Below are 57,671 nucleotides of genomic sequence, written 5' to 3'. Positions count from 1 at the left end.
GGCGCTGCGGGTGACGTCGATCCACCCCGGTCGAGTCGATACCGACATGCAGCGCGAACTCGTCGCATACGAAGGCGGCGAGTACGACCCGGCGAAGTTCATCCGGCCGGAAACCGTGGGCCAGGTGGTCGCCAATGTGGTGGCGACGCCGCCCGACGGGCACATGCACGAGGTCGTGATCCGGCCCCGCTGAGGCCTAGACGACGAGGTTGACCAATCGGCCGGGGACCACGATCACCTTGCGGGGAGTTGCGCCGGCCAGAAACGCCAGCACCTTTTCGTCATCCAGGGCAGCGGCCTGCACCGTGTCGTTGTCCGCGTCGGCGGCCACCACCACGCGGCCACGCACCTTGCCGTTGACCTGTACCGGGTATTCGACGGTGTCGTCGACGAGATAGGCCAGGTCTGCCTGCGGGAAGGGACCGTGCGCCAGTGAGATGGTGTTGCCCAGTCGCAGCCACATCTCCTCGCCCAGATGCGGGGCCAACGGCGCCAGCATCAGCACCAGCGGCTCGACGGCCGCCCGGGGTACCGCGTCACGGTGTCGCTTGGTGAGGTGGTTGGTGTACTCGATCAGCTTGGCGGTCGCGGTGTTATTGCGCAGTGCCGCATAGTCTTCGGAGACTCCGGCGATGGTGCGGTGCAGCGCGCGCAACGTGTCGGTGTCGAGTTCGGTGTCAACCACCCGGGTCTCGCCGGTCTCCTCGTCGACCACCAGCCGCCACACCCGTTGCAGGAAACGGTAGGCGCCGACGACATCCTTGGTGGCCCATGGCCGGGATGCTTCCAGCGGCCCCATCGACATCTCGTAGACGCGCAACGTATCGGCGCCGTAGTCGTCGCAGATCTCGTCGGGCGATATCGAGTTCTTCAGGCTCTTACCGATTTTGCCGAATTCCTGGAACACCTCGAGCTCGGGGGCGTCGGAGCCGTCGGTGCCTTCGGGTCCGGGCAGGAAGAACCGGCCGGCGCGCTCGACGACCTGCTCGGCGGGCACATACGAGCCGCGGGCATCGGTGTAGGCGAACGCCTGAATGTAGCCCTGGTTGACCAGTCTGCGGAAAGGCTCGCGTGAGCTGACATGACCGAGGTCGTATAAAACCTTGTGCCAGAACCTCGAATACAGCAGGTGCAGCACGGCGTGTTCGGCACCGCCGACATACAGGTCGACGCCGCCGGGGTCGTCGGGACCGTGTTCAGCCGGCCGCGGGCCCATCCAGTAGGCCTCGTTTTCCTTGGCGCAGAACCGCTCTGAGTTATGCGGATCGGTGTAGCGCAGCTCGTACCAGGAGCTGGCCGCCCACTGCGGCATGACGTTGGTGTCGCGGGTGTAGGGCTTCAGGCCGTCGCCGAGGTCGAGTTCGACATGCACCCATTGCGTCGCCTTGGCCAGTGGCGGCGACGGTTCGCTGTCGGCATCGTCGGGATCGAAGAGCACCGGCGAATAGTCGGGCACGTCGGGAAGTTCGACAGGCAGCGCGGACTCGTCGAGGGCGTGCGCGCGGCCGTCGCTGTCGTAGACGATCGGGAACGGCTCACCCCAATACCGCTGCCGCGCGAAAAGCCAGTCGCGCAGCTTGAATTCGATACGAGCACGGCCGCGGCCGTCGGATTCCAGCCGTTGCGTGATGGCCTGTTTGGCGTCGGGGACGCTCATGCCGTTGAGGTAGCCGGAGTTGACCAGCACTCCGTCACCGGCATACGCGGCCTCCGAAATGTCGCCGCCGGCAATGACTTCGACGATCGGCAGGCCGAGGGCGCGGGCGAAGTCCCAGTCGCGTTGGTCGTGTCCCGGCACGGCCATGATGGCGCCGGTGCCGTATCCGATCAGCACGTAGTCGGCGATGAAGATCGGCACCTGTTCACCATTGGCGGGATTGGTTGCGTAACCGCCCAAGAAGACACCGGTCTTCTCCCGGCTCTCCTGGCGCTCCAAGTCGGATTTGGCCGCGATCGCGCGACGGTAGGCGGCGACGGCCTCGCCGGGCGTGGCACTGTCGTAGATCCACGACGAGTTCACCCCGTCCGGCCACGTCGCGGCGACGAGCTGGTCGACCAGCTCATGCTCGGGCGCCAGCACCAGGTAGGTGGCGCCGAACAAGGTGTCCGGGCGGGTGGTGAACACCTCGATCTCGGCTAACGAGCCGTCGGACGTGGCGGCCGAGAACAGCGCCGCGGCTCCGGTCGAGCGACCGATCCAGTTGCGCTGCATGGTCTTGACCTTTTCCGGCCAGTCCAGCACATCGAGGTCGTCGAGCAACCGGTCGGAATAGGCGGTGATCCGCATCATCCACTGCCGCAACCGTTTCCGGAACACCGGGAAGTTGCCCCGGTCGCTGCGGCCGTCCGCGGTGACCTCCTCGTTGGCCAGCACGGTGCCCAGTCCCGGACACCAATTCACCAGCGAATCGGCCCGGTAGACGAGGCGGAAGCCGTCGATCACGTCGGCCCGTTCCCCCGCCGTCAGCTCCGCCCAGTCCCGGCCGTCGTCGAGAGTCCTTGCACCCGAGTCGAATTCGTTGACCAGCTCCGAGATCGGGCGGGCCTTATTGGCCGCCGTGTCGAACCAGGCGTTGTAGATCTGCAGGAAGATCCACTGCGTCCACTTGTAGAACTCGACGTCGGTGGTGGAGAAGCTGCGGCGGCTGTCGTGGCCCAGCCCCAGCCGGCCCAGCTGCCGGCGGAAGTTCACCACGTTCGCCTCGGTCCGGGTCCGCGGGTGGGTGCCGGTCTGCACCGCGTACTGTTCGGCGGGCAGCCCGAAGGAATCGAAGCCCAATGCGTGCAACACGTTCCGGCCGATCATCCGGAAGTAGCGCGCGTAGACGTCGGTGGCGATGTAGCCCAGTGGGTGACCGACGTGCAATCCCTCGCCCGACGGGTACGGGAACATGTCCTGGACGAAAAGCTTGTCCTGTGGCACGGCGCCGTCGGCGGGAGCCAGCGAGCCCACCGGGTTGGGCACGTTGAACGTCCCCAACCGGGCCCAATTCTCCTGCCAGGTTCGTTCCAGCGTGGCCGCCACCTCTGCGGTGTAGCGGTACCGCGGCGCGTCGGAGTCCGCGTCGTTGACACCGGACGTACTGCCAGGTGTTGCGGTCGGCGATTCGGTCACGCCCAACAGGGTATAAGGGCGGCCCTGGCGCGCCGGGCGCCTATCCGCTGGCCACGGGTTGATCTCGGTTGCATTGCACCCCGATCAGAGGTTCATCCCAGCTCTATTTCAAACCTGGTCGCCGCCGTTGAGCACTGGTTACATTCAGCCTCGATGGACGGGCACTGGCGCCCGAGCTACTCGGAGGGACCGACGAACCATGATTCACGTCGCGCGTAACTGGCGGGTATTCGCAGGAGGTATGGCCGCCGGTTTCCTCGGCGTGATGCTCATTGCGGGCGGTCGGGCATCGGCAGATCCGGCATTCCCCGTGCCGCCGGTGCCCGCGCCCAGTCAAGCGGCCGCCCCGCCCATCCAGAACCTGACGCTGCCCGGCGGCGTCAACGGCAACAGATTTGCCCCCGCGCCGGCCCAGGCGCCCGTCCCCGCACAGGCACCGGCGGCGGCCGCGTCGCCGCTGCCGCCTGCCACCCCCGGAATGGCACCCGCCGCCGTAGCTCCCGTGCCGCCCGCCCAGACCGCGGCCGTCACCGGAACACTGCGCGACTACTTCACCGCGAAGGGCGTGAAGCTCGAGGCGCAGCGGCCGCAAGGGTTCAAGGCGCTCGACATCACCATGCCGATGCCGCCGCGCTGGACTCACGTGCCCGACCCGAACGTGCCCGACGCATTCGCGGTTTTCGCCGACCGCGTCGGCGGCAACAGCATCTACACCTCGAACGCGCAGTTGGTGGTGTACAAACTGGTCGGTGATTTCGATCCGGCCGAAGCCATTACCCACGGCTATGTCGACAGTCAGCAACTCCTCGCCTGGCGGACGACGAACGCATCGATGACCAACCTGGGCGCCTTCCCGTCGTCGGTCGTCGAGGGCACGTACCGCGAAAACGACATGACGCTCAACACCTCACGGCGCCACGTCATCGCCAGCTCCGGACCCGATCGATACCTGCTGTCGCTGAAGGTGACCACCGCAGCGACCCAGGCCGTGGCCGACGCACCGGCCACCAACGCCATCATCAACGGGTTCCGGGTGGCGCCTCCCGGGTCCACCACACCCGCCCAAGCGCCCAGCCCGGCGCCCGCCCAGGCACCCGCTCGGGTGGCGCCGACGGCGCCGGTTCAGGCGCCGGTGGCACCGAGCCGATCCGCACCTCTCGCCGTGCCCGGGCAGCAGCCCGCACCCGGGCTCAGTCCCGTCGCGAGTCCCGTCGCGCCGAGCATGGCGGCTGCCCAGCCGCCGCAGACGATGGTGACGCCCGGTCAGCCACCCCTGCTGACCGTGACACCGGTGCCCGGGCGCTAACCGCAACTCGGGCCCGGCCCGTCAAGCGCGTTCGCCGGTGAGCTCGTATTGTGAGCGCATGTTTATCGCCGGCCTGCTGTGCATGTGTGCGGCGGTGGCCTCAGCCGCGTTCGGTGTCTGGTCACTTGCCCACCAACCGGCCGCCGACACCACCCAGCTGGCGCTGCGCGCTGTAGCGCCCACTCAACTCGCCGCCGCGATAATGCTGGCGGCCGGGGGAGTGGTGGCACTGGCCACCGCCCCGCACGCCGCAGTGGTGGTGGTGATCGTCTGTGTCGCCGGCGCGCTGGGCACGCTGGCCACCGGCTCCTGGCAAAGCGCGCGATACGCGCTGCGCCGTGCGGCGACCGGCTCCGAAGGAGCCGAATGTGGCGGCAGCTGCACGGGCTGCACCCTGTCCTGTCACTAAAACTGCAGGTCCAAGCGTCGTGAGGCAGCGGCTGAAGGCGATCCCGATCGATAGCTTTCTGTTGGCCTTGGCCGCGACGCTGGCCGTCGCCGCGCTGCTGCCGGCGCGTGGCAGCGCCGCCGAGCTCATGTCGGTGATAGCCCGGGCGGCCATCGCGTCACTGTTCTTCCTCTACGGCGTGCGGCTGTCGCCGCAGCAGGCCTGGCACGGGATGCGCCAGTGGCGGCTGCACATGTTGGTCCTGGTGAGCACTTTCGTCGTCTTCCCGGTGCTCGGGCTGGCCGCTGAGGTACTGGTGCCGTCGGTGCTTACCCCCGACTTGTACAACGGGGTGCTCTTCTTGTGTCTGGTGCCGTCGACCATGCAATCCTCGGTCGCGTTCACCTCGATGGCGCGTGGCCACGTTTCGGCCGCGATCGTCAGCGCGTCGTTGTCCAGCATTCTCGGCATGGTTCTCACCCCGCTGCTGGTGGTGCTGCTGATGGACACCGGAGCCGGGTTTCGCGTCGACAACGGTGCGATCGCCGAAATTGTGCTGCAGCTGCTGCTGCCATTCAGCCTCGGTCAGCTGCTGCGGCCCTGGCTCGCCCCACTGGTGACCCGGCGAGCGGCGCTGGTCAAGGTCTTCGATCGCGGTTCTGTTCTGCTGGTGGTCTACACCGCCTTCTCGATGGGCATGGCCGATCGAATCTGGTCCAGAGTCGATCCATGGCGATTGGTCTGGGTCGCTCTTGTCGCCGCGGTGCTGCTGGCCGTGGTGCTCGCCGGCACCACGGCCATGGGCCGGCTGGCCCGCCTGGACCGCGGTGACGCGATCGTGCTGCTGTTCTGCGGTTCGAAGAAGAGCCTGGCAGCCGGTCTTCCGATCGCGTGGGTGATTTTCGACGCGGCCACGGTTGGACTGATCATGTTGCCGCTGATGCTCTTTCACCAGATCCAGCTGGTGGTGTGTTCGGTGATCGCCGGCAGATTGGCGCGCGAGGCGCCCGACGAAGCCACGGTATGAGGCCGGAGCCGATTACCCGGATGCGCCGGTATCGTTTGCCCATGTTCATCCCGGGGGTCACCAGATCGCGCGGGGTCCGAGTGTGCTGAAGTGGCTGAACAAGAGCCCGATCGATACGTTTCTGCTGGCTGTGGGCGCGGCGCTGGCCCTGGCCGCGCTGCTGCCGGCGCGCGGTTCCGCCGCAGCGGTCATGTCGGTGGTCGCCAGGGCCGCCATCGCGTTGCTGTTCTTCCTGTACGGCGTGCGATTGTCGCCGCAACAGACGTGGCAGGGCGTACGTCAATGGCGGCTACATCTGTTGGTGCTGGGCACCACCTTTGTCATTTTTCCGGTGCTGGGGCTGGCGGCTCGGGTGCTGGTGCCGTCGGTGCTGACGCCCGAGCTGTATGAGGGTCTGCTGTTCTTGTGTCTGGTCCCGTCGACCATGCAGTCCGCCGTCGCGTTCACCTCGATAGCGCGCGGCCACGTTTCGGCCGCGATCGTCGGTGCTTCCTTGTCCAATCTTCTTGGTCTGGTTCTGACGCCACTGTTGGCCGTGCTGCTAATGAACACCGGCGCTGGGTTTCACATCAATGGCGGCGCGATCGTCGAAATCGTGCTGCAGTTGTTGGTGCCGTTCGGGCTGGGACAGCTGGTGCAGTCCCTGCTGGCGCCGGTCGTGGCCCGGCGTGCGGCGATGATCAAAATTCTGGAACGCGGGTTCATTCTGCTGGTGGTCTACGCGGCCTACTCGATGGGTATGGCCCAGCGAATCTGGGCCAGGGTCGACCCGTGGCAGTTGCTCTCGGTGGCCGTCGTCGCCGCAGTGCTGCTAGGGCTGGTGCTGACCTGCACCACCGTGCTGGCCCGGCTGGCCCGGCTCGACCGTGGCGACTCGATCGCGCTGCTGTTCTGCGGTTCGATGAAGAGCCTGGCCTCAGGGCTTCCGATCGCATGGGTGTTCTTCGACGCCGCAACGGTGGGACTGGTCATGTTGCCGCTGATGCTGTTTCACCAGATCCAATTGCTGGTCTGCTCATTGATCGCCACAAAGCTGGGCCGCGAAGCCGCCTCTGATGAGACCGCTTCCGACGAGGCCAGCGTCTGACGCCGACGTATTGTGGGCGAATGTTTATCGCCGGCGTCGTATGCCTGGTTGTGGCGGTGGCGTCGGGGATTTCCGGCGTCTGGTCATTGGTGCGGAAACCCAGCGCAGACACCGACCAGTTGGCGCTGCGCGCAATGGCGCCCACCCAAGTCGCCGCGGCGGTGATGCTGACGGCCGGGGGAGTGGTTGCGCTGGCCGCGTCTGGACACCTCGCACTGGTGGTACTGATCGTCTGCGTGGCCGGCGCGCTGGGCACGCTGGCCACCGGCTCCTGGCAGAGTGCGCGATACGCGCTGCGCCAGACTGACCGATCCGCGATCGCCGACTGCGGCGGCAGCTGCGCCGGCTGCACCCTGTCCTGCAAGTAAGTTGCCGGCGGCCTAGTTCCGGCTGACGTCGATCGGGTGGGTGGCCAGCATCGAAAGCGGCAGCGGCTGGCGACGCAGCACCTGTCCCCACAGGTCTTCGCGGGGCCCGACCAGCACGTCAGAGGGCAACGCCGACAGCACAATCCAATCGTCGCGCTCGATTTCGCCTTCAAGCTGACCGATGGTCCAGCCGGAGTATCCGGCGAAGATCCGCACGCCTTCCACCAACGGCGCGATGATGTCGGGTTCGGCGTCCAGATCGACCATCACCATCCGGCCGGCGACATGGCGCAGGCCCAGCACGCCGTCGGGATCCGCGCCGACCCGCAACACCGCCAGGCACAGCGCCGCATCACGTTTCACCGGACCTCCGATGAACATCGTTTTGGGCTTGGCCGAGAGTTTGGCCCACTGCGGCAACACGTTGTACACGGCGGTCTCGCTGGGCCGGTTGAGCACCACTCCCAGGGTGCCGCCGTCGTTGTGCTCGACGATATAGATCACGCTGCGCCGAAACGTCGGTTCCAGCAGATCGGTGTTGGCTAACAGCAAGGTCCCCGCTCGCACACGTTGCGCGGCGGGCACCACATAGTCGTCGGAATCCTCGTGTGGCGCCACCCGAACATCATCGCACTCACTGCGACTGCGCCCGGGACAAACGAGCATGGCCCATACATATTTGTAATGTTGACGTGGCGGCGTAGCGCGCAGCGTGCCTTGCCGGTCCCGATTTTGGAAGTGGGTTCTGTGGTTCAAACCCCGATGCACGCCAGGGCACCGGTCAGGCTCTGGCGGTCGGTGCGCAGCATGCCCGAATTCTGGCGACTGCTGCAGGTACGCATCGCAAGTCAGTTCGGCGACGGCCTTTTTCAGGCGGGTTTGGCCGGGGCGCTGCTGTTCAACCCGGACCGGGCCGCCGATCCGATGGCGATCGCGCGTGCCTTCGCGGTTTTGTTTCTGCCCTATTCGTTGCTGGGACCGTTCGCCGGCGCGCTGATGGATCGCTGGGATCGACGGCTGGTGCTGGTAGGCGCCAACATTGGCCGGCTGGGTTTCATCGCCGCGATCGGCACGATCTTGGCGATGCGCGCCGGCGATCTGCTGCTGCTGTGTGTTGCGTTGTTGGCCAACGGTTTATCCCGCTTCGTGGCCTCGGGTCTGTCCGCGGCGTTGCCCCACGTGGTGCCGCGCGAAAAGGTGGTCACGATGAACTCGGTGGCCACCGCCTCGGGTGCGGTCGCGGCTTTCCTGGGCGCCAACTTCATGCTGCTGCCACGCTGGCTTGCCGGCGGCGGTGACCGGGGTGCTGCGGCGGTCATTTTCACCTCCGCCATTCCGGTTGCACTTGCACTCTTGCTGGCGCTTCGGTTCGCACCTCGCGTGCTCGGGCCGGACGACACCAAACAGGCTATTCACGGATCGGCCGTGTACGCCGTGGTTACCGGTTGGCTACACGGCGTGCGCACGGTCACCCAGCTTCCGACCGTCGCCGCCGCGCTGTCGGGATTGGCCGCACACCGCATGGTGGTCGGCATCAATTCGCTGATCGTCTTGCTGCTGGTGCATCACATGGCCGACCCGGACGTCAAAGGCTTGGGGACCGCTCTGGTGTTCTTCGCGGCTACCGGCCTGGGCGCCTTTCTGGCCAATGTGCTGACGCCGTCCTTGATCCGGCGGTGGGGGCGCTATGCCACGGCCAACGGTGCACTGGTGGCGGCCGCCGTTGTCCAAACCGCGGGCGCCGGATTGCAGGTAGCCGTCATGGCGGTGTGCGGGTTCATGCTGGGCGTGGCCGGTCAAGTGGTCAAGCTGTGCGCCGATTCGGCGATGCAGATCGATGTCGATGACGCGCTGCGCGGCCACGTGTTCGCGGTGCAGGATGCGCTGTTTTGGGTGTCGTACATCGCGTCGATCACCGTTGCTGCGATGTTGATACCCGCCGATGGCCACGCGCCTGCGTTTGTGTTGTTCGGGTCAGTGCTCTACTTGTTCGGGCTCGTCGTGCACAGCTTCGTCGGCCGGCGCGGTCAGCCCGCGAACAAGCGTTAGGGAGGTTCCTTCATGGCCGGTCCCGGTCCGATCGTCGCCGACCTGCGAGCCGAAAGCGACGACCTCGACGCGTTGGTGGCGCCGCTTCCAGCGGATCGCTGGGCTTTGTTGACGCCGTCGCCCGGCTGGACCATCGCCCACCAAATCGGTCACCTGCTGTGGACCGACCGTGTCGCGCTGACCGCGGTCACCGATGAGGCCGGTTTCGCTGACGTGCTGTCCGCGGCTGCGGCCGACCCCAGCGGATTCGTCGATGCGGGCGCCGAGGAGTTGGCGGCCCTGCCGCCGGCCGAGCTGCTCGACGATTGGCGGGTTACCCGCGGGCGGCTGCATTCTGAGTTGCTGACGGTTGCCGACGGCCGCAAGTTGCCGTGGTTCGGGCCGCCGATGAGCGCGGCGTCGATGGCGACCGCGCGGTTGATGGAGACCTGGGCACATGGTCTGGATGTCGCCGACGCGCTCGGTGTCACCCGGCCCGCGACCGACCGGCTGCGCTCGATCGCCCACCTCGGCGTGCGGACCCGTGATTACGCATTCTTAGTGAACAATCTGACGCCGCCCGCCGAGCCGTTTCTAGTGGAACTGCGGAGCCCCCGTGGCGATATCTGGTCGTGGGGGCCACCGGATGCGGCGCAACGGGTCAGCGGGTCGGCCGAAGCGTTCTGCTATCTGGTCACTCAACGACGGGCGCTTGGTGCCCTTGATTTGACGGCCGTGGGGGAGGACGCGCAGCAGTGGTTGTCGGTAGCGCAAGCCTTCGCCGGCCCGCCCGGCGCCGGGCGATGAGCGCGCACAGCGCGCGAAGAGAGCCGGGGCCATTCAGCTCACGCGCCGGGCGATGAGCGCGCACAGCGGGCTTGTCACATCCGCCACACTGGCCCCTAGCTGGAGTGGCCAGTCTTTTGCCCAGCTCCTAGCGACACCGCTTCCAGCCTGTCCCAGGCATGCGCCTAACCGACGAGGATGCGATATTGCGCCGCCATCTGTTGGTGTGCGCTGTCGAGCTGTCGCGCTGAGGTTTTGATCGCGTACCGACCAGCTGTACCCAAACACCGATAACGCGGCACCAGCCCGCTGGCACCCGGTACCCGCGTGCAGCGGCTTTGCGGAAGCCCCGGCACCGAAGCGGCCGCTTGGGCCGCCGGCGTTGCAGCCGCGGCATCGCTCAAGGCCTGTGACAACGCCTGCGCACCGGCGGGGTCTCGGGCTTGATAAACCGTCGTCAGGTTGACGGAGACGTAGTCGACGCCGGCCGCCGTGAGCGCTGGACCGGCTTTAACCGGATCGTCTTCAAGGTGCAGGGCGCCGGGTGGCGGGTAGGCGGCCGCCGAGGTCGAAGTCGCTTGGTCGGCCGGCAGCGGCACGGTGCGCGCCACCAATCCGGTGGGATCTAGCGGAAGTGCCGCGAATTGCTCGGGGGCGGTCGGTTGAAACGTGTCTATCAATGGCAGCTGAAGGTCGAGTGTGCGTGCGGTGAGCGACGCCTCGCAATCGGGACCGGCGGCGCAGCGCGCGACCTGCGCCAGCACGAAGGAGCCGTGTGCGGTCAGGGTGGTCAGTTCCCGCACTGTTTGGGAGCCATCTTGAAACGTCAGCAGCGTGCCTGCGGCATCGGCGTGGCCCGGGATGGATATCACACGCTCGGGTTCGATCAGAATCGGGACGGCACTGGGCACTCGCGGGAAGTCCCTCGCCCTTCCCGACATACCTTGGGCCGCAGCCGATGCCGCGCCGGGGTCGGCGAACCGCAATACGGCGTTGCGCAGCGACATCTGCGGCTCCGGACCCGGCGTCTGGCGCTCGGAGGTGAATCCCACCACGAAAGGCAAGTTGTAGGCGCCTCCCTCTATCGGCGCCCACACGACCCGGGAAATTTGGCTGTAGTTCTCGACAACACCCGCCTCGGTGGAACTCACGGTCAAGCCGGCGTCGGCCTGCCAGGGCCCCACCACAAAGCTGGCCATACGCCGCCCCTCGACCAGGCGGCCGGCTTGTTCGGAGCCGGCATCGCCTAGCGGGGCGAGCGGCGAGATCGGATACTTGCCCGGATCGAGCAGCGACGGGTTCACCGAAACAGCTGGCGGCTCGGGCACCGGATGCGCAGCGGGACTCGTGTGACTGCAGCCCACCAGAACGGATGCCACCAGCGCGGCCCGGACCATCGATTTGCCTTGTCGCACTTGACTCATACTTGGCAGATCTTCCACCCGTCCTCTAGTTTGAGCCGCACAGTGATCGAGCGGTTTCCTATCGCCTCGTTTCGGCCTTGGAATACGACGGTGGCGGTATCGCCGGTGATGCTGATCGCGGTAACCGATTCGATTCTCGTGATACCCGTGGCGGCGCGGTTCTTCTTGACGTAGTCCAGCGTCGTGCCGGTGAACTTGGCCCGCATCGCTGAGCACATCAATTCGAGGTAGGCATCCCAGTTCTGGGTGTTATAGGCGTCCTGGAAAACCGTGAGTGTTTCGCGTATCTGATCCTCGGCGGTCACCGGCGGAGGCGGCAGCGGCACGGCAACACTGCCGGTCGGCGCGGATCTGGTTCCCGGCGCCGGCGCCGGCGCCGGCGCCGAAACATGCTGTGCTACCGGGCTTCCGCCCGTCACGTCCGAACATGAGGCACTTACCGCACACACTGTAAGCAGGACGGCGACGGTCGCGGTTACCGACTTTGAAATCTCCATCGACATGGGCTCCCTATCGCTGACGAGGCAGCTTCGCGGCGGTCGCGGTGACCAACGCCGCGACATCGTTGCCACCGGTGGCGCGACATTGCCGTATGTCGATGATGACGTTGCCGCGCGGCACTATTCCGTGTTGGCAGGAGGCTGCGCCGCCGCGCAGTGTGGCAGCGATGGTCAACGCTCCCGCAATGGTGAGCGGCTGACCAAAGTCCCACATCTGAGCAGGTTCACCGGGTTGGCTCAGGGTGATGGTTTTCCCGCCGCACAAACCCCATTGCCCGCGCTGGTTGACGTAGAACACGCCCGCCTTTTCCTGGGACGGAAACGCGACGACGGCCTCGGTGACGCTGTCTCGCCACGCCGTTTCGTTCAGCGCCCGCAGCGCCTGGACCGCCACGCCTGTGTAGCCGCTCGTGCCGTACACCGACTGCTCGGCTGGCGCCCACGCCCCGATGCACTGGGCATTGTCCGACGTTGCGGCGTCGTCGAGCAAGGTTGCATCGTCGCGCTCCAACACCACGGGGTTGCCTCCGGAGATGCGGGCAATCTCGTTGGCGCCCAACAAGGTTGGCCGCAATTCCGCCGCAGCGATATCGGTGGCCGCCGGCGGTTGAGAAGCGATCGATGAAAACGGTTCTCCCGGCGGGGCGCCCTGCGGTGCGGTGGCGGCGCGGCCAGGCCTCGCGTCGTGCAACGTGGACACGGCGACAGCCCCGGCGCCCACCAGCGCCACCGCGGCCAGGGTCGCGCCAATCGCCGTGCGTTTGCGGCGCCGCGACGGATAAGCCGGCGGGCCCCAGGGTGTGGGCGGCGGGGTGTTTCCCCGGTCCGTCGGCTGCCAGCCCGGCGGAGACGGAAATTGCTGTTGATGGGTGCTGACTTCGCCGATGGGTACCGGTGGCAACGACATGCCATGCGCCACACCGTGCAGTGCGGCCGCAGCGGCTTGGGCCAGCGCGCCGGCCGAGCCGAACCGGACTGCAGGATCCTTGGCCATTGCCGTCGCGATCACCTGGTCGAACGCGGGCGGTAACGAGTGCACGAGGTCGGTGACGCGTGGCGGCGGTGCGAACAGATGAGCGCTCATAACGGCCGCCGCCCCGTTGTTCGCCGAAAACGGCGTCTGCCCGGTGAGCAATCGAAAGAGACTGCAGCCCAAGGAGTAAATGTCGACACGACCGTCGATCGGCGCATTCGACAGGACCTCAGGCGCCGCATAGGCGATCGTGGCCAGTACCGATCCGGTCGCTGTCAGGCCCACGTCGTCAAGGGCACGTGCGATCCCGAAATCGCCTAGAAACACCCGTTCGTCGGGACCGACGGGTCCCGACAGCAGAAAGTTCGCCGGCTTGACGTCGCGGTGCATTACGTTGCGGGAGTGCGCAAAGTCGAGCGCCTTGGCCACCTCGGCGATGACGTGTACGGCTCGATGCGGCGTCATGGTGCCGTTTCGAAGCGCATCGTCGGCGTCGGTGCCGTCGACGAATTGCATGGCGATCCACAACTGGCCATCGGGAGTCTGCCCGCGGTTGTAGACCGAAACTATCTGGGGGTGTTCGAGGGCAGCCGCCATGTCTGCCTCGCGGATGAACCGCGCACGAAAGTCGGGATCGCGACAAAGCTCGGCGGAAAGCACCTTGAGGGCGTTGCGGCGCGGCAATGCCGGGTCGGCGGCCAGATAGACCGTGCCCATCCCGCCGCTGCCCAAGACCCGCTCAACGCGATAACCGCCGACCAGCGAGCCGACGGTCAACACCGATACCACCCTCGTGCGGCCCACCCAGGACTACGGGGTGGCTGCGCAGAGGTCCTGTTCTCACCCAATGGCTACCGCGGGTCGATCGGGTCGCCGTCGATCACCACACGCGCGCGCGTCACGGGCTCTTTGTCCGCTGCTGCGCCGTTGCCACGGCCCAGCATGCCCGCCGGCGACATCGGCATCGGCGAACCACCCATCCCGGCCGAGGCCGTGGGACCCCGGACCTCGGCGGCATTGAGCACACCGGCGCGCAGGCTCGTCGGCCGGCCACCCGGTTCGAAGCTGCTGGTAGGTCGCGTATAGCTGGTCAGTCCGGCACCCGGGAAGGCGCCACCCCCGCCGCCGCCTGCCGCCCCGCCTGCGGTAGCGCCGACAGCGCCGACCGGCTCAGCGACGGCCGCCGCGGCACTCGAGGCCCCGCCGCCCCCCGTCGGAAACATTCCGCCCATCGCCTGCATCATGCTCTGCGGCAGGCTGCTGAAGCCCTGCATCGCTTGCATCGGCATCTGGGCTAACTGTTTCAGCGGCTCGGTGGCACTCGACAGCATCTGCATGGGTTGCTGCATCAAGGAACTGAGCTGCCCCGTCGCATCGGCAGGAGAAGACGCCGTCTGCCCTGCCGTCTGCGCGGCTTGGCCCGACCCCTGCAAGGCGCCATTCATGCCGGACTGTGCCGCCGATTGGGCCACCGTTTCGGCCGCAGCCGCGGGCGCGGCCGGAGACGCGCCCATCGGCGCGATCGGGGGCGGGACCGTCAAAGCCGCGATCAACGCGCTCAGCACACCTGAATAAGCCCAGCCGATACTCATGTTGTGCGGCCAGTGCTCGCCGTAGTATTCGCCGTTGCGCTCGCCGATTGCCGGGGTATTGACGCCGAGGAAGTTGGTGTTAGTCAACACCACCGTCTCGGCTCGGTTGGTCGCCGAAACCACCGATGGGATTACCGCGGAGCGTGCGGTGGTGAAGGCCTCGACGGCGGCTTGGGTGATGCCGATCTTTTCCGCGGTCCACCCCACCAGCATCTGCAGACCGGCGTTGAGACCCGTCGCGGTCACCGTTGAGGCCACCGCGCCCACGCCTTGCCACTGCGTGGCCGTGGCCAAGCTGTTCACCGTGGACAGGCCCGCCGACACTTCCTTGGTGGTGGTCTCGGTGACCCACACGACGTTGTTGGCGATCACCGAAGCAGGAGAGCCCGCCTCGAAGATCGCCGCGACGATTTCGGGTGGTCCTATCCAACGTGGATCGGGCATGAAGTACGCCTGCTACAGCGCGCTGGCCGCTGCGCGAGCCGCCTCGGCGGCCACACTCGTGGCTGACGCCAGCCCCTGAGCACCTGAGAAGGCCGCCCGCTGCCCGACGTGCTCGCCGGCGCTGGCCAGATAGGCGGCTCCGGCGGCGTTGAGCGCGGCCGCGAACTCCATCGAATCGGCGTCGGCTGCCATCGGCAGCACCCCGGTGAGCGCGGCGGCGCCGGCAGCTGTGGTGGCCGCCATCTCCTCGCTGATTCCGGCTTCCGCAGCCGCCGACAGGTCAACGGCGCTCGGAACCATCCCGAACAGGCCACCCATACTTGCCTCCATATCCAATCGCACAAATTGCCCGCCCTAGCGGAGCGGTCTGAGTTTAAGGTCGGTCACGCCGGCTGTCGATTCAGGTTTCCGGGTCTCCTACCAGCACCCCTTCCATCACTCCATCTGTGGTGACCAACAACCCGCGCCCGGGCGGCAGTTGCTGGGCGCTGGTCCTACCGAACACCTTGACCACGGCCGGGTCGTTGTCCATGAACAACGTCGGCGCCCGAGAGCCCGTCATCTTCTGCAGGAACGGGTTGGTCACCGACACGCCCGCCCAGTTGCCGGGCAGGCGCGTAGCGATGACGTGCAGACCGATCTCGCGCCCGCGCTCGATCAGGCCCCACAGCGGCGCCGTCGCCGCACCCTTGCCGACCACACCGTGCGGGCGCAGCTCCTGTTCGTCGTCGATCAGGATGAAGTGGTGCGGGCCGTCCCAGTTGCTGCGGTTGAGCAGCTCTTCCTGGCTCAGCCCCGACGGAGGAAGGCGATCACGCAGGATCTGGGCCAATTCGCCGATTACCGCGTCGATGTCGTCGGCGGTGTAGGCGTACGCCCGCACATGGTCGCCCTGAATTTTTCCGATCAGCGAAGTCTTGGGATCGATGATGGTGATCTGGGCCTGTTCGGGCGTGAACCGGCTGATGATCGCCCGGCCGAAAACGGCCAAAGTCGTTGTCTTCCCGCATAATTGGCGGCCAACGATCAGCATGTTCGGCACGGCTCGGGTCGGCAGCACCGCGGGTTGCAATGCCGTTTCGCCGATCCCGAAGGGCAGGTTCAACGGGTCGGCAGCTTCGGCGGTGTCTGCGAACGCGGTCATCACCTCGCTGAGCTGGACCCGCCCCGGCAACCGGGCCAGGCTTTCCAACCGTCCGGCGCCGGTCAGCCCGGCGATTCGCGGACCGACGTCGCGCGTCGCCACTCGTTCACCGGTCTCGTCGATGATCTCGGGCACCCCGACCAGCAGCTCGAAGCCGTCGCGGGTCACCCCGAAACCGGGCCGGTCCAGCGTGTTGCGGGCGGCCTTCTTGCGCTCGAAACCTTCACCCATCTGCGTTTCGTCGGGGTTGCTCAACCGCAGCTGGATCCGGGCGTTGGACACGTTGACCAGCTGCTGCTTCTGGCCCACCAGCCAGGCGGTGGCGCTGGTCATGATGTGCACCCCGTACGACAGGCCCTGGCGGGCGATCGCGATCGCCCGCTCGCCCATTGCGGCGTCCTTGTCGTAGAGGTCGCTGAAGTTGTCGATTACCAGGAAGACATCACCGAACTTGTCATCGGGGTCGGTGCCCGCAGGCCCGTCCACACCGTCGCCCCCGAACCGTCGTTCCCGAAATTCGGAGATGTCGATTTGGTACCTCTTGAACGAGGCCTCGCGCGCCAGGATCAATCCCTCGATCGAGGCGATGGTTCGGGACACTCCCTCGCTGTCGGTCGGGCTCACCACCGAGGCCACGTGCGGCAGCCCTTCAACCGGATACAACGACGCCCCCACACAGAAGAACGTCACTCGTTCGGGCCGGTACATCAGTGCCGCGGCGGTCATCAACGTCATCAACGTGGCGGACTTGCCGCGCTGCGCGGTGGCAACCACCATGATGTTGTCCATCTCGGCGTCAAGCGCGTGCACTCGCTGGGTGTGGTCCTCGGGAATGTCCACGATCCCCACCGGAAGAACCAGGCCAGGGTTGTTGCCGTAGTCGACGTCCCATGGTTTACCACGCCAGCGGGCCACCAACATGTCGATCGGCTCGCTGACTTCCAAAGGGGGAAGCCAGATTTGGTGCGGCGGCCGCGCGGGGTGCGACAGCAGCGAGTCCCGGATGACGTCGACGAGTTTCTTCTTGCGGAAGCCGTCGGAATGGAAGAGGAACTCGTCGGGCTCTTCGGGTTCGTCAGCCGTGGCCAGCGCCGCACTGTCAGCATCGCTGAGCGGCTGGTAGGCCCAGGTGTATGCGCGCGGCTGGGAAAAGCTCACGGCCACAGTCTTGTTCACGTCCACCACCCGCTTCGGCACGACGAAGGGTGCCGAGACGTAGAAGCAGCGGAACTGATCCAGGTCGCGCGGACCGACTTTCAGCAACCCGTAGCCGTTCTCCTTCGACGGCAGATGCAGCGCGGCGTCGCTGCCGATGACATCACGAGAGTCTTCTGCGGTCTCGGCCCGCAGCGCCACCCGAAAAGCGATGTTGCTCTTCGCCTTGCTCAACGACGACAAATCCAGTCGCTGGCCGCCGAGGGTGAAGAAGACGTTGCACCCGCGGCCCTCCTGGCCGATGTGGATCACCAGATCTATCCACTCCGGGTGGTGGATGAACAACTCGAGGTACTCATCGATGATCACCAGCAGGATGGGCACCGGCTCCAGATCGCGCCCGGCCAGCCGCATCTCCTCGTATTCATTGGCGTCGCGGGCTCCGGCATTCTTGAAAAGTCGGTAGCGCCTGGCGATCTCGCCGTTGATGGCTTTGCGCATCCGCTCGGCGAGGTGACGGTCGTCCTTGCCGAGGTTGGACAGGGAGGCCGCGACATGCGGAAAACCCTGCAGATCCTGGGCGGCCGATTCGAACTTCATGTCGACGAAGATCACGATAAAGGTCTCCGGCGAATGCGTCAGCGCGATACCGCTGCACAACGACAAGAAGTACTCGGATTTGCCGGAGCCCGACGTGCCGATCACCACGGAGTGGAAGCCGTAGCCACCAAAATCCTTGGCGCGCAGGATGATATATTGCAGCTCGCCGCCCTGTCTGACGCCGACGGGAACCATCGCCCATTTCGGGTCGCCCCGGCCGCGGCTTTCGCCCCACAGCCTGTCGACGTCGAGTTCCCGCGGGTCGGCGATGCCCAGCGCCCGCAGCAGTTCCCCGCCCTGGCTGTCGGTTTCGGACAGCTCTCCGGCGCTCATCGGCGACCAGCGGGCCAGCGCCCGCGCATAGCGGTTGGCGGTGCTGTCGGCGAGCATATCGGCCACCGCGTAGAACGTGTCGCGGTGCATCAACCGGCCTTCGCGCAGCGTGAAGCGCTGGGTGTCGTCGGCGAACCCGACACCCACACCGACGCGAGTTGCCAACCGCAACACCGTGATACCGGTCATGCCCTTCTGTCCGGTCACGCCTTCCCACTGTTCGGGCGTACCCACGTTGTCGTCGACGATGACCCAGTGCGGGCCCAGCATCAACCCGGTGGACGTCTCGATCGGCGACGGCATCGACGTGGGACTCCCGCCGACCGGCGGCGTCCATGGGCCGCGGCCCTTGCGGTGCAGTTCGGCGTCGAGCGCGTCCTCCAGTTCCGTGGGGGAGGCGAACACCAGCCGGCGCAGCCCGCACGCATCGAACATCTCGTCGTGCTGGTTGTGCGGCAGCCACACCAACCACGACCACAGCTCGGGATGGCGGGTGACGACCATCAGCTTGACGTCGTTGGGGCTGTGATACACCGCGAGCGAGCACAGGATCGAACGGGCCAGGGCATGCAGTTCGCCCGGATCCTCGCCGATGAAACTGAAGCCGGGTTTGGACCGCAGGCTGAGCACCTTGCCGATCCCGCGAATCTTGCTCTGCTCGAGGATGAAATCCCTTAGCGCACCACCGGTCACCGGTTCGAGTTCTTCGCCGACCGGAACGTCAGGCCACTGCAGGGTGACCGCGGACTCACTGGCCTGCTGCACCCCGATCCCGAGGCGGACGTCGAGAAAGTCCGAATCCGTGGCGCGCCGTTCCCACATTCGCGGGCCACCGATCACGGTGTCGAGCTGCTGCGGGTCACCGTGCACGTACAGCTGGCTGCGCCGCTGTTCCTGGGCGGCGCGCTGGACCTCGTCGCGGTCCTCGTCGAGCTGGCGCAGATAGCTGCGGCGCTGCTTTTCCTGTTCGCCCCAACTGATCCGGCGCCCACGGCCGAACCGGCCGCCGAACATCAACGTCCCGAAACCGACCAGACCGACCATCGGAAAAAACCCCGACTGCAGCGACCGGATACCCGATGCGTACATCACCACCAGGGTGCCGACGATCCCGATCAGCAGCGCCGGAAGTGCGATCATCAGCATGATGTTGCGCGGTTCCCGCTCCGGCAATGCCAGCGGCGCGGTGACCGCCACGCGCACCGGCGGAACGTCCGGCGGCGGCTTGCGCTTGCCGCGAACGAAGCCACGTTTCGACATGTCTAACCCCCGCCGTTGGTCTGGTTGGAATCGGGAATGGGCGCGACGACACCGCCCGCCGGGACGACGTCGCGCGCGACCAGAGCGGCGTCGCGGCTGATGGCGGGACCGGGCGCGAAGGTACGCACGATTGGCCACGGTGCTTGGACCGCGAAACTCGGATCCAGTCCCAGTGCCCGCAGGGTCTGCTGGTCCGACTGGATGCCGTACCGAACACCTTGCGGTGAAAGCCAATACAGACTTTCCCGGCTCTGGGCGGTGGCCACACCACTCGTCGTCGCGATGAAATTGGCCGCTCCGGGCAGGATCAGGGTCTGATGGGCTTCGGTAGAGTCGGGATTGCGGTCGTCCCGAACCAATTGCACCAACCGCGAATCCATGCCGATCGGAACCGGCAGGCCGCGGCCGGTGAATACGGTGGTCCGGGCCTGGGGGTCGCTGGCCTGCTTCTCCCACCCGACACAGGTCACCGGATTGGCCGCCGTGTCAACGAATTCCAGCTTGCCGGATGGATAGTAATCGACGTCGATCACGTCGACGACCGGTATGTGAACGAGCTTGTCCGGGGCTATCAGCGTCGGCGTTGTCGAGCCCTGAGAGTCGCCGGTACGCAACAGGTCTGCGACGAAGCTGCTGATCTTCTGCATACCGCCGGGCAGCAGCACGTAGAAGCCGTTGACGGCGCCGTTGGCATCGCGGGACTCCAACACACTGCCCACCTTGGCGCCGGGCAGCCATTGTGATGGTGTGCCGGACTCCGGAATTGCGGGCAGCACAATGGGTTCGGTGGAGGGCATCGCGTCGAACAGCGCGTTGGAGATCTCGATGGGGTAGGTCACCCCGGGGTCGAGCCCGAGATTGAACGTCACCGAGCGGTCGGTCGGGTCGATGCGGGACCGTTGCCCGCCCCAGATCACATACGTTGCGCCCTTGTGGGTGACCAGAATTGCTTGTTTGGGGCCCATGGCCGCAGCCCGGCCCAGCGGCGAGAGTTGTCCCGCAATCGCGGTTACCACCGGAGTAGTTCCGCCGCCCCGGGTGGCTCCCCCGGTTTGCGCGGTGTCGCAAACCGACCATGCCGATACGGCGCCGGCAGTGACCGGCAGGCTGTCCGGCACCCCGGGGATGCCGACGATCGGGCCGGTCGGGTACTTGGCGATTTCGCCGGCCGTTACCCAGGCCGGGCTCGCTGCATTGCCCACGGCCAGTCGCGCGGAGGTGAGATTGAGTGCGGGATAGAGGCGCCCGTTGATCTTTGCGTACATGGCACCGGTGTCCCGGTTGCCGATGATGGCCGACTGCCCGATCAAACCAGCGGGCTTCATCACGTGCAGCAGCGCCATCCAGCCGATGCCGATCACCACGATGACGATCGAGAGTGCCACCGCCGCTTGCTGTTTGCGGTCGTCGTGCTTCATCCGCACCGAAAACCGGGTGATTGCAGCACGTAGCCGCCGGTTGTAGAACAGATGCCCCGAATTCTGGTCCCGGTTGGACAGATTGAGTGGCACAGGCATTCTCCTTCCGGCGCCGATACGAATCCGTCTGTCGTACCGGCACCGATGTCACTGCAAACGGCCGCCGTACCGTGCCTGGTTCTCGGCCTCTGCCTCTTCTCGCAGCGCTGCGATCGCGAGGTTCAATCTGTCGGCCAGCTCGCTGTGGGCGTAGCCGGTCATCACGTCCGGATGCAGCGTCAACTCGAGCAAGCGGCCGTCCGAATTTGCAACGGCGTGAATATCTCCCATGTCGACGCTGTAAGTGACGGTCTCGGCCTGTGCGACAAGTGCTTCCCACTTGTCAGCCGCTTCGCTCAGTTCACGAAGAACCGATTCGACGAGGTCCCGGTCGCTGAGGTCGCTTAATTCCTGGCGACCCGACCCCGACACCATGACAGTATGTCGACGGTCCCCACCAGCGTCAATTCATCCACAGGACATACTCAGCGACCGAGTTTGGTGAACCAGGAGAAGTGGTAGTTCGCCGCTGTCGCGTGGTTGCTGACGCTGCCTTCGGTTGCGGCGAGCAACATACAGTTGAGCAGTTGCGCAGCATCGACATCGGGATACTGCGCCAGCAGCTGGTAGCGAGCGGTATCCAGGTGTACGCGCAGCAGATCGACTTCCTCTTCCACCACACCGGTTCCGGCGGCCGCGACCTTGGCCATCGCGTGCACCATGTTGGGCAGCCCGTCACGCAAATGCGTGGCCGTCGCGAGCTCCCAACCGAGGTCCTCGACGGCGGGCAACTCGAAGGGCTGCGCCGCGGGCTTGGTCGCGATGCCATCAGCCGGCCATCGGGCCGGGGCGCCTGGGCCGTAGGTTGCGCAGCGCGTCGCGGCGCCGATCCACTCCACGGCGCGGCCGGTGCGCTGCCCGGGCGCCAACAACCGCACACCTTCGGGAAGCGCGATGCCCGGCGGGATCCAGCCGTGGGCCAGGTCGGTAGCCAGGAGGGTGGTGCCGTCGGCGCAGTCGCCGACAACCCAGTTCAGCCGGGGTTCTTGACGCGCCACGAACGCCAGCAGCCGCAGCAACCGCTCGTCGTCTGATTCCGGTGCAGGTTGCGGCGGCTCGGGAACTTCCACATCCCGGATGGCCGGCATCACCTGGGTCTGATCCAGGTCGGCGCAGCTCTTGGCGCCATTCGGTGGCAGTTCGGCAGGGCCGAGGACAGGCGTCAGCCGAGGAGTGAAATCGGGGGGAGAGCTGAAGGTGGGAATCAGCAGTGATTCTCGGGTCGCCCTCCGGAGGCGCTGCCGCGCCGTCCTCCGACCGAAGATCGCCACCGGCACAGCGTACCGGCCGGTTACTGGGTGCGCAGACGGTGAATTGTGTGGCTGATACGTCCTAGGTAGCGTGAGCACATGGCCGATTCCGCGCTGCAGCAGCAACTCGACGAGGTGCGTGGGCTGCTGTCGCGCGCGCGAGAGCTGTTCGGCGCCAACCCGATCGAGCCGCCCACCGACATCGCACCCGATCCAGAGACCGCCAAGAGCTGGCTGCTCTAGTTTCTCAGCGCTCGCGCCGGCGAAGTTGGTGCGCCAGTAGCCGCTCAATAGCCGAATCGAGATCGTTGGCCGTGGGAACTTCCGCCGATGGGGTGTGGCCGGCCGCCACGATCTCGTCGCGCACTTCTAGCAAGGCCTTCAGGCAGGACACGTCAGCCGTCAGCAAGATGCCTTCCGCCAGTATGTCGGCGTCGGTATCCATCGCTGCCTCGCTCAACGCGACGCTGTGCATATATCCACCCCGGCAGGACCGGACCAGGATGTGGCCGCTGGGGTGAACCGTGTCGAAGGCGGGATTGGCCTCGGTCATGAAATCCCGCGACCCGTTATCGCCGGCGAGGCCATCATAGGTCCTGGTTTCGGATGCTTCCGAGGATGCGCGATGCGTCTTCCTCGTTCTGCTCCCACATCGTGGCCGACGTCCTAAGACTCTGCGCGATGTCGGCGTGGTCGTCGGCCTGCTGCTCATAGCACTGCCGTCGGAGTTCGAGCAGTTCACGGCCGGCATCGCGCAACTCGCTGAAGATGGGGCCCAGTGAGTCCAGGCTTTCCTGGATCGCCGGGTGCGACGACGGGATCGTGCGCAACTGCTCGGCGGTCTGCTGGTGGTGAGCAGCGGCCTCACGCAAGTGCGCGGGCACCACGTGGATGCGGTCTGCCATCCGCTGTCTCCTCTCCATGCGCCGGCGGTGCGGCCGGCGGCCTCACTATTACCAGGTGGTCGGCGTCGCCGCCGGACGGGTTGGCGTCGGTGCCACGGTGGTGGCCGGCGCGGTCGCGGTGGCCGCCGCGGGCGGATGCTCCCAGCCTAGAAAGCTGGGTCCGGTCACTGCGGCGATGTGCTGGATCTGGCCGTCCAGCAGGGCTTTGCTGGCGCCGAGGGCGAGCGCGTGACGTTCGGTGAAGATGCCGATATCGCCCGGGGCCACGCGGGACGGGTCGATGGGCTGGGGGACCGGCGTGCCCGGCGCGGGGATGGCAATTCCCTGCTGCTGGAAGGCTTCTGCGATCGGCACTCCGCCGGCCGCGGCCTTGATCGCCGCGGCCAGCTGAGGGCTTGCGGCAGTTACCGTTTCGCCGGTGGGCAAGGTCACGGTCGTCGGGCCGGCCGGTGGTGATTCGGGCTTCGCGTCGGCTTCTTCGTGGTCGGGCTCGTGGTCGGGCTCGTCGGGTTTCTGGTCGTCCGGTTCGTCGGCCTGTTCGTGGTCCGTCGGCTGGAGATTCTTGGAATCGTCGTCGTAACGGTCGGGAAATCCGGATTCGCCGTCGGCACCGCGCCCCATCCCCGACAGCGGGAGTCCGCCCGGCGCACCCCAGCCCGAGCTCGGGATGCCTCCGGCGCCCGGCATGGGCAGCGCCCCGAGACCGGGCATCGCCGCCGCAGTGGGCGGGGCGCCCGGCGGCGCCGGTGACCCGTCGGCCAGCAGCCCGGGATCGTCCAACAGCGAATCGAGGTAGGAATCGTCGGACAATGCCGCCGGGTCGGCGGCCGTCTCGCGCGCTGACGCTGCGGCCGGCCGCGTGGGCGCCGGCCGGTCACCGGGTTCCCCTTTCGAGGCGTTGTACAACGAGGTCCACGCCGCCATCAGAGCCGATTTCGACGTGTCGTCGAGGCTGGCGTTGGCGACGACTTCACGGATATCGCGCAGCTTGCCGATGAGGAAGCGCTGGAAATCCCGGGCGCCGGCGGGAGTGTCGAGATCCGATCGCGTGCGTACCGCGGCCTCGGTCTCCTGCTGAAGTTTGTTCAGCGCTTCGCGTCCTTCGACGGTCTTGAGGTGGGCATTCAATATGGCCGAGATCACCTGCAGGTCGAGTTGCGAGCTAGCCGAGTTCTGGTGCGCCAGCGAAGCTTCGGCCTCAGCAATGGCTTTGGCGGCTTCGCCTTCCTGCCGTTGCGGCGGGGCGCCGGGTGGCGGCGGGGGAGCGGATCCGGCGGCCGGGGCGAACAGGCCCGAATGGTGTTGGCGGATCTTCGCCAGGATTGCGTCCAGTTGTTCCGAGCGGGTGGCGGGGGTGAGCACGGCGGTCACCTCGATGGGTGTCAGCCCGGCTTGCCACGCATTCGGGTCACCCGTGGCGTCGCGCACCGTTTTGATGGCCGCCAGTAGCTCCGTATACGTCGACATCGGCTAGCCGGCCCGCAGCGGGCAACCTCGCGACCCCTCCATGCCGGGCGACAGTACCCAGGCGATGAGCCGCCGGCAATTCACCTTTGCTCAGCCGGCCGGAGACTCGTATTGCGACCGCAGGCTGTGCAGCACAGCGCTTTTCGACTGACCTAGTTCCCGGGCTTCGGTTATGACCGCGGCGATCTCCAGCTGTTTGGCCAAGAGAAATCGCTGAAATTCGCGCGCCCCCAACGACGTATCGACGGCCAACTCCGCGTGGCCTGCCACAGCACGGTCGATTTCGGCTGCGATCGCGTCCAGCCGACGCACGCTTTCCCGCATTGCCGCATGAGCGTCGGCCAGGGCCTCGGTCAGCACACGGTCGGCCTCGGCCAGTGCGCCGTGTTGCCTGGCCAAAAGTGCCTGCCGCGCCGCAATCGCGGCTACCGAAGACCCGGCTTGGTCCGACATGCGTACAACCTTCTCATCCGGCCCGCCTGAGCTGGGCGATTATCGGCTATCCGAATGGTTCTCAATAGGGACGCCGTATTTGCACGTTGTTGCCCAACTGCCTGATCCGCACGGACGCACCCGAATAGGGGGCCTCGACAACCAGGTTGTTGCCGATCGCCATCTGCACATGACCCGCGTGTGGGAACACCAGATCACCCGGGCGCACCTGCGAGCGCGGCACCGCGATTCCGTCGTTGATCTGTTCGTAGGTGGTGCGGTGCAGGTGCAGGCCAGCCTGCGCATACGACCACTGGACCAGCCCGGAACAGTCGAATTGGTTGGGCCCCGTGGCCCCCCAGACGTATGGGCGGCCCAATCGCGACAGCGCGGCTCGCACGGCGAGGCCAGCCCGCCCGCTCACCGGGGGGAGACGGCGTGACCCATGATGGTGCGCCATTCGATAACGCAGCGCACGCAGCGCCGCCACGTGCCGTCGGGCCTGCCGGCGCGCCGATACGACATGTGCATGTTGCGCACGCAGCCGTGCGGCGCGGCGGCGCATCGCCTCGCGCTGGGCCAGCGGCGTCGGCGGGTCGAACGCGGCATCGGCGCGGGCCTCGTTCACGACGCGCCGGGTGAGTTCCCTTGCGGTGGCCCGGTCCTGGTGTGCGCCGGCGATGACGGCCGCGACCTCGGCATCGGTTCGGGCCGCCGATAGCTGCGCCGTCCGGCTGTGTCGTGCCGCTTGTTGGTAAACCTCTTGTGCTGCACCAGTTTTCACTTCGTAACGGGGCAGGCCGTGTACCCCCGCGTCGAGCGCTGAATGCCGGCCGTCCCCGGCGAAAAGCTGGTGGGCACGGCTCAATGCCCCGACTTCGCTGTACGTCATCGATCCCCCTCGGCTGGCTCGATTTGCTCTGGCGCCTCGACCGCGTCGGCGAAGGCACGGATGCGGGGCAGCGCGCCCGGGGGGATGACGCCGCGGTTGCGGATATCCCACATTTCGTCGATGCCGATGCCGATGAGTGCCGCGATGACCGGTTCCGGTAACGACGACTGCGCACAGGCCCGGTCGAACCGGGCAGTCAAGCTGGCAGGCATGCGCTCGAGGAGGGCGGCACGCGTCGCTTCGATAGCCCGCAGATGTTCCATCAGCCGGCCGGTCGATTCGGCGCCGGCGTTCACCGCCACCCGCCAGGAGCTGGCGGCCAGCATCTCCGCCTTCACACACTGTGCGATCACGGAGAGAATATACGTCTCATATTCGTTTGATGTCGTCGCAGGCAATCTATCGATGACCGAACGCAACGCATCGAGCTGCGCTTCGGCGTATCCCTCAAGCACATCGGTGTCACTGTGGCGATCGACGACCACGGCCCCGGCTCGTGGCGAAGACGCCGGCTTGGGTGGCTGCGCGGCGATCAATCGGGCCAGCTCCGCCTCCGGGTCACCGGCGACCAGCAGCCGCGAATAGGTCCCCGGGGGTAGGCCCAACCCATTTTCGACCTTTTGAACTGTGCTTTTATGCGGCTTTCGGGCGCCGCGCTCCAGGTAGCTCAGGCCCATGATGCTGATGCCGGTCGCGGCCGCAAGATCGGCGAGCGACCAGTCGCGCGATTCGCGCAGAGCGCGGATGGCCGCGCCGGCCGACTCACGGCTCACCGCGGGCTCCGGCCATGAACGGATAGTACACAGCCGGGGCGACAACGCTGTGGATATACGTTTCCGTCGCCGTTCTGTTGCGACCGGCCTGTGTATGTGTATACGCTTTTGCCTACGTTTCACGAGATGAAGGAGGCGCTCATATGGCGGCCACGGCGAACCCCTGCACTGCCAACCCGGAACTGTGGTTCGGCTACCCCGACGACGACGGCGGCGACGGCGCGGCCAAGGCCCGCGCCTACGAACGGTCGGCCACCGAGGCACGTATCCAGTGCCTGCGCCGCTGCCCACTGGCCCAGCAGCGCCTGTGCGCGCAACAGGCCATCGAGCACCGCGAGGAATACGGGGTGTGGGCGGGGATAAAACTCCCCGGCGGCCAGTACCGGAAGCGCGAGCAGCTGGCCATGGCCCACGATGTGCTGCGCCGGATTGCCGCCGGTGAGATCAACGCCCGGCAACTACCGGAGAACGCGGCATTGCTGGCACGCCGCGAAGACGTCGCGGTCGAAGTCCCGGCGGTCGTCTTGCACCTTCCGGTGGCGCAACTTGGTCCGCGCTCGGCCGCATGACGGCTTGGGGCCGGCGGGCAGTTTGCTGACACAGCCGACGGGGTAGTCGCAGCCGCAGGGACGGAGAAGTCGACCCAGAGGCACATCATGACGTTTGACTTGACACCAACGGCGGCTCAGCACGATCTGGCCCGGCGGACCCACGAGTTCGCCGAAGAAGTTGTCCGTCCGGTCGCACTGGACTACGACCAGCGGCAGGAGTTTCCCTGGCCGGTGCTCGAGGAGGCGGCCCAGCGCGGGTTCTACAGCCCACTGTTCTATCGCGATTTGATCGGCGACCCAACCGGGCTATCGCTGCCGATGTTCATGGAGGAGCTGTTTTGGGGTTGCGCCGGCATCGGCTTGGCGATCGTCATGCCCGCGTTGGCGCTGTCGGCGATCGGTCAGGCCGCCTCGCCGGAGCAAATGCTGCATTGGGCCCCCGAATGTTTTGGAACACCAGGTGATCTCAAGCTGGCCGCGCTGGCGATTTCCGAACCCGAGGGCGGCAGTGACGTCCGCAATCTGCGCACCCGCGCTCGCCGTGAGGGTGACGACTGGATCATCGATGGTCACAAGATGTGGATCGGCAACGGTGGGATCGCCAACGTGCACGTGGTGAACGCGGTGGTCGACGAGGAGCTGGGCCACCGCGGTCAGGCGCTGTTCGTGGTGCCTGGCGGGACATCGGGATTGGAGCTGGTGCGCAAACTCGACAAGCTGGGCTGCCGGGCGTCGCACACCGCCGAATTGCGATTCGACGGCGTCCGGGTTCCGGCTGACAACCTGCTCGGTGGGCACGAGAAGCTCGAACACAAACTCGCCAAGGCGCGCGAGGCGGTCGCGGGTGGAAAGCGCTCCGGCTCAGCGACATTGGGAACATTCGAACAGACCCGCCCGATGGTGGCCGCCCAGGCGATCGGAATCGCCCGCGCCGCACTGGAATACGCGACGGCCTACGCCACCGAGCGCGAGGCCTTCGGCGGCCCGATCATCGACAATCAGGGCATCGCGTTTCCGTTGGCCGAGCTGGCGACTCAGATCGACGCCGCCCGGCTGCTGACGTGGCGGGCGTCCTGGATGGCGGCGAACAACGTCGAGTTCCAGCGCGGCGAAGGATCGATGTCGAAGCTCGCCGCCAGTGAGGTTGCCGTCAAAGCCACCGAGCGTGCCATTCAGACGATGGGCGGCTGGGGATACATCACCGACCATCCGGTGGAGAAGTGGTACCGAGATGCCAAGCTGTACACCATCTTTGAAGGCACCAGCGAGATTCAGCGGATGGTGATCGCCAACGCGCTGGGGGCCGACGTCGATACCCCGCCACTGCACGTGCGCATCGAGCCGTCCGGCGGGCCGCTGAACCGGATGTTCGGTCGCGGCACACCACTGCGCTCCCGCGCTGCCGACGCCGCGTTAGCGATGAAAGACAGGATTCCGCAACCGATTATGCGAGTCGCCATGCAGGCGCTGCGGCCGCCGGGTCGATGACGTTTTCTAAGCCGAGGGCACCTTATTCTGCTTGCGCAACTCATGGCGCAATTTCGACCAGGTGAATTGCAGGCTTTCGGCGTCATAGAAGAAGCGCATGGTGCGAAATGGAAAGTACAGCAGCATAAGCACCACCTTGGCGGTGCGTGCCGAGGAGCTGCTAATGCCGTGCACCTTTGTCGTCCGGCTATAACGTCCGGCATACCGGTAATAGTCACGCAGTGAACAATTCACCCGGCGTCCGGACATGCCCGCCACCATGGTTGGGGCATACAAGATCTCGTGATCGTTTTCGAACAGCGTCAGAGCGAGGTCGACATCTTCGTGCAGGCGATCTTCTAAATCGAGTTGCGTGAGATGACGGATCGCCTTCCAGGCCGAGCTGCGGATAGCCATGTTGGCCCCCAGCAGAAAGCGCTCATTCGTTGCTTTGCGCTGCGCCCTGCTGCGCAGCCGGGCGTCCAGCCAGAAAGTGAAGCTGCGCAGCGGCATGTCGTAGAAGACGACAGGGCCAGTCGCCGCGTCCACAGCTCCGTCGCAAAAGCAGCTGCGCACCGTCTGCACCCAGTCGTTCGCGATGATGGAATCGGCGTCGATCCGGCCGATGACTTCGCTCTGCGCATTGTCGAATCCACAGTTTCGGGTCGGTGCGATGCCCTGGTATTCATTCTGTTCCAGCAGCCGTATGTTCACCTGCGGGTTGTTTTCCTGATACCTGCGCACGACCGAAACGGTGTCGTCGCTCGAGTTGTTGTTGACGACGATGATCTCTTCGGGTGTCGAGGTTTGATCGAGGCACGAGTCCAGGCACTTGCCGATGAAGCGTTCCTCGTTGTAGGCGGGAATTACGATCGCGACAGTGGGCAGTTGCGACATCGAATTGACCTCCGGCGCCCGACTTTTCGACCATGCGCCCCCGACCAGGTGGCTGCATTGATCTTAAACACATTAGCTCGCGCCAGGTTCGGCATTCAATATGTTCGCAAACAAAAAAAGATCCTTGAGCGAGTTAATTCGCAGGGATTGCTCGGTGAATCCGCCGCCCCGGAACTGATCTTGATAATCGACTCCCCAAGCGCGGGCCACCGTACTAACGTGTTGGTGCGCTTGCCGTACATACCGGTGGCGCGTGGACCGGACACTATTCAGGGGGAGGCCGCAACGGTGGCATCGGAAGTCGCACATCGGGCGGGGATTGGCCGCGCAGAAAGCACGGGTCCCGGAGGGTTACGACACCGGCTTCGCGTGGTGATGGGCCAGGTCCGCGCCATTCTCGGCGTCCTTTCGGCATTTCCGCTCGCAGCAGCCGCGGTAGGACTGGGTCTGCTGACCCGCAATCGTCGCCGTGGGCTGAACCTTTTCACCTCCACCTGGCCGGGGCTGGTGGTTAAGGCCGGCGGCGTACGGCTCAATGTCGTCGGCGCACAGAACCTGACGGCGCAGCGCCCGGCTATTTTTCTGTACAACCATCGCAGCCGATTCGACCCATTTGTCGCCTCGGCGCTGATGGGGGACAACTGGATCAAAGTCGCCAAGAAGGAGCTGGCGCGCGACCCGATCGTCGGCACGATTCTCAGATGCGTCGACGCCGCATTCCTTGACCGCGACGACACCGCAGGGTCGGTAAACACCTTGCGCGAAATCGAAGAACGGACGAAAAAAGGTATATCGGTGTTGATCGCACCCGAGGGCTCTCGACACGACGGGGTCGGCGTCGGGTCGTTCAAGAAGGGTGCATTCCGCATGGCGATGGCCGCGGGTGTACCGATTGTGCCGATCGTGATTCGCAACGTCGCCGATGTCGCACCCCGAGAATCCTTCACGATCACTCCCGGGACCGTGGATATTGCGGTGTTAGCGCCGATTTCGGTCGACGACTGGACACCGGACTCATTGCCGGAACACATTGCGCAAGTCCGCCAGCTGTATGTCGACGCGCTCGCCGATTGGCCGAAGGCGGCCGACAAAACGGCCTAGTGCACGTGGTGTGTGGCGGTTGCGCTGGTATCGGCGTAAGGCTGGGTTGAACGGATCGCCGTCCAATCGTCCATGCTGATCGTGCTGCGCCAATCGGCCGGCAGCGCGTCCAGCGCGTCTTCGATGCAATCCCATACCGACTCCAGCGGGGGCGCACCCGGGGCAACTGCAGCGATCTTGCGCTCCAGGGCCAGGTTCGGCTCGTGCGGCGCATCGCTGAATGGGGCCAGGGCATTGATGGCGTCGATGACATGGCGCCGACGGCGGGCGTAGGCCAATGCGCGCAGCTCTTCAGGCATGATCGGCCGACCGAAGATATAGTCCTGCGCGGCTTGGCGATACGGCACTTCGAGCTTTGGATCCACCGGTTCCTCGGGCAAGCCGCCGGCGAAGAACAGCGGCACGATCGGCATCGACATTTCCAGCGCCATGTCCAGCAGTGTGGAAGTGAGCCTTTCGACGCGCTGCCCCGACCGGAAGTATCGAGTGCCGTCCGGATGCACCAATGTCGACACCCCGTGGGCGGCGGTGTCCGATTTGATGTCGTCGATCAGGCCGAAGAACTGCTCGGGTGTTTGTTGGTCGAAGTACCGCATGATGCCCAAGTCGCGTCCCGCTTGGGCATCCGCGAAGCGGGTTAGCTTTCCGATCCAATTGTCTTGAAGTTTGATGCCGGCGATCGGGACCACTTTCGTGTCGGTCACCCACGATGCGATCACCATTGCCAACAGGGACTCGATCATCACCTGGTGGTTGCCGAGCAGCAACACCGGACGCCCGCGAACCGCGGCCATTGCTTCGGGATCGGTGACGATGACGTGTCTGGCGTAGCGAGAAAGCAAGCCCCACTTGAGCAGATCGCCGAACCAGCCCGGCGGCATGTCCAGCTTGTCGGTCCACCAGGTCCGAATGGGTTGCCAGTCGGTCTGCAGCGACGCTTCGGCGCGAACTGTACCCGGGCGTACTTGCCGGACCTCGAGAGCAATGCGCTCCAGCGGCAATGCGGGGCACGATACCCGACCCACGGAGGTGTGAACCTGCGAGGGATGGATGGCGCCATGCGCGGCATACACGACGGCCTCCTTGGCAGCGACGTCCGAAAGCAACGCATTGCCAATGCTTTCGGTGCAATAAACCGCTTGCAAAGTGCCTTTGAGCCAGCTCATCGTCGCCACCCGGTCAGCGTCGAGCATGACCGCACCGGGCTCCAGCCGTTCACTCAACGACATCGCGGGCACCGCGCGGCGCTGACCGAGAAACGCCCGTTGCTGAAGTCCGCCGGCCTGCCCGAGCGGGCCTTTGGGCAGCAGTATCCCGACGACACGGATGCAGGCCCAGGGGTTGCCGCCTGCGCTGAGCCAAAGTTCGATCACGGGCATCCGGTTCTCGGCATCGTCGAAACCGACGCAGCGGATTTCCACGTCCACTTCCCCGTCCTGGGGGGTTTCGTTGTAGAAGCGGGCCCATTCCACCCGATGCGGCAGCGCTACCGTCGAATCTTTGGCCTCTACATAGGTTTTGACATCGAAATCCTCATTGGTCCACACACTCCACGCGCCAAGCGGCACGAGATGCATCGCACCGTCGAGCAGTCCCGGATGCAGCCGCCCTATCGGAACCTTGCACCGGTTGACGGCAAGCGTTCCCGACGATCCGTTGCGACCGATCCGGGCGCCGTCCAGCACAGTGGAGAACGCGGGCCCGTGGAATATCGCCCCGGTCTCGTAGGGGTTGGCGAACGGGACCGTGCCATGCAACGGCGGCGGATCCGTTGGGCCGCTGGGGTATTGGTTCGCGGTGAGCAGGGTGGCGTGGGCATGTGTCTCCCAGCGCGACATCACCGGTCGCGGTGCGTCGCGCCACACTTCCAGGCGGGCGTCGCAGCGTCCCGGCCCCGTCGGTTCGATCACCACACGCAGTCGTTTCGGTGAATCGACGACGATCCAGCGCTCCACACGCAGATGCGTGACCTCGACCACCTTGGCCGCGCCGGCCACCTGGCCGGCCGCCTGTGCGAACAGGTCCATCACCGACATCATCGGCAGGGTGGGGATGGTGTACGTCGGGCAGTGATCGGCGATCCAAGTGTCGCGGCCGGGATCGATGACGGTCTCAATCATGGTCGCCGCAAGCACGGCAGGGGGGTCGGCCGCAGCACTCGACCTCGCGTGCGGCAGTTGCCCTTTGATGCGCATGGCGAGATTGGTCACGCTGTAGATTCGCCGTCCGTCGACCCACAGCGATCCCTCGGCCGCGGCGAGGATACCGTCGTCGTCGCGAGTGATTCGGGTGATCTCCACCAGCGACGTGATCAGCTTGTTCGCCGGCAGCACCTGGCCGCGGTACCGCCACGTGACCGGTTCGTCCAGCGCAACGGGCTCGAAATGCGCTGCCGCCCCGGCCTCTTCGCCCAATCCGAGGTCGAGCATGGCGAACTGTAAGAGCTGTAACAGTGCCTCGATACCCAATGAGCCGGGTTGTACCGGGTCGCGGTAGAAATGCGCCTTGAAGAACCACTCGGTGGGATCGACGTCCTTGACCGCACGCCACCGCCCCAGACCGGCGCTGCCGCCGTCGCACCAGCGACCCGTTACCCGGTCGATCATCAACAGCGTGGCGCCAGCCAGTCGCGGTCCCGGTCCGGAACTTCGGCCCGGGCCTGCTAGCTCGACAACCGTTGCCTCACAGGGGAGTTCGAGCGCAGAGCGTTGCTCGTCGGTGGCGGGCAGGCCGACCTGCTGCTCCAGTGCGTCGCGGCGGAAGAAGCCGAACACCGTGTCGATGGTGTAGACCAATTCATCGTCGGCGTGTGTTTCGGCGTCGAAGCTCACCAGAATGGTGTCGGATGCCTGCGCAATGCTTTTCAGCACCACCTTGGTTCGCAACGTTGGTGTCGACGGGGTGATTTCGCGGTGCTGTACACCGGTTCCGTCGAGGTTACGGAAGTAGAGGTCCACATCGGTGCACAGTGGACACCCCGCGTAGGCTGCCAGCCAACCGCACGGCTGCAGCGCGACTTCCATCAGGACCGCATTGGGCATGGTCGGCCGGCCGTTGGCGGCGAAATACCAAGCGTCCTCGGGGATGTCGTACTCCACGACGACCTCGGCGCCGGATGTCATCGCCCCCATGTCGCCCGCCACGTCGCTGACTCGAGAGATGAAGTTGTAGGGCGCCCCGGGCAGTCGGATTAGTTTCCGATGGTTGTCGAACTCCTGGTAGCGGGGGCCGAATGCCATCGACGGCTTGCCGCCGGCCCAGGCCAGCATCGCCTTCTCATCGAAGCTGAACCCGTCTGCTTCGGCGACCGCCCTGGGTTGGCTGGACGCGGTCAGCTCGCCGGCGTTCAGCTCGCCGGCGTTCAGCTCCCCGGCGTTCAGCTCGCCGGCGACCAGATCCATCGGCCAGCCGGGCGAAAGCCGCAGGCCCATCCGGCGACAGTGGAACGCGGGCAATCCATCGACCGTGCAAAGCAGATCCGCAAAGAGGGTGGGCTCTGGACCGGCGACGACCTCTCGCACGAATACCTCGTAGGCCAGCTCGCGCGAGCGCGGCGTGACCTGCCCCCGGTAGCGCAATCTGTAGGTCTCGAAGGGCACCGGCTCAAATCGCCACCCGTCGCACTCCAAAGTCATGCCGAGGCCGGTCATGTACACGGCCATGGCCTGCATCGCGCCCTCATACATGAGCGGGCCCGGCAGGTACGGGTCGTCCCCGGTGTCGGCGAACAACCAGCTCTCGACGTTCACGTGCCGTACCGCGCGCAGATAGCCACGGCCCCAGGGTCCGCCGGTGAAGTCGATTTCGGTGACCTCGTCGACGAGCCGCATGTCGCTGCCCGGGACAGACGGCGTGCGGGTGTGGCTGGCAGCGCACTCGAAGCCGGCGCCGAGCGTCTGCCACACCCGGCCGGCCGCCAATGCCTCCAAATCGGCGCGGCTGAGTGAGGTGCGCGACGTCCGCGATGGGGTGGATTCCATTGGGCCGCTGACGGTCTCGTCCTCGGGCCGCCACAGCAGGCCAGATCCGGGCCGACTCGCCGACGCCAGTTGCTCTTTGGAGAACAACCCGGCCTGACCGTTTCTGACCTGCAATCGCTCTTTACCGTCGATGGTGCAGTCGGAGTGGAAGAAGAGCAGCGCGATGTCGGCCAGGCTGGCGTGACCGTCTACCTGGACATCGAACCGTAAGGTGTCACCGATCTCGGGTAGTCCACCGAGAAAGGTCACTTCACAGCCCAGCAGACGATAAACGCGATCACCGGGGCTGCTGTTGTCTGCACCCGCCCACGACACCGGCATGCGGTCGGTCCGGCCACTTTCCAGCATGATGCCCGCCGGCATGCGGCCCGTGTGTAGCCAACGACTTTCGGCGGTGACATCGGTTTCGGTCCACAGCGTTCCGGTGCGGGTTTGGCCACCGAAGTCATCTTGCGACGCGCGGGCGGGTTCGCGGCTGACCTTGTTGTAGTCGTGACGGATCGTCAGCGGCTCGGGTGGTAGCTGCAGGTCCAGTGCCGCGCCCAGCGGCACCCGCGCGAATGCCTCTGCGACCTTGGGCAACGGCGGCGGAACCGGCAGGGGCGTCGGGAGGAGTGTTGTCATAGATTGCTCCGGTTCATGCGAGGCGACAACGGCAGTCGGCATCCGCACCGCGGGCGGATGAGCGGGTAGGTGCAGCCAGGTTGGTGTGTTCTGGCGGGGTCGGCGGGCCGGCAACAACGATCTGGCCGACGCGTCGGCTTGGTGGGACATCGCGGGTGGTGTCAGGACGAGTTGTTGGTCCTGGCCGGCCAATCCGGTGAGCGCGACCACGACGGAATTGCCCTGAGAGTTCCACTGAGTACCGTCGGGCCGTACGCCTAAGACTCCGCAGAGTGCGCCGACGGCAACCGAGACCAATCCCGAAGACGCGTGTGCGTGACCGAGCGCCGGCGAGAGATCCAGCGCGCCGGGAGCATTGCCCAGCGTGAGGGGTTCACCGCGCGGCTGTTGATCCGCGGGCAGGAGGGCCAGAATCCTGTCTTGGTCACGCCGCGCGTCGGCAGCCCGCTTGAGGACGAGCACGACCGCGGCGTCGCCGGGTATCTGCTCGTCGGTTCCGAGCAACTCACGGGCGGCCGCTTCGTGTACGGGTTCGCAGCTCATGTCCACCGCGCCGACGACCGCTGCATCGATTTCGCCGCGCCGTAACGCGCCCGCGGCCAGCTCCAGCGCCGTAGTTCCTGACAGTTGTGCTCGCGAAACGCTGAAACTTGGCCCACGTAAGTCGAATTGGCAGTTCAACCGGTTCGCCACGATGTTGGGCATGGTTCCGACGACGGCCGCCGCGGTCAGGCTCGGCGCGATACCGTCGCGTGCCCGTGTCAACTCGTCGGGGTCCTCGACCGCGTCGGACAACCGCCAGCGCAGTTCGAATCGGGTGACCGCGGTGTCGCAGCCCATTCCGACGAACACGCTCGTTGTGTCGGCCGGCAGGCGGTGGATCAGCTCGTCGAGGTTGAGGGCTGCGCTGAGAATGGCCAACTGTTGAGGCAAGGCCTCTTTGAGATCGGCCGGGGGGAAGCAGGTTTGGCTGAAGTCGATGCTGATGCTGTCCATCTGGACTCGCCGGGGGCCGTCGCCGTCATCGCGCAGCAGTGCGCGACCAGCCATCAGATGCTCCGCGACAGCGGCGGTTTCATGCCCGTCACCCATTAGCAGGCTGAGCCCCACGATTGCGATGTCGCCGTCGGATGCGGGTTGATCCGCTGGGGGCTTCGGCGCGTTGCCGTAGTGTGCGGCCGGCCCGACCCATTCTTCGAGCAGGAGATGCGCGTTGTTTCCGCCGAAGCCGAAGTTGTTGATCGCGGCCCGGCGTGGTCCGTCGGCGATCCAGGGTTCGTTCTGGGTAAGCAGCCGGAAGGGTGAATCCGCAATGTAGGACAGCGGATCGTCTGTGTGCAGCGTTGCCGGACGGATGCCGTTTTGAATTGCGTTGACCACTTTGATGATTGCGGCGGCTCCAGAAGCCGATAAGGTGTGGCCGAGGTTGGACTTCATCGATCCGATCGGCAGGCCCGTCATGCCGTCGAAGATGCGTGCCATCGTCATGAGTTCGGTCAGGTCGCCGCGCGAGGTGCCCGTGGCGTGGCACTCGACCAACGAAATGTCTTGTGGCTCAAGGCCGGCCATGTCGTAGGCCAGCCGCATCGCCCGCTCTTGCCCCTCCTGCCAGGGCGCGAGCAGCCCTTGTCCTCTTCCGTTGTTGGTGAGGCCGATGCCCCGGATGACGCCCAGGATGTTGCTGCCGTCGGCGATCGCGTCTTCCAGCCTCCTGAGCACCAGCATGGCCGCTCCCTCGGCGGGGACCAGGCCGTCGGCATCGCGATGAAACGGCCGCGACCTTCCCGACTGACTCAGTGCCTGCAGTGCGCTGAAGCCGACGTGGATGAACAGGTCGCTCGCCCCGTTGGCACCACCGGCCAGCATCACGTCCGCCGTGCGGTCGTGCAGGCGATCACAGGCCAGCTTGATGGCATACAACGACGAGGCGCATGCGGCGTCGATAGCGGCGGCGCCACCCGTCAGACCCAGTGCATTCGCGACCAGATTCGCCGGCAGCCCGGCAATGAAGCGGTTGCGCCAGTCGATGCCGTGTTGCTCACCGCGCCAAACCTTTTCGGCAAGGTCGGTCATCGTCTTGGTCGGATAGACCAAGTTTCCGAGTACCACCCCGGCCGAGCCGGGAACTTCACCGGCCCGCCAGCCGGCGCTTTCAATCGCTTGCCTGGCCGCCTCGATGGTCCACAGGTAAAGCGGGTCAAGGCCGTCGAGGTCCTCCGGGTCGAGCAGCAGTGTGCGGGGGTCGAACATTTCGGTGAACCCGCGCACATATCCGCCGCGCTCCGACCACGTGTGGTCGAACGAGGGTCCGGCCTTGTGGTCGGTGAGCATGTGCGCGGGCGATACGCCCCAGTAGTCCGGCTCCGGTGGACCGAGCACGTCCCGGCCCTGCCGAACCGTGGTCCACAACTCGTCGGAGTTCAGCGCGCCCGGAAGAATGCAGCCCTGGCCGACAATCGCGATGGGGTCAAACTTCACAACCGGACTCCGCGACATCATCGGCTTGCTCAGCTGCCGTAGGTGTACAGCTCGAGGCGCTTGACGCCTGCGATCAAACGGTTTTCGGCGTCGACGAGGTCTATGTCGCAGACCGCCCGGTTGCTTTTCGCGTCGCCGTTGGACAGCACACAGCGAAGCCCGGCCCCGAGTGCACCCGCTCGGTAGCGCACGACTTCACCCAGCCGTAGCGGCAGCGTCTTGTGGCCGAGTTGTTCGAAGCTCCACACCGTCGCCAGCTGCAGACAGCCGTCGAGTGCTGCCGGATCGGTAGCCCAACCGTCGTCTCGCCAGCCCGCGGCGGCCAGGCCGTGCAGGGACCCGGTGGCCGTCGAGCTTTGGCAATCCACCCCGTCGAGTACCTGGAACGCCGGGCCGTGGAAAAGCGCGCCGTCGCTCTCGTAGCGGACGCCGTCATGCGGCAGACGACATTGCTCCGCCGCCGGCGCACCTGCCGGTACTTGTGCCGTGCCCGAACCGATTTCGACGATCGCGGAGTAGTAGGCGGCTGACCCGGAAAAGTCCGACAGCGTGCATACCAACCGGTTCGGCTGCTCGGCTGCGGGCGCGCAACGCACCAGCAATCGGTCACCGCGTTGTTCGAAGTCGTGCAGCACGACGCCGCGAAGCACCTTGACGTCGAGTAGACGGTCCACGCGTTGTCCGGGCCGGCATGCCTCGGCCATCCGCACAAACCACTCCAGCGCTTGCACGACCGGCAGCACGACGTTGCCCTTGATGCGGTGATCGAGCACGTGAGGCTGCCGGGCCGCATTGGCCACCACGAAGGCCGTCCGGCCTGCGGCAGGAAGAGGTTGCGTTGGCGGGCCGGCCAACACGCCGCCACCCAACAGCACTTCGGGATGGCCTGTCCGTCCGTCCAGCACCTCGCAAACGAAAGCCGTTGCGCCGTCGGCACGTTCGACCAATGTGATGCCGCGGGATTCGAACATCGATTTGAGTGCCGGGGTAACCATGCCGGAGTCCCACGGACCCCAGCCCAGGGCGCGGACAAGGCAACCCGGACCGCGGCGGGCTTGTTCGGTCAGGGCCACCTTGTTCAGGATCTCGTTGGCCATCGCATAGTCGCTTTGGCCCGTGTTGCCGGTGCGCGCGGCCACCGAGGAGAACAGGCAGATGAGCTTCAACGAATCGGCGGCCGTCGCGTCCAGCAGCGCGCATAGCCCGCCGACTTTCGTGTCGAAGACGCGATCGAATCCATCCAGAGTCTTCTTCTGCAAGGGCGCATCGGCCAGCACGCCGGCACCGTGGACCAACCCGGTGATGGGCCCGAAATCGGTTCGGACGCTGTCGAATAGCGCGTTGAGTTGCGCCGCGTCACAGACGTCTACCGAGGCATAGCTGACCCGTGAACCGGCGCCTTGCATCGCGGCCAGAGTTGCCCGCACCTCGCGGTCGGCCAGGATCCGGTGCACTTCGAGCTCTAGTTGTCGGGGGGTGAGCTTGCGCCCTTGTTGGGTGGCCCAGCCCAGCACCGCCCGCTTGAGCTCGGCATCGGTGGTCAGCCCACGGGTGACCGCCGGCTCTTCGCCGAGTTCGGTACGCCCGATCAGGACGAAGCTGGCCTTCGTCTGCTCTGCCAGGGCTATCACCGACGCGGCTGTGACCCCGCGCCCACCACCTGACACCACGATCACGTCTTGAGGGCCAATGCGATTCGCGCGAGTGGTGATCGGCTTCTCGTCGGCGACGATGGTGAGTCGGCCGTGCGGGCTGCCGAGCCCGACTTCCACTTCGGCGCCCCCGGCCAAGAGCTCCTGCGCAAGACATTCGGCGACGGCAACCGGTGACATGCTGCCGACCGCAAGGTCGATGGCCTTGATTTGGGCGGCCGGCCATTCCTGTGCCGCCGTCTTGGCCAGGCCGGCTATGCCGGCGGCCCAGGCGCGTTGGCCGGGATCGCCGAGCAGGCCGAAACTGCCACCGGTGTCTTGGACGGTGACGAACGTTCCACCGCGCTCCTGGAATTTTGCGGCGACGCGTTGTGCGTCGGCGAAAACCATCCGGTTGAGAGCCAGCGTTTCGGATCGGGTTGCGGTATGCACAAGTCCGCCAAGGTGTATGACGGCTTCGGCGTCGGCGGTGGCGTGGGACACCACCGTGGCATTGATTCCGTGGGTGCGAAGAATCGCTGCCAGCGCGTTGGCAATCGCATCTTGGTTGTCTGCGCCGCCGACGATTTCGACGTTGGCCACACGGTAGAGGCCCGGCATTCCCATTCCGCTAGCCGGAACTGCGACCGCACGCACTGCGTAGCGGGGAATCGCAGCTCCGGCTAACTCAAAAGGGCGGTGGTCTCCGCCCGGCGCGCTGTATGTAGGCGAGAGCAGACCCTGGAAATAGTCCACGATTTCGTTCAGCGTGCCCAACCCCGCCATGGCCGCCGTCTGAACCTCAGGCAACCCCGGCACCCGCTGCTGCACCGCCGACAAGATCTCCACCCGCTTGATCGAGTCGATACCCAAATCGGCTTCCAACGCCATCGACAAATCCAGCATCTCGGCGGGATAACCCGTCTTATCGGCAACCACCTCCAGCATCTGGGCAACCAGATCCACACCCGGTGGTGAAGCCGTCGGCGGCGGCGGTGACGGCGGCGCTGCGGCTGGCGCAACCGGGGCGGCCGGCGCCACCAAACCCTGGAAATAGTCCACGATTTCGTTCAGCGTGCCCAACCCCGCCATGGCCGCCGTCTGAACCTCAGGCAACCCCGGTACCCGCTGCTGCACCGCCGACAAGATCTCCACCCGCTTGATCGAGTCGATACCCAAATCGGCTTCCAACGCCATCGACAAATCCAGCATCTCGGCGGGATAACCCGTCTTATCGGCAACCACCTCCAGCATCTGGGCAACCAGATCCACACTCGGCGCAGCCGGAGCGGCCACCGGCGGTGGGGGAGGTGGCGGCGGTGGTGCTACCGGGGCAACACTCACCGGCGATGAAACCGCCGCCGGTTGAGGCGCCAGGCTATGTAGGAGGCCTTGCAGCTGGTCGACGGTTTGTTTCAACGTTTCGACCGCAGCGAACATCTGCGTCAGCACATCGGGATTGACGCCGGGAGCCACCGAGGGAGCCACCGAGGGGGCCCCTGCGGGAGCCAGTGAGGGATCCACCGAGGGAGTCACTGAGGCAGCCACTGGGGCCGCGTCGCCATTGCGGACAACGGGTGGTAGCGCTGCTGGGGCGGTTGATCCATTCCCGGCTACCGGCGAAGACTGGACGGGGGCTGGCGTCCCGTTCACCGGGGCCGCGGGTGTGATGGCTTCAGATAGCGTCAATTTGAGATCCGATTTCGCAGAGTGTCCATTGGTGTAGCCGCCGTGATTGGCGGCGGTCTCGATCGCGACCGGCCGGGGCACCGGCTGGTCGCCTACTGCTGGCTTGCCGTAGTTGGCACCGTTGATGGCCAAAACCAGCTTCGGTTTGTGTCGACTGCGCGGGTCGTCTCCCGGGCGGTAGTCGGCCCAGAGCGGTTCGAAATTCATGGGGACGCCGGCCGCCACCAGCTGGGCCATCCCCAACCACAGGGATCGAATTCCGTTGCGGCCCTTGGTATCGAAAGACACCGCACAGTGGTCCTTGTCCTCGAGGCACTTCTCGACCAGGTTCGTCAGCACACTGCCGGGACCGACTTCGACGAAGGTCCGCGCGCCGGCACGCCACATCGCCTCAATCTGCTCGGCGAACCGCACGGGTTTGGTGATCTGGTCGGCAAGAATGGCGCGCATGGCCGCGGCATCACCGGTGTACGGCTGCGCCGTCGCGTTGGCGTAGACGGGTACCTCCGGCATGGCGAACTGGGTGTCGGTGAGCGACGCGGCGAACGGGGCTGCCGCCGCGCTGACGATCTCGGAATGGAATGCCGTCGCAACGTCGAGGCGTCGCGCATTGACTCCGGCCGCGCTGAATCGCTGCACGGCATCGCCGATGGTTGCGGCCCTGCCCGACAGCACAACCTGGCTGGGGCTGTTGTGGTTGGCGACTTCCACGGCAAGCCCCCACTCCGCAATCTGCCTGCGTACCTGGGCGATAGGTGCCGTCACCGCACACATCGCGCCATCGGTACCGCTGGCCGCGTCGGCCATCAACAGGCCACGCCGACGCGCAATTCGCAGGGCCACCTCCTGGCTGAAAACCCCTGCGGCACATAGCGCGCTGACTTCGCCGAAGCTGTGGCCGCCGACCGAAATGGGGGTAATCCCCAGGGCACGGATGACCGCCAGCAGACTCAGACTGTGGGCGCCGATGGCCGGCTGGGCCCACTCCGTCTTGGTCAGCTCGGCCGCCTGCTGTGCCCACTCACTGTCGGCGAATGCCGTCTTGGGCCAGACCACCTTGTGCAGGTCACGATCGGCGCTCAACAGGTCGCCGCGGGCGAGTTCCCATGGTGATAGGGCCGGCTCGTAGAGCTGCGGCACATCGGCCCCCATGCCGAGGTACTGGCTGCCCTGACCCGGGAACAACAGTGCAACGGGCCCGGAGCGCTGCGCCGAATAGTAGTAGCCCTTGGGCGACGCGAAAGATGTGGTGGCTCCGATGGTTCGAAGCTTTTCGGCCACCTCGGTCAATGCGGCATGCAGGTTCGCGACACTGTCGGCGACGATGGCCAGCCGGTGCGGCTGCGTCGCGTCGTACGCGGTCTGGGTGCTGCGCGCCAGGTAGCTGAGCATGTCCGGGGTGTCGACCAAGGATGCGGCCAGCTGCGTGGCTTGGCCGGACAGCGCCTCGGCGGAAGCCGCGCCCAGCACGACCAGTTCGGGATCCCACGACCGGTATCGCCAAGCACGCTTGCCGGGACCGGTGTACTCCTCGACGGCGACGTGGAAGTTGGTGCCGCCGAACCCGAACGAGCTGACAGCCGCGCGTCGCGGAACGCCTTCGTCGGGAACCCACGGCTTGGTGCGCGTCGAAAGGTAGAACGGTGTGTTCTCGATTTCGAGACTGGGATTAGGACGATCCACCTTGATCGTGGGCGGCAATGCCTTGTGGTGAAGTGCCATCACCGTTTTGAACAGCCCGCACGCGCCCGCCGCCCCCTTGGTGTGACCGACCTGGGACTTCACTGAACCGATGGCACACCACTGGCGATCGTCGCGCCCGGCGGCCTCGAAAACCTCGCGCAGCGCGGCGAATTCGGCTGCATCGCCGGCTTTGGTGCCCGTGCCGTGGGCCTCCACGAGGCCTACCGTTTCGGGGCCATAGCCCGCGGCGGCGTAGGCGCGGCGCAGGGCTTTGGCCTGTCCGGCCGGGCTGGGCGCGTAGATACTCTTAGCCCGCCCGTCCGAGGAAGCCCCGATGCCGCGGATCACCGCATAGATCCGGTCACCATCGCGCTCGGCGTCATCCAGCCGTTTGAGCGCGAACATCGCCAACCCCTCGCCGAGCATGGTGCCGTCCGCTTTGTCGGAGAACGGACGGCAGTCACCGGTCGGGGACAACGCGGTGACCTTCGCGAAGCACATGAACATGACGATGTCGTTGAAGGCGTCGACTCCGCCGGTGATCACCAGATCGGATTCACCGAGATAGAGCTCGTGCAGTCCCACCTCGAGCGCGGCGAGCGAGCTGGCGCACGCCGCATCGATGACGCAGTTGGTACCGCCGAGGTCGAAACGGTTGGCGATTCGTCCGGCGATGACATTGCCCAAAAGCCCGGGGAAGGTGTTCTCCTGCCACTCGGCGTAGCCGGCCGCGATGCGCTCACTGAATACGCTGATTTCCCGTTCGGACACCCCGGCGGCGCGCAGCGTTCGCTCCCACACCGGGAGCTGGAGACGACCACTCATATGAGCGAACAGTTCGGTTGCGCCGGCCGCACCGAGTATCACGCTGACGCGGTCGCGGTCGATGTGAGAGAAGTCCGTACCGCCCGCGTCTTCCAGCACCTGCTGGGCGGCTCTTAACGCGAGCAGTTGGGCAGTATCCGTGGCGGAAACGACGTTGGGCGGGATGCCGAATTCCATCGGCGGAAACTCGACATCGGGCAGGAAGCCACCCCGCCGGGCATACATCTTGTCCGGTGTGCTGGGCGTCGGATCGTAGTAGTCGTCGATGCGCCAGTGCGAATCGGGTACGTCGGAGAACAGGTCGACGCCTTCGGCGATGTTGCGCCAAAACCGCTCGGCTTCTGCCGACCCGGGAAACAGTGCGCTCACACCTACTACAGCGACTGGGGGATGTTTGGGCACCGCATTGCACCTTTGCATTTGTCGCGCGAATTACATAGATGTAAACGCGTCAGTCAATCAAAGCGAATAAACCCTGGCGTTTAAATCTGTCGCAATTCGCGACAGTTTCGAGCAGCCGTTTCGGATCATATCAGCGCTGCGGCGTGCACACTAGACGTATGTGCAACAAGCTGATCTCGATGCACTGTATCGACCGGGAATTGCGCGCAGAAATGGTTACGTCGACTGCAACGGTTCTTTGCGCACACCGCAAACGTTCGGAATGCGGATCGCTGACCTTGGGCTATTTCGTTCATAGCGACAAAGGACGTGGAATGTAACAGAATGCTGTCGCCGGTACCGGAACCCCGCACGCCCGAACTTGTTGCGCCCGGGTAATGCGGGCGGCACCTTCGAGCAGGTTGAGGGCCACTTGCTCCACCGTGCGATGTTCCCACTGCTCTAAATAACTGCCGGCCACCCAGCTGTTGAATGCGCCGATGGCCGGACCGCACCAAATCTGGTAATCCAGCTCCCGGCCGGGTTCCCCCGCGATCGCCCATCGGGTTGCATTGCCCAGGTACCAACGGAATACCAGCGCCAGCTGATATTTCGGATCGCGGGCCGCGAGTTCAAGCACCGCGGGGTCGCGCTGCGCCCAATATTGCTGCGTTTGCGCCCAGACGTCGTCGACGCTCGTCCCGAGAATCTTCTCCAGTTCTGCGCCGTGCTTGCTCACCACCGCGGGCAAGCTCGGGTTGCCGGCGTACCACTCGTAAAGCTTCCTGGCACGGGGACCGAACATGGTGCCGCGTTTGAGCACCTGCAGGTTCACGCCCAACTCGAACATGTCGGAGGCGGGAGCCATCATGACGTCGGCGACTCCCGCGGAGGCGAGCATCGTGCGCGCCCGCGCGGACAGCCCCGACTCGACACAGGATTGGTTGATCGAACCGGTCAGCACATATGCGGCCCCGATGGCGAACGCGCTGGCGACCGACCGCGGCGTGCTCAGACCGCCGCCGACGCCGACACGAACGCGCCGGCGCAGCTGGTGTTGCTGTGCGAGCTTGGCGTGCAGCAGCGCAATGTCGGAGAAAAGTGCAGGTAGCGGCCGGTTATCGGTGTGCCCGCCGCTATCGGCCTCGACGGTGATGTCTTCTGCCACCGGCACGTGCCGCGATAGCTCTGCTTCGCGCGCGGTCAGCTTGCCCGCGGATTCGAGTGCCGAAACCAACTCCGATGGCGCGGGTTCCATGAACATGCGCGCGATCTCGGGGCGCGAGACCTTCGCCATGACGTGGTGCTTGCGAATGATGTTGCCGGCTGGGTCGGTCGACAGGCCGGACAGCGCGTAATGCACGACCGCGGGGGTGAGCTTCATGAACGCCGACGCCTCGACGATGCGGACACCGCGCGCGATGAACAGCTCGGCAAGGCTCGCCTCTAGCGCCACCTCGTTGGGCGTGTGGATCAGATTCGCGCCCCACGCCCGCCCTGTCGTGCCCGCCAAGCGGTCCTCGATATCGGCCAGCCCGCGCTCCACCCGGGCATAGGAGAGGCCCCCCGCACCGAAAAAGCCGAGCATCCCCGCCTTTGCCATGGCGGCCACCAGTGCCGGTGTCGCGATACCGTGCGACATGGCGCCGCTGACATAGGGAAAACGAACGCCGTGCGTTTCACAGAACGCACGATCGCCCAACCATTCCGGATATATCGGCGGCAGTGTCCCCAGTAAAGACACGTCCGAGGCCTCGGCGGCTACCAGCTCACCACCCATAGCCAAGCCGAACTGCCCGGTCGGATTGTCGCGGACAACATGCACCGGATGCCGCACGTACTCGAGGAGTTGGGCAATGTCCGGTGGCGCGAATACGGCCGGCGCGGTACCTGGGCGCCAACCACCCAAAACCGGTCCGGCGCCCGTCCCGGGGTGTAGTTCAGGTGCGGCGTGAGGTCGCTCAATCACTGCCAATTCCCTTCAAACGGCACCGTGGCTGTATTGCCTGGCCCTTGACTTTCCCCAAAATCGCCGTTGCGCAGGCATTGAGTTTCAAATGGACCATATATAAGGATCAATAAGATTTCTCAATATTCCATCATTGCGAGCGACAACGCGCTTTATGAGTGAAGAGTAGCGCAGCGGTTTCCCACGGGAAGGCGATTTCGCTGATCCGCGCGCAATACCCGGGCGATTCGGCACGGCCGGCAGACCGGTGAGCGAATTACATCGATGCAATTTATGTAGTTCCCGGCGTGAGTCGCCGGTTAGGCAACCCCGGGTAGGGTCGCGATAGCATGAGCAACCTCGAAGCCGCGCCGGTCGAAGTCGCATGCAGTGCCGCTGCCACTGCGGACATCGAGGTGCTGCAGCCACGCGAAGTTCCGCTGGGCGGACCCAGAGCGCTTCGGGTGCAACGGACTCTTCCGCAACGGAAACGCTCGCTGATCGGCGCCTGGTGTTTCATCGACCACTACGGTCCGGTGCCGGCACGGATGGACGTCGCGCCACATCCGCATACCGGATTGCAGACGGTCAGCTGGTTGTTCAGCGGGGAAGTGGAACACCGCGACAGCGCGGGTGTGCACGCGATAGTGCGGCCCGGTGAACTGAATCTGATGACTGCGGGCGCCGGTATCTGCCACTCCGAGGTCTCGATCGAGTCAGGCCCGAACCCGCTCTTGCACGGCGTGCAGTTGTGGGTGGCCCTGCCCGGCACCGCCCGCAATGCCGGACGCGACTTCGCCCACTACGCGCCTGAACCGGTTCTGCTGGCCGGTGGACAGGTCCGGGTATTCCTCGGCGAGCTGGCCGGAAGCCGATCGCCGGTCCACACTTTCAGTCCGCTGCTCGGCGCCCAGGTTGATCTGGGCGCGAACGCTACGCTGGATATCGACATCGACCCGACGTTCGAACACGGGGTGCTGTGCGATGTCGGCGACGTTGAGATGGGTGGGATTGCGCTGACGGTCGGCGATCTTGGCTACCAGGGTCCTGGCCACCACACCGTGCACCTGCGCAACGTCGCAGGCGGCCCCGCGCGGGTGCTGCTTTTGGGCGGCGCCCCTTTCGCCGAGGAGCTGGTGATGTGGTGGAACTTCGTGGGGCGCAGCCACGACGACATCGTCAGCTATCGGCAGCAGTGGCAGGACGCCGACGGCGGGCCCGGGGACCGCTTCGGCGCCGTCCGGGGATATCAGGGTGCGGTCAGCCGACTGCCCGCCCCGCCACTGCCCACCACCCGGCTGCGGCCTCGAAGGGTGTCGCCGCCATCGAACCGGAAGGAGTCCCTATGACAGCCGACAAGACCGGTGCGGAAGCCACCGTCAGCGCGGAACACCGGAAGTTCACGGTGTCCGTCGACGGCAAAACGGTGGGTCTGGCCGATTACGCAGACCGCGGCGACCAGCGCGTTTTCTACCACACCGAGGTCGATCCCGCCTTTGGCGGACGCGGGCTGGCGAGCATTCTGCTCGAAGAGGCGCTCGATGCCACCCGAAAGGATGGAAAGCGCATAGTCCCGGTGTGCTCGATGGTCGGCACGGTGCTCAAGAAGCATCCGGAATTCGACGACATCACCGACCCGGTTACCGCTGAGGTCCGTGGCTGGGCGCAGACCCAGCCGCACTAGTCCTGCGCACTCCCGTCGGCATCCCAGGTACCGGGCAACACCGGGCTGGTGGGTCGGCTGCCGAAGGAGTCTGTGGGCAGGGTGAGCAGTCCGGCCGCGTCGGATTCGCCCTTGGCGGCGGTGCCGCCGAAGCCCATCGCCCCAGCTCCGTGGGTTGATGCGGTGACGAGTGGATCGTCGGCCGGCCGGGCGCCGGGGTAGTCCATGAATTCGTCGGCGTACTGGTGCTCGGGCATGGTGTCCTTCCGCTTGCGACGGGCACGCCGTTTGTCCCGCGCCGAAACTCCGGCGGCCGCGGCGGGGACGCCGACCGCCGGCGCCTTGGCACCGGTGCGCCCGCCCACCGTGGGGGTAAAGCCCTCGCCCGGATCCAACCCGGCAACGGCGTAGGGCACCGCCGCGGCCGGTGCTGCCGGCGCCGCCGACGTCGACGCCGTTCCCGTGCTCCCCGCGGCAGAAGCCGTCGGCGCGCCACTGCTGCCGGTCACCGTCGGCGCAAGCCCGGCAACCGGTAACGCCGACGTATGGCCGGCTCCCGTCGCCACCACGGCGGCACCATCACCAGCCGCGGCGACGGCAACCGGGACTTGCTCCAGCAGCTGCTGACCGACTCCGATCACCACGGCGAGCGTCATCCCCAACAAAGGATCCAGCAGCAGCTGGGGGTAGGTGACCGAAGCTGCGATCCAGGTGACGACCTGGTAGGCGACGGCGAACAAGAACGGCCCCCAGACCACCAGCGCCTGAGCCGGGTTGGTCAGGAAGTCGGTGATGAGCTGCATGCTGTTGCCTAGCGGATCTTGCAGAAAATTGATGATCGGCGCATATATCTGCTGCACATAGTTGAGGTATCCCTGCAGCAACTGGCTGATGATGTCGGCCAAGTTCAATTGACCGCCCGAACCGGCCGCAGGCGCCGCGGCGGCCGGTTGGCTGGTTCCGGCGGCGTTGCTTGCATCGGATTTCAGCACCATCGGGGCCGGCGTGGTAGGCGGAACCCCGCCCAGTGCGGCGGCAGACATGGCCTGATACGTGCTCATCGTAGTGGCCGCCTGCACCCACATGCGGACGTAGTCGGCCTCATTGACCGCGATCGGGATCGTGTTGATCCCGAAGAAGTTGGTCGCGATCAGCACGCCGTGGATGACGTGGTTAGCTGCCAACTCGGCCAGCGTCGGCATCATCGCCAGTGCCGTGGTGTAGGCCGCGGCGGCGGCGTCGTGCTGGGCCGCGGCGGCATCGCTGTTGCCCTGCGCCTGCGCAAGCCAGACGAGGTAGGGCGCGTGTGCGGCGACGTACGCCTCAGCAGTCGGACCCTGCCATGAACCGGCCTGCACGGCGCCCAGCACGGTGAGCAGTTCGGCCGCCGCCGCTGCGTATTCGGCGCTCATCGACTGCCATGCCGCCGCGGCGGCCAACAACGACTCCGGCCCCGGGCCACTGGAAAGCAGCGCGGAATGCACCTCCGGCGGTAACGCCATCCAGATCGGGGCCGTCATCTACGACCCCGCACAAGCAGCGTGTCGACAGACGTCATCGGCTGGATCCCTCCCCATGCGACCCGGTTGCCTCAACGGCTTAGGGTCGCCTTGCCTAACAGGGCCAGACTAGCCGCCTTGGTGGGTGATGGAAACCATTCAGCCGCGGCGCGGGAGGTTCAGCGTTCTTCGTCGATATCTGCGCGGGGGCGAGATGCGTCGCGCTCACCGAGTAACGGGCGGCGCAGCACCTGATGTCCCTCGACGCCCTCGGCGTAGGCCGTTTCGGCGTGCTGGGTCAGGTCGACGCCGCTGATCTCGTCCTCGCGGCTGACCCGGAAACCCATGAAACGCTGGATCAGCATGGCCAGCACGTACGTCACCGCGAACGCGTACAGGCCGACTACCGCCATCGCCAGGGTCTGCTTGCCGAGTTGTCCCAGTCCGCCGCCGTAGAGCAGGCCCTTCGGACCGTGCGTCATCACCGCTGTGGCGAACAGCCCGATCAGCAGCACGCCGACCACGCCGCCGACGAAGTGCACGCCCACGACGTCCAGCGAGTCGTCGTAGTTCAATTTGAACTTCACCAGGATGGCGAAAGAGCAGACGATTCCGGCCGCCAGTCCGACGACCGCGGCACCCAGGGTGTTCACCTCGCCGCACGACGGCGTGATCGCCACCAGGCCGGCAACCACTCCCGAGGCCGCACCGAAAGTGGTGGGTTTGCCGTCGCGGAACTGCTCCACCGAAAGCCAGCCCAGCATGCCCAGGCATCCGGCGACCAAGGTGTTGAGGAAGATCGCCGACGCCAATCCGTTGGCGGCCATCGCCGAACCGGCGTTGAACCCGAACCAGCCGAACCACAACAAGCCCACCCCGAGCAAGACGAACGGCAGGTTGTGCGGTCGCATGGCCTCGGTCTTGAAACCGATGCGCGGCCCCAGCACCACGGCCAGCGCCAGCGCCGAGGCGCCCGAGACGATTTCGACGACCAGTCCGCCCGCGTAGTCGAGCACACCCATCTTCGACAGCCAGCCGGTAGGCGCCCACACCCAGTGCGCCACAACGGAATACACCGCCACCGCCCAGATCGGCACGAACACAATCCAGGCCGCGAACTTGGCACGATCGGCGATGGCACCACTGATCAGGGCAGCGGTAATGATCGCGAAGGTCAACTGAAAGGTGGCGTAGAGCAGTTCGGGCACCGTTCCGTGCGCGGTGTCCGGGCCGATCCCGCGCATGCCGACGTGGGCCAGTCCGCCGATAAAGCCGCTGGGGTAGCCGCCCCCGCCGCCGTCGGAGAACGCCAGCGTGTAGCCGACCAGCAGCCACGCCACGGTGACCAGCGGTATGGAGATGAAGCTCATCATGATCATGTTGAGCACCCCGGTGGTGCGCACCATGCCGCCGTAGAAGATCGCCAGCCCGGGCGTCATCAGCAGCACGAGCGCGGTGCTGGCCAGTAGCCACGCGGTGGCGGCGGGATCGATGTCCAACTCAGCGGCTCCTTCGGTTGTCGACGATGAGGATAACGGCGCGCTGCTCAGCCGGCACGCTTTAGGCGCCACGGCGGGCTGGGCCTAGCGCACACCAGTCGACGACTGCCCGCTGGGCTGCTCGGTGTGCCGCAGGGTGGTGGCTTCCGGCCGCTTGTACATGAAGGCCAGCGGTATGAAGGTCAGCGCCGCCAGTACGATCGCCGTCACAAACGCCACGCCGTAAGCGTGCGAGAGGTCGTACGGGTTCGCGCCGGCAGCGTTTTCGCGGTTGAGCTGGCTGGTCAAAATCACCGACATCAGCGCCGCGCCCACCGCGGCGGCCACCTGCTGGTTGACCTTGATCAGCGTGGAACCTCTTGCCATCTGATGCGGAGCCAGCGTCTGCATTGCTACCGCGACCAGCGGCATCCGGGTGGCGCCCATACCCAGCCCGACGATCGTCAGACCGGCCAGCAGAGCCGGCAGCGCCTCTTGCCGGCCGACTACGCCATAGGCGAAGACGCCCATACCAGCCACGATCAGCGTGCCGCCGATGAACAGAATTTCGCGCGCGCCGCGCCTGTCCATCAACATCCCAGCCAGCGGCATCGTCACCGCGGCGCCGATCCCGCGGGGAACCACGCCCAGTCCCGCTTGCAGGGGCGTGTAGTTGAGCAGCTGCTGGAAGTAGCTGGGCCACAGTACCGAGGCGCCGAAAGTCGAGACGATGTAGAAGAACATCGCCGCGTTGGTGAGTGTGAACGCCCGGTTGGTCAACAGACGCAGATCGATGAGCGGTTTGTTCGTGCGGTACAGGGCATGGAACACGAACCCGCCGATCAACGCCGTACCGGTGGCCACCGGAATCCACACATGACGGTCCGCCATGGTGCCGCGGCTGGGGATTTCTGACATCCCGTACAGCAGGGCCGGCAGGCCGGGTGAGAGCAGCAGCATTCCGATGACGTCGAAGGTTTCCTGCGGCGCCGGGTCGTCGCTGGGTAGCACCATCGCGGCGAGGCCGATTGCGGCCACGCCGACCGGCAGATTGACCCAGAAGATCCATTGCCAGCTGTAGCTGTCGATGAGCCAACCGCCAACTACGGGACCGAAGGCCGGGGCGAGCACGACGGGGATCCCCAACACGGCCATCACCCGGCCGACGCGTTTCGGGCCTGCCTCGCGGTTCACGATAGTGAGGGTGAGCGTGGTGAGCAGGCCACCGCCGATGCCCTGCACCACCCGGGCCGCGATCAGCAGGGTGATGTTCGGCGCTACCGCGCACAGCAGTGAGCCCAGGGTGAAGGCCAGAACTGAGCCCACGAAGATTCGCTTGGTGCCGAAACGGTCGGCGGCCCAGCCTGATAACGGGATCACGGCGGCCAAGGCGAGCGTGTAACCGGTAATGGTCCAGCCGACGATGGCCTGGCTCGAGCCGAAGGTGGCGACCCAGGTGCGTTGTGCGACCGTGACGACGGTGGTGTCCAACAGGTTCATGAAGGAGCCCAGGACGCACACTCCGGCTATCCGCCACAGTCTGGCGTCGATCTTGTCGGGATAGCTGGCTTGGTCTTGATTCACGGTCGGCATGGCTGCCCGGAAGTCGCCAGCTTTTCGACAGCGTGCAAAGCCGTCGCAATCCGCTCTTCGGTACTGCCGCTGACCACCATGAAGGGTCGGCCCGCCTCGCGAAGTGCGCGCTCACAATGCGCGAAGAACTCGCCGGTATCGGGGTCCGGGGCGGTGAGGAGGGTGAGATCGTAAGGGCGCCTGGCTATTTCGCGAAGCCCCGGGGGGCAGCTGCCCAGCAGCAACTCGACCCGCATCGCGGTCGCCAGCGGATCGGTGTCGCAGATGAGCACGCGATCGGCATCGCGGGCCAAAGCTTCCTCGGAAGCGATTTGTCCGCGAACGATTTCGGCCCAATCCAGTTCCGCAGGCGAATCGGCGGCCAGGGCTTCCCGTACCCTCGCCCACTCCGGAACCCACCTCGTGCCGAGTCTTTCGGCCAGCGCTCGTGCGAGGGCACTCTTCCCGGTGGATTGCGGTCCCAGGACGCTGACCCGCTTCACGAATGCGGGGCGCACACAGCGGGGGATGTGCTGCCAGTTGGCAAACGGGTCCGCGCGGATGCGCGTCGCGCTGATCGGAACGATGGAGCGCGGCTGATCGACCGACACGAAGCGCGCCCCGAAGATTTTGGCGAACTCCGCGCCGTAGGGCTCCGACGAGAAGACGAAGTCGGGTCGCCTTGGCAGGACCTCCTCCAGCCATACCTTCCAGACGTCCCAGGAGGGGGGGTGCGGCGACGGCTGCTGCGGGTTCTCGCTGGCGAGATAGACCACGCGGTCGAAGGGGAACAGTTCCTGCATCCAGGCCAGGCGTTGAGTGCCCGAAAACGGGTCGCCGGCCTGTACCGAGATGATGATCGTCAGATCGTCTACCCAGCGGCGCGCGAACTCGCAAAGGTATACGTGTCCGGCATGGGGCGGCAGGAACCTGCCCAGCACCATTCCGTGTGTCGTCTGCGTCTTGCCGCTGAAGACATACGGCGTGGGTGAGAGGACCGAGCCTTCGCTCATGACCGTGGGGGGCGAATCACTGCCGACAGTGTCGGCGGCCTCAGGTCAGCGTGATTTCCGAGACCGCCTGCGCCGTTGCCTGGCGCGTCAGCAATTCGACCGGCTATGTGGACATCCTCCTCATCGTCCCAATCGTCGCGCCGTGAAAGAAAGGTCGCGCGGCCATTTCCGCTGTCGGGTAAAGGCAGCGTAGTACGCCATATGCAGCGACGCTTCGGATATAGAGGATCCACCTGGGGCATAGGCCGTCGCCGAGATCGCCCTGAGGGTCGTGATCGGAGGCCCACCCACGACCCTCAGGGCAATCTCGACGCAAGCAACAGAAACCCCGGCCGATGGCCGGGGTTTCTGTAACTCATGAAGCTGGTGGGCGAAGGGGGACTTGAACCCCCACGTCCCGAAGGACACTGGCACCTGAAGCCAGCGCGTCTGCCATTCCGCCACTCGCCCGAACAACCGGAGGACCATACCACTGTAGTAGCCGCGCGCCCCAGCCGCTGCGGCGGGCATTGCCCGGCAGTCCCGCGGCCAGAGATCTCTGAACAGTCTCGATCCGATTCTCAGGATTCTCACGGTGCCGCATCGTCGCAGTGTCCCGATAGCATGCTTAATTGACACGACACGCGGGCGAGTCGTTTGCCTTGCGCCGGTGAAATCCAGGACGAGTGGGGCGAGCGCTGAAAAATGGGTAGCCAGAAAGGGCTTGTTCAGCGCATCGAGCGCAAACTCGAAGCGACCGTAGGAGATGCGTTTGCCCGGATGTTCGGCGGGTCGATCGTGCCGCAGGAGGTCGAAGCACTGTTGCGCCGCGAAGCGGCCGACGGCGTGCACTCGCTGCAGGGAAATCGCCTTTTGGCGCCCAACGAATACATCATTACCCTCAGTGTGCACGACTTCGAGAAGTTGGGCGCTGACCCGGATCTCACGTCGAGCGCTTTTGCTCGATACCTGGCGGACTATATCCAAGAACAGGGGTGGCAAACGTATGGTGAGGTGGTCGTCCGATTCGAGCAGTCACCGAACCTACACACTGGCCAGCTCCGCGCCCGCGGGGCGGTTAACCCCGACGTCGAGCCCCGCCCGACAGTCACCGATTTCGCCCGGCCACAATCAAATCATGCGTATGCCGCAGAACCAGGAGTACGACCGATGACTGACAATCCGAGCTACCGCGGTCAGGGGCAGGGGCGACCCGACGAGTACTACGACGAGCGCTACGCGCGTCCCCAGGAGGACCCGCGCGGGGGCCCGGGCCCGCAAGGCGCACCGGGGTACCCACCGGAAGGCGGCTACCCGCCCCAGCAGGGTTACCCGCCGCACCAGGACCAGGGTGGTTACCCCGACCAGGGCGGCTACCAAGACCAACGCGGCGGCTACCCCGACCAGGGCGGCTACCAAGACCAGCGCGGCGGCTACCCCGACCAGGGCGGCTACCAAGACCAGCGCGGCTACCAGGACCAGGGACACGGCGGCTACCAGGATCAGCGGGGCGGCTACCCCGATCAAGGTGGCTACCAGGACCAGCGCGGCTACCAAGACCCGGGCCAGCAGGGTGGCTACCAGCAGTCGTATGAGCAACGACCGCCCGCGGGTCCGCCCGCCGGCTATGGCGGTCAAGGCTACGACCAGGGTTATGACCAGGGTTACCGCCAAGGCGGTGGCTATGGATCGCCACAGGGCGCTCCACAGGGCGCCCCGCAAGGCGGTGGCCAGCCCGGCTATGGCGGCGGTTACGGCGACTACGGCCGTGAGCCGGCTCGCCAGGAACAGAGCTATGCAGCGCCCCCGGCAGCTCCGGAGCCGCAGCAACCGTCCTACCCCGATCAGGGCGGCGGGTACGACCAGGGCTACCAGCAGGGTGGCGGCGGATACGGTCGCCAGGACTACGGCCAGGGCGGCGACTACACCCAATACGCCGAAACCGCGGCGCCAGGCGGATACGCCCCGCAGGGCGGATACGCCGAGCCGGCCCGCAGCGACTACGACTACGGCCAGTCGGCGGCGCCCGATTACGGTCAGCCTCCGGCGCCCGACTACGGCCAGGGCGGCGGCTACGGCGGCTACGGGCAGGGCGGCTACGGGTCCTCAGCGCTTTCGGTCACCCTCCAGCTCGACGACGGCAGCGGCCGCACCTACCAATTGCGCGACGGCTCCAACATCGTCGGGCGCGGGCAGGACGCGCAGTTCCGGTTGCCCGACACCGGCGTCTCACGCCGTCACCTCGAAATCCGCTGGGACGGACAGGTCGCGCTGCTATCGGACTTGAATTCCACCAACGGCACCACGGTCAATAACGCGCCGGTGCAGGAGTGGCAATTGGCTGATGGCGACGTGATCCGCTTGGGCCATTCCGAGATCATCGTCCGGATTCACTGAACCCGCTGGGCGCAAAGCTGCCGCGCTTGACGCCACGTCGCTCACCATCAAAGTATCGTGACTTTGCTGATGTGCTCGCTCGTGACGGGCGCGGGGTGGACAGCGCCAGGACGGAAAGGACGCCAGATGCAGGGGTTGGTACTGCAGCTGACGCGTGCCGGATTTTTAATGCTGTTGTGGATTTTCATCTGGTCGGTGCTACGGATTTTGCGTACCGATATCTATGCACCGACCGGAGCCGTCATGGTGCGCCGCGGGCTGGCTCTGCGCGGCACGCTGTTGCCGTCGCGCCAGAGCAGAGATGTGGCGCGCTATCTGGTGGTAACCGAGGGGGCGCTGACCGGCGCCCGCATCACATTGAGTGGGCAGCCGGTGTTGATTGGGCGCGCTGACGACTCGACGTTGGTATTGACCGACGATTACGCCTCGACGCGGCACGCCAGGCTGTCTCAGCGCGGCTCGGAATGGTACGTCGAGGACTTAGGATCGACCAACGGCACTTACCTTGACAGGGCGAAGGTGACGACTGCGGTACGAGTTCCGATAGGTACGCCGGTTCGAATCGGCAAGACAGCAATCGAGTTGCGCCCGTGACCCGCGCTGGCGACGATGCGGTGGGGGTACCACCCGCTGGCGGGGGACGCAGCGATGCGGAGGAGCTGCGCCCGTGACCCTGGTCCTGAGATACGCCGCCCGCAGCGACCGCGGCTTGGTACGTGCGAACAACGAAGACTCCGTCTATGCCGGCGCGCGCCTGTTGGCCCTCGCCGACGGGATGGGCGGTCACGCGGCCGGCGAGGTGGCCTCCCAGTTGGTGATCGCGGCCCTGGCCCATCTCGATGACGACGAGCCCGGCGGCGATCTGCTGGCCAAGCTCGATGCCGCCGTGCGCGCCGGCAATTCGGCCATCGCCGCCCAGGTCGAGGCGGAGCCCGATCTCGAGGGCATGGGGACTACGCTCACCGCGATCCTGTTCGCCGGCAATCGGCTCGGCCTCGTACACATCGGGGACTCACGCGGCTACCTGATGCGCGACGGCGAGCTCACCCAGATCACGAAGGACGACACCTTCGTCCAAACCCTGGTCGACGAAGGCCGAATCACCGCCGAAGAGGCGCACAGCCATCCGCAGCGCTCGTTGATCATGCGGGCGCTGACCGGCCACGAAGTCGAGCCCACGCTGACCATGCGCGAAGCGCGCGCCGGCGACCGCTATCTGCTGTGTTCCGACGGGCTGTCCGACCCGGTGAGCGACGAGACCATCGCCGAGGCGCTGCAGATTCCCGACGTCGCCGAAAGTGCTTACCGCCTTATCGAATTGGCGCTGCGCGGTGGCGGCCCGGACAACGTCACCGTGGTGGTCGCGGACGTCGTCGACTACGAGTACGGCCAAACGCAACCGATCCTGGCCGGCGCGGTCTCCGGTGACGACGACCAACTGACGCTGCCCAACACCGCCGCGGGTCGGGCGTCGGCCATCAGCGCCCGCAAGGAAGTCGCCAAACGCGTCCCGCCGCAGATCGAGACGTTCAGCCGGCCCCGGTGGTCGCGGCGGCGAATCGGCCTGGTGGTGGCCCTGGTGGTGCTCGTCGTGGTGGCCGGACTTTTCATCGGGCGCACGGTCATCCGGAGCAACTATTACGTCGCCGAATACAACGGCACCGTCGCAATCATGCGCGGCATTCAGGGTTCGCTCTTAGGCATGTCGCTGCATGAGCCGTACTTGCTGGGCTGCCTCAACGCTCGCAACGAACTTTCCCAGGTCAGCTACGGCCAAGCCGGAGGCCACCTGGACTGCCACCTGATGAAGCTGGAGGATTTGCGTCCTCCGGAACGCGCGCAGGTTCAGGCCGGGCTTCCGACCGGCACCCTGGACGACGCCATCGGGCAGTTGCGGGAATTGGCCGCCAACTCTTTATTGCCGCCCTGTCCGGCGCCGCGGGCCACGTCGCCGCCCGAGACAACCGCCCCGGCGACCACCGGCCCGCAGACTCCCAGCCCGACCTCTTCGCCAGCGTCCACCACTACTCCAACCCCCTCTTCCAGCGG

The 57,671-nt window shown here is 65.9% G+C and carries 42 protein-coding genes and 1 tRNA gene (2 of these 43 cut by a window edge); 17 read left to right on the top strand and 26 right to left on the bottom strand.

The features are described 5' to 3' along the window. Positions 1 to 193: the 3' portion of an SDR family oxidoreductase gene (locus tag BST12_RS08285; RefSeq protein ID WP_083112626.1), read on the top strand. Its footprint begins 473 nt before the window's first position; the window shows 193 of its 666 coding nt (coding positions 474–666); the start codon falls outside the window, past its left edge; it ends in the stop codon at positions 191 to 193. A gap of 3 nt (positions 194 to 196) precedes the next feature. Here the strand turns inward: BST12_RS08285 and leuS are convergent, their stop codons facing one another. Continuing rightward, positions 197 to 3,115 (bottom strand): leucine--tRNA ligase, encoded by a 2,919-nt coding sequence (gene leuS, locus BST12_RS08280; protein WP_083112625.1) that lies wholly within the window; start codon positions 3,113 to 3,115, stop codon positions 197 to 199. Between the two features lie 199 nt (positions 3,116 to 3,314). On the opposite strand from leuS, the gene BST12_RS08275 reads away from it, so the two are divergent. From BST12_RS08275 to BST12_RS08255, 5 genes are all read left to right on the top strand, one after another. After that, positions 3,315 to 4,421 (top strand): LpqN/LpqT family lipoprotein, encoded by a 1,107-nt coding sequence (locus BST12_RS08275; protein WP_083112624.1) that lies wholly within the window; start codon positions 3,315 to 3,317, stop codon positions 4,419 to 4,421. A 58-nt stretch (positions 4,422 to 4,479) separates the two neighbouring features. Further along, positions 4,480 to 4,830, top strand: coding sequence for a hypothetical protein (locus BST12_RS08270; protein ID WP_083112623.1), 351 nt, complete (start codon positions 4,480 to 4,482; stop codon positions 4,828 to 4,830). 19 nt (positions 4,831 to 4,849) lie between these two features. Then, a complete protein-coding gene (locus BST12_RS08265; RefSeq protein WP_083112622.1) occupies positions 4,850 to 5,836 on the top strand; it encodes a bile acid:sodium symporter family protein in 987 nt (328 codons plus the stop codon). Between the two features lie 82 nt (positions 5,837 to 5,918). Then, entirely contained in the window at positions 5,919 to 6,923 is a 1,005-nt protein-coding gene (locus tag BST12_RS08260; protein WP_308207378.1) for a bile acid:sodium symporter family protein, read from the top strand. Between the two features lie 20 nt (positions 6,924 to 6,943). Then, positions 6,944 to 7,291 (top strand): hypothetical protein, encoded by a 348-nt coding sequence (locus tag BST12_RS08255; protein ID WP_083112621.1) that lies wholly within the window; start codon positions 6,944 to 6,946, stop codon positions 7,289 to 7,291. A gap of 12 nt (positions 7,292 to 7,303) precedes the next feature. Here BST12_RS08255 and BST12_RS08250 read toward each other — a convergent pair whose 3' ends face one another. After that, the gene (locus tag BST12_RS08250; protein WP_083112620.1) at positions 7,304 to 7,957 is read right to left on the bottom strand and encodes a YqgE/AlgH family protein; all 654 of its coding nucleotides are present in this window, start codon (positions 7,955 to 7,957) and stop codon (positions 7,304 to 7,306) included. Positions 7,958 to 7,975: 18 nt separating this feature from the next. Between BST12_RS08250 and BST12_RS08245 the strand changes: the two genes are divergently transcribed. Both BST12_RS08245 and BST12_RS08240 read left to right on the top strand, forming a co-directional pair. Then, positions 7,976 to 9,340 (top strand): MFS transporter, encoded by a 1,365-nt coding sequence (locus BST12_RS08245; protein WP_211281233.1) that lies wholly within the window; start codon positions 7,976 to 7,978, stop codon positions 9,338 to 9,340. A gap of 12 nt (positions 9,341 to 9,352) precedes the next feature. After that, complete coding sequence (locus BST12_RS08240) at positions 9,353 to 10,126, top strand: TIGR03084 family metal-binding protein (RefSeq protein ID WP_083112618.1); 774 nt, start codon at positions 9,353 to 9,355, stop codon at positions 10,124 to 10,126. Between the two features lie 164 nt (positions 10,127 to 10,290). Here BST12_RS08240 and BST12_RS08235 read toward each other — a convergent pair whose 3' ends face one another. The 9 genes from BST12_RS08235 to BST12_RS08195 all read right to left on the bottom strand — a co-directional run bounded on the left by BST12_RS08235 (position 10,291) and on the right by BST12_RS08195 (position 22,318). After that, complete coding sequence (locus BST12_RS08235; RefSeq protein ID WP_083112617.1) at positions 10,291 to 11,529, bottom strand: DUF7373 family lipoprotein; 1,239 nt, start codon at positions 11,527 to 11,529, stop codon at positions 10,291 to 10,293. Further along, complete coding sequence (locus BST12_RS08230; RefSeq protein ID WP_083112616.1) at positions 11,526 to 11,948, bottom strand: Rv0361 family membrane protein; 423 nt, start codon at positions 11,946 to 11,948, stop codon at positions 11,526 to 11,528. Before BST12_RS08230 ends, BST12_RS08235 begins: the two co-directional genes overlap by 4 nt. A gap of 91 nt (positions 11,949 to 12,039) precedes the next feature. Further along, positions 12,040 to 13,806, bottom strand: a complete 1,767-nt coding sequence (locus tag BST12_RS08225; protein ID WP_281254703.1) for a serine/threonine-protein kinase PknH/PknJ — start codon at positions 13,804 to 13,806, stop codon at positions 12,040 to 12,042. 47 nt (positions 13,807 to 13,853) lie between these two features. Further along, entirely contained in the window at positions 13,854 to 15,038 is a 1,185-nt protein-coding gene (locus BST12_RS08220; protein ID WP_083112615.1) for a PPE domain-containing protein, read from the bottom strand. 12 nt (positions 15,039 to 15,050) lie between these two features. Next, the gene (locus tag BST12_RS08215; RefSeq protein WP_245850138.1) at positions 15,051 to 15,356 is read right to left on the bottom strand and encodes a PE family protein; all 306 of its coding nucleotides are present in this window, start codon (positions 15,354 to 15,356) and stop codon (positions 15,051 to 15,053) included. Positions 15,357 to 15,438: 82 nt separating this feature from the next. Continuing rightward, positions 15,439 to 19,530 carry a type VII secretion protein EccCa gene (gene eccCa, locus BST12_RS08210; protein ID WP_083112614.1) on the bottom strand — a complete coding sequence of 1,364 codons (4,092 nt, stop codon included), beginning with the start codon at positions 19,528 to 19,530 and terminating at the stop codon, positions 15,439 to 15,441. A 2-nt stretch (positions 19,531 to 19,532) separates the two neighbouring features. Next, the gene (eccB, locus tag BST12_RS08205; protein ID WP_083112613.1) at positions 19,533 to 21,041 is read right to left on the bottom strand and encodes a type VII secretion protein EccB; all 1,509 of its coding nucleotides are present in this window, start codon (positions 21,039 to 21,041) and stop codon (positions 19,533 to 19,535) included. 54 nt (positions 21,042 to 21,095) lie between these two features. Beyond that, entirely contained in the window at positions 21,096 to 21,422 is a 327-nt protein-coding gene (locus tag BST12_RS08200) for a DUF2710 family protein (protein ID WP_083112612.1), read from the bottom strand. A 50-nt stretch (positions 21,423 to 21,472) separates the two neighbouring features. Continuing rightward, positions 21,473 to 22,318: a DUF5631 domain-containing protein gene (locus BST12_RS08195; protein ID WP_083112668.1), complete on the bottom strand. Its 846-nt coding sequence runs from the start codon at positions 22,316 to 22,318 to the stop codon at positions 21,473 to 21,475. Between the two features lie 78 nt (positions 22,319 to 22,396). On the opposite strand from BST12_RS08195, the gene BST12_RS31920 reads away from it, so the two are divergent. Beyond that, complete coding sequence (locus BST12_RS31920; RefSeq protein WP_170062080.1) at positions 22,397 to 22,540, top strand: hypothetical protein; 144 nt, start codon at positions 22,397 to 22,399, stop codon at positions 22,538 to 22,540. Positions 22,541 to 22,544: 4 nt separating this feature from the next. On the opposite strand, the gene BST12_RS08190 is transcribed toward BST12_RS31920, so the two are convergent. The 6 genes from BST12_RS08190 to BST12_RS08165 form a co-directional block, all read right to left on the bottom strand. Further along, positions 22,545 to 22,850 (bottom strand): DUF2694 family protein, encoded by a 306-nt coding sequence (locus BST12_RS08190; protein WP_083112611.1) that lies wholly within the window; start codon positions 22,848 to 22,850, stop codon positions 22,545 to 22,547. Positions 22,851 to 22,884: 34 nt separating this feature from the next. After that, the gene (locus tag BST12_RS08185; RefSeq protein WP_083112667.1) at positions 22,885 to 23,202 is read right to left on the bottom strand and encodes an ESX-1 secretion-associated protein; all 318 of its coding nucleotides are present in this window, start codon (positions 23,200 to 23,202) and stop codon (positions 22,885 to 22,887) included. Positions 23,203 to 23,250: 48 nt separating this feature from the next. After that, the gene (locus BST12_RS08180) at positions 23,251 to 24,669 is read right to left on the bottom strand and encodes a DUF4226 domain-containing protein (RefSeq protein WP_083112610.1); all 1,419 of its coding nucleotides are present in this window, start codon (positions 24,667 to 24,669) and stop codon (positions 23,251 to 23,253) included. Between the two features lie 90 nt (positions 24,670 to 24,759). Further along, positions 24,760 to 25,122 carry a DUF4226 domain-containing protein gene (locus BST12_RS08175; protein WP_083112609.1) on the bottom strand — a complete coding sequence of 121 codons (363 nt, stop codon included), beginning with the start codon at positions 25,120 to 25,122 and terminating at the stop codon, positions 24,760 to 24,762. A gap of 61 nt (positions 25,123 to 25,183) precedes the next feature. Continuing rightward, entirely contained in the window at positions 25,184 to 25,993 is an 810-nt protein-coding gene (locus BST12_RS08170; RefSeq protein ID WP_083112608.1) for a C40 family peptidase, read from the bottom strand. Further along, positions 25,990 to 26,766: a helix-turn-helix domain-containing protein gene (locus BST12_RS08165; protein ID WP_083112607.1), complete on the bottom strand. Its 777-nt coding sequence runs from the start codon at positions 26,764 to 26,766 to the stop codon at positions 25,990 to 25,992. The genes BST12_RS08170 and BST12_RS08165 overlap by 4 nt, the downstream gene beginning before the upstream one ends. Before the next feature lie 143 nt (positions 26,767 to 26,909). Here BST12_RS08165 and BST12_RS08160 point away from each other — a divergent pair, with 143 nt between their 5' ends. Together BST12_RS08160 and BST12_RS08155 are read left to right on the top strand one after the other, a co-directional pair. Continuing rightward, positions 26,910 to 27,335, top strand: a complete 426-nt coding sequence (locus BST12_RS08160; RefSeq protein ID WP_083112606.1) for a WhiB family transcriptional regulator — start codon at positions 26,910 to 26,912, stop codon at positions 27,333 to 27,335. Between the two features lie 87 nt (positions 27,336 to 27,422). Further along, the gene (locus BST12_RS08155) at positions 27,423 to 28,805 is read left to right on the top strand and encodes an acyl-CoA dehydrogenase family protein (protein WP_083112605.1); all 1,383 of its coding nucleotides are present in this window, start codon (positions 27,423 to 27,425) and stop codon (positions 28,803 to 28,805) included. Positions 28,806 to 28,811: 6 nt separating this feature from the next. Here the strand turns inward: BST12_RS08155 and BST12_RS08150 are convergent, their stop codons facing one another. Beyond that, positions 28,812 to 29,681, bottom strand: a complete 870-nt coding sequence (locus tag BST12_RS08150) for a glycosyltransferase family 2 protein (protein ID WP_083112604.1) — start codon at positions 29,679 to 29,681, stop codon at positions 28,812 to 28,814. Between the two features lie 48 nt (positions 29,682 to 29,729). Between BST12_RS08150 and BST12_RS08145 the strand changes: the two genes are divergently transcribed. Then, positions 29,730 to 30,782 (top strand): lysophospholipid acyltransferase family protein, encoded by a 1,053-nt coding sequence (locus BST12_RS08145; protein ID WP_245850136.1) that lies wholly within the window; start codon positions 29,730 to 29,732, stop codon positions 30,780 to 30,782. Here the strand turns inward: BST12_RS08145 and BST12_RS08140 are convergent. The 3 genes from BST12_RS08140 to BST12_RS08130 all read right to left on the bottom strand — a co-directional run bounded on the left by BST12_RS08140 (position 30,779) and on the right by BST12_RS08130 (position 46,042). After that, entirely contained in the window at positions 30,779 to 37,864 is a 7,086-nt protein-coding gene (locus BST12_RS08140) for a beta-ketoacyl synthase N-terminal-like domain-containing protein (protein WP_170062079.1), read from the bottom strand. The genes BST12_RS08145 and BST12_RS08140 overlap by 4 nt on opposite strands. A 29-nt stretch (positions 37,865 to 37,893) precedes the next feature. Continuing rightward, complete coding sequence (locus tag BST12_RS08135; protein ID WP_083112601.1) at positions 37,894 to 44,112, bottom strand: type I polyketide synthase; 6,219 nt, start codon at positions 44,110 to 44,112, stop codon at positions 37,894 to 37,896. 274 nt (positions 44,113 to 44,386) lie between these two features. Further along, positions 44,387 to 46,042 (bottom strand): PfaD family polyunsaturated fatty acid/polyketide biosynthesis protein, encoded by a 1,656-nt coding sequence (locus BST12_RS08130; RefSeq protein ID WP_245850135.1) that lies wholly within the window; start codon positions 46,040 to 46,042, stop codon positions 44,387 to 44,389. Positions 46,043 to 46,371: 329 nt separating this feature from the next. On the opposite strand from BST12_RS08130, the gene BST12_RS08125 reads away from it, so the two are divergent. Together BST12_RS08125 and BST12_RS08120 are read left to right on the top strand one after the other, a co-directional pair. Continuing rightward, positions 46,372 to 47,370, top strand: coding sequence for a pirin family protein (locus tag BST12_RS08125; RefSeq protein ID WP_083112600.1), 999 nt, complete (start codon positions 46,372 to 46,374; stop codon positions 47,368 to 47,370). Then, on the top strand, positions 47,367 to 47,705 hold the full coding sequence (locus tag BST12_RS08120) for a GNAT family N-acetyltransferase (protein ID WP_083112599.1): 339 nt from the start codon (positions 47,367 to 47,369) through the stop codon (positions 47,703 to 47,705). Before BST12_RS08125 ends, BST12_RS08120 begins: the two co-directional genes overlap by 4 nt. On the opposite strand, the gene BST12_RS08115 is transcribed toward BST12_RS08120, so the two are convergent. From BST12_RS08115 to BST12_RS08095, 5 genes are all read right to left on the bottom strand, one after another. Beyond that, complete coding sequence (locus BST12_RS08115; RefSeq protein WP_083112598.1) at positions 47,702 to 49,204, bottom strand: PPE family protein; 1,503 nt, start codon at positions 49,202 to 49,204, stop codon at positions 47,702 to 47,704. The genes BST12_RS08120 and BST12_RS08115 overlap by 4 nt on opposite strands. Before the next feature lie 158 nt (positions 49,205 to 49,362). Further along, positions 49,363 to 50,622, bottom strand: a complete 1,260-nt coding sequence (locus BST12_RS08110; RefSeq protein ID WP_245850144.1) for an ammonium transporter — start codon at positions 50,620 to 50,622, stop codon at positions 49,363 to 49,365. Positions 50,623 to 50,766: 144 nt separating this feature from the next. Then, positions 50,767 to 52,254: a DHA2 family efflux MFS transporter permease subunit gene (locus BST12_RS08105; RefSeq protein WP_083112596.1), complete on the bottom strand. Its 1,488-nt coding sequence runs from the start codon at positions 52,252 to 52,254 to the stop codon at positions 50,767 to 50,769. Then, on the bottom strand, positions 52,242 to 53,177 hold the full coding sequence (locus BST12_RS08100) for an AAA family ATPase (RefSeq protein ID WP_083112665.1): 936 nt from the start codon (positions 53,175 to 53,177) through the stop codon (positions 52,242 to 52,244). The genes BST12_RS08105 and BST12_RS08100 overlap by 13 nt, the downstream gene beginning before the upstream one ends. A 433-nt stretch (positions 53,178 to 53,610) precedes the next feature. Next, positions 53,611 to 53,696 (bottom strand) — tRNA-Leu (locus tag BST12_RS08095). A gap of 234 nt (positions 53,697 to 53,930) precedes the next feature. Here BST12_RS08095 and BST12_RS08090 point away from each other — a divergent pair. From BST12_RS08090 to BST12_RS08080, 3 genes are all read left to right on the top strand, one after another. Continuing rightward, entirely contained in the window at positions 53,931 to 55,622 is a 1,692-nt protein-coding gene (locus BST12_RS08090) for an FhaA domain-containing protein (RefSeq protein ID WP_083112595.1), read from the top strand. Positions 55,623 to 55,748: 126 nt separating this feature from the next. Further along, positions 55,749 to 56,216, top strand: coding sequence for an FHA domain-containing protein FhaB/FipA (locus BST12_RS08085; protein ID WP_083112594.1), 468 nt, complete (start codon positions 55,749 to 55,751; stop codon positions 56,214 to 56,216). A gap of 73 nt (positions 56,217 to 56,289) precedes the next feature. Next, a protein-coding gene (locus BST12_RS08080; protein ID WP_083112593.1) for a PP2C family protein-serine/threonine phosphatase crosses the window boundary here: on the top strand, positions 56,290 to 57,671 show its 5' portion. It continues 145 nt past the right edge of the window; 1,382 of the gene's 1,527 nt are visible here — the first part of the coding sequence; the start codon lies at positions 56,290 to 56,292; its stop codon lies beyond the right edge, outside the window.

The sequence above is a fragment of the Mycobacterium angelicum genome (genome assembly GCF_002086155.1).
GTDB classification, from domain to species: Bacteria; Actinomycetota; Actinomycetes; order Mycobacteriales; family Mycobacteriaceae; genus Mycobacterium; species Mycobacterium angelicum.
The sequence above is the reverse complement of the archived record's forward strand: the minus strand, read 5'-3'. Positions and strand labels throughout refer to the sequence as shown.

Bases quoted from the DNA above. Each gene is read 5' to 3' on its own strand.
- BST12_RS08275 (WP_083112624.1), top strand. From the start codon at position 3,315: ATGATTCACGTCGCGCGTAACTGGCGGGTATTCGCAGGAGGTATGGCC.
- BST12_RS08270 (WP_083112623.1), top strand. From the start codon at position 4,480: ATGTTTATCGCCGGCCTGCTGTGCATGTGTGCGGCGGTGGCCTCAGCC.
- BST12_RS08255 (WP_083112621.1), top strand. From the start codon at position 6,944: ATGTTTATCGCCGGCGTCGTATGCCTGGTTGTGGCGGTGGCGTCGGGG.
- BST12_RS08250 (WP_083112620.1), bottom strand. From the start codon at position 7,957: ATGCTCGTTTGTCCCGGGCGCAGTCGCAGTGAGTGCGATGATGTTCGG.
- BST12_RS08245 (WP_211281233.1), top strand. From the start codon at position 7,976: ATGTTGACGTGGCGGCGTAGCGCGCAGCGTGCCTTGCCGGTCCCGATT.
- BST12_RS08240 (WP_083112618.1), top strand. From the start codon at position 9,353: ATGGCCGGTCCCGGTCCGATCGTCGCCGACCTGCGAGCCGAAAGCGAC.
- BST12_RS08235 (WP_083112617.1), bottom strand. From the start codon at position 11,529: ATGAGTCAAGTGCGACAAGGCAAATCGATGGTCCGGGCCGCGCTGGTG.
- BST12_RS08220 (WP_083112615.1), bottom strand. From the start codon at position 15,038: ATGCCCGATCCACGTTGGATAGGACCACCCGAAATCGTCGCGGCGATC.
- BST12_RS08215 (WP_245850138.1), bottom strand. From the start codon at position 15,356: ATGGGTGGCCTGTTCGGGATGGTTCCGAGCGCCGTTGACCTGTCGGCG.
- eccCa (WP_083112614.1), bottom strand. From the start codon at position 19,530: ATGTCGAAACGTGGCTTCGTTCGCGGCAAGCGCAAGCCGCCGCCGGAC.
- BST12_RS08200 (WP_083112612.1), bottom strand. From the start codon at position 21,422: ATGGTGTCGGGGTCGGGTCGCCAGGAATTAAGCGACCTCAGCGACCGG.
- BST12_RS31920 (WP_170062080.1), top strand. From the start codon at position 22,397: ATGGCCGATTCCGCGCTGCAGCAGCAACTCGACGAGGTGCGTGGGCTG.
- BST12_RS08190 (WP_083112611.1), bottom strand. From the start codon at position 22,850: ATGACCGAGGCCAATCCCGCCTTCGACACGGTTCACCCCAGCGGCCAC.
- BST12_RS08185 (WP_083112667.1), bottom strand. From the start codon at position 23,202: ATGGCAGACCGCATCCACGTGGTGCCCGCGCACTTGCGTGAGGCCGCT.
- BST12_RS08180 (WP_083112610.1), bottom strand. From the start codon at position 24,669: ATGTCGACGTATACGGAGCTACTGGCGGCCATCAAAACGGTGCGCGAC.
- BST12_RS08175 (WP_083112609.1), bottom strand. From the start codon at position 25,122: ATGTCGGACCAAGCCGGGTCTTCGGTAGCCGCGATTGCGGCGCGGCAG.
- BST12_RS08170 (WP_083112608.1), bottom strand. From the start codon at position 25,993: ATGACGTACAGCGAAGTCGGGGCATTGAGCCGTGCCCACCAGCTTTTC.
- BST12_RS08160 (WP_083112606.1), top strand. From the start codon at position 26,910: ATGGCGGCCACGGCGAACCCCTGCACTGCCAACCCGGAACTGTGGTTC.
- BST12_RS08155 (WP_083112605.1), top strand. From the start codon at position 27,423: ATGACGTTTGACTTGACACCAACGGCGGCTCAGCACGATCTGGCCCGG.
- BST12_RS08150 (WP_083112604.1), bottom strand. From the start codon at position 29,681: ATGTCGCAACTGCCCACTGTCGCGATCGTAATTCCCGCCTACAACGAG.
- BST12_RS08135 (WP_083112601.1), bottom strand. From the start codon at position 44,112: ATGCAAAGGTGCAATGCGGTGCCCAAACATCCCCCAGTCGCTGTAGTA.
- BST12_RS08125 (WP_083112600.1), top strand. From the start codon at position 46,372: ATGAGCAACCTCGAAGCCGCGCCGGTCGAAGTCGCATGCAGTGCCGCT.
- BST12_RS08120 (WP_083112599.1), top strand. From the start codon at position 47,367: ATGACAGCCGACAAGACCGGTGCGGAAGCCACCGTCAGCGCGGAACAC.
- BST12_RS08115 (WP_083112598.1), bottom strand. From the start codon at position 49,204: ATGACGGCCCCGATCTGGATGGCGTTACCGCCGGAGGTGCATTCCGCG.
- BST12_RS08110 (WP_245850144.1), bottom strand. From the start codon at position 50,622: ATGACGCCCGGGCTGGCGATCTTCTACGGCGGCATGGTGCGCACCACC.
- BST12_RS08105 (WP_083112596.1), bottom strand. From the start codon at position 52,254: ATGCCGACCGTGAATCAAGACCAAGCCAGCTATCCCGACAAGATCGAC.
- BST12_RS08100 (WP_083112665.1), bottom strand. From the start codon at position 53,177: ATGGTGCTGGGCAGGTTCCTGCCGCCCCATGCCGGACACGTATACCTT.
- BST12_RS08090 (WP_083112595.1), top strand. From the start codon at position 53,931: ATGGGTAGCCAGAAAGGGCTTGTTCAGCGCATCGAGCGCAAACTCGAA.
- BST12_RS08085 (WP_083112594.1), top strand. From the start codon at position 55,749: ATGCAGGGGTTGGTACTGCAGCTGACGCGTGCCGGATTTTTAATGCTG.